This is a genomic window from Prevotella sp. P4-51 (genome assembly GCF_002251455.1).
Taxonomy (GTDB): domain Bacteria; phylum Bacteroidota; class Bacteroidia; order Bacteroidales; family Bacteroidaceae; genus Prevotella.
Map to the genome: position 1 here is coordinate 1 of NZ_NPJM01000066.1, position 57,671 is coordinate 57,671.

Annotated in this window: 53 protein-coding genes, 1 tRNA gene and 2 pseudogenes (1 of these 56 running past the window's edge); 35 read left to right on the plus strand and 21 right to left on the minus strand. The window is 54.2% G+C overall.

Annotation, left to right across the window (positions count from 1 at the left end):
* Nucleotides 1-219: 219 nt before the first annotated feature.
* From CIK94_RS12040 to CIK94_RS12075, 7 genes are all read left to right on the plus strand, one after another.
* Nucleotides 220-2,187: a sialate O-acetylesterase gene (locus tag CIK94_RS12040; RefSeq protein WP_094423162.1), complete on the plus strand. Its 1,968-nt coding sequence runs from the start codon at nt 220-222 to the stop codon at nt 2,185-2,187.
* 164 nt (nt 2,188-2,351) lie between these two features.
* Nucleotides 2,352-3,599: a GTPase HflX gene (gene hflX / locus CIK94_RS12045; RefSeq protein WP_094423163.1), complete on the plus strand. Its 1,248-nt coding sequence runs from the start codon at nt 2,352-2,354 to the stop codon at nt 3,597-3,599.
* 24 nt (nt 3,600-3,623) lie between these two features.
* Complete coding sequence (locus CIK94_RS12050) at nt 3,624-5,471, plus strand: DUF4954 family protein (protein WP_094423164.1); 1,848 nt, start codon at nt 3,624-3,626, stop codon at nt 5,469-5,471.
* A 95-nt stretch (nt 5,472-5,566) separates the two neighbouring features.
* Complete coding sequence (locus CIK94_RS12055; protein WP_094423165.1) at nt 5,567-8,497, plus strand: pitrilysin family protein; 2,931 nt, start codon at nt 5,567-5,569, stop codon at nt 8,495-8,497.
* A 74-nt stretch (nt 8,498-8,571) separates the two neighbouring features.
* A complete protein-coding gene (locus tag CIK94_RS12060) occupies nt 8,572-10,092 on the plus strand; it encodes a M1 family aminopeptidase (RefSeq protein WP_094423166.1) in 1,521 nt (506 codons plus the stop codon).
* A 456-nt stretch (nt 10,093-10,548) separates the two neighbouring features.
* Complete coding sequence (locus CIK94_RS12070) at nt 10,549-10,941, plus strand: CidA/LrgA family protein (RefSeq protein WP_094385463.1); 393 nt, start codon at nt 10,549-10,551, stop codon at nt 10,939-10,941.
* Nucleotides 10,934-11,629: an LrgB family protein gene (locus CIK94_RS12075; protein WP_094423168.1), complete on the plus strand. Its 696-nt coding sequence runs from the start codon at nt 10,934-10,936 to the stop codon at nt 11,627-11,629. The genes CIK94_RS12070 and CIK94_RS12075 overlap by 8 nt, the downstream gene beginning before the upstream one ends.
* 112 nt (nt 11,630-11,741) lie before the next feature.
* Here the strand turns inward: CIK94_RS12075 and CIK94_RS12080 are convergent, their stop codons facing one another.
* A complete protein-coding gene (locus CIK94_RS12080) occupies nt 11,742-13,394 on the minus strand; it encodes a leucine-rich repeat domain-containing protein (protein ID WP_094423169.1) in 1,653 nt (550 codons plus the stop codon).
* 319 nt (nt 13,395-13,713) lie between these two features.
* Between CIK94_RS12080 and CIK94_RS12085 the strand changes: the two genes are divergently transcribed.
* The 5 genes from CIK94_RS12085 (at nt 13,714) to CIK94_RS12105 (ending at nt 17,620) form a co-directional block, all read left to right on the plus strand.
* Nucleotides 13,714-13,983, plus strand: coding sequence for a hypothetical protein (locus CIK94_RS12085; RefSeq protein WP_094423170.1), 270 nt, complete (start codon nt 13,714-13,716; stop codon nt 13,981-13,983).
* 133 nt (nt 13,984-14,116) lie between these two features.
* Nucleotides 14,117-15,772 carry a fumarate hydratase gene (locus CIK94_RS12090; RefSeq protein WP_094385457.1) on the plus strand — a complete coding sequence of 552 codons (1,656 nt, stop codon included), beginning with the start codon at nt 14,117-14,119 and terminating at the stop codon, nt 15,770-15,772.
* Nucleotides 15,773-16,017: 245 nt separating this feature from the next.
* Nucleotides 16,018-16,350 (plus strand): RHS repeat-associated core domain-containing protein, encoded by a 333-nt coding sequence (locus CIK94_RS12095; protein ID WP_254046214.1) that lies wholly within the window; start codon nt 16,018-16,020, stop codon nt 16,348-16,350.
* 23 nt (nt 16,351-16,373) lie between these two features.
* On the plus strand, nt 16,374-16,820 hold the full coding sequence (locus tag CIK94_RS12100; protein WP_094423172.1) for a hypothetical protein: 447 nt from the start codon (nt 16,374-16,376) through the stop codon (nt 16,818-16,820).
* A gap of 173 nt (nt 16,821-16,993) precedes the next feature.
* A complete protein-coding gene (locus CIK94_RS12105) occupies nt 16,994-17,620 on the plus strand; it encodes a hypothetical protein (RefSeq protein ID WP_144008392.1) in 627 nt (208 codons plus the stop codon).
* Between the two features lie 25 nt (nt 17,621-17,645).
* On the opposite strand, the gene CIK94_RS14145 is transcribed toward CIK94_RS12105, so the two are convergent.
* Both CIK94_RS14145 and CIK94_RS12115 read right to left on the minus strand, forming a co-directional pair.
* The gene (locus CIK94_RS14145; protein ID WP_144008393.1) at nt 17,646-17,909 is read right to left on the minus strand and encodes a hypothetical protein; all 264 of its coding nucleotides are present in this window, start codon (nt 17,907-17,909) and stop codon (nt 17,646-17,648) included.
* 329 nt (nt 17,910-18,238) lie between these two features.
* Nucleotides 18,239-18,309 (minus strand) — tRNA-Gln (locus CIK94_RS12115).
* Nucleotides 18,310-18,488: 179 nt separating this feature from the next.
* Here CIK94_RS12115 and rsfS point away from each other — a divergent pair.
* Genes rsfS through rsmA form a run of 4 tightly spaced genes read left to right on the plus strand, consistent with a single transcriptional unit; the run spans nt 18,489 to nt 22,618 of the window.
* A complete protein-coding gene (gene rsfS, locus CIK94_RS12120; RefSeq protein WP_094384699.1) occupies nt 18,489-18,848 on the plus strand; it encodes a ribosome silencing factor in 360 nt (119 codons plus the stop codon).
* 37 nt (nt 18,849-18,885) lie between these two features.
* A complete protein-coding gene (ftsH, locus tag CIK94_RS12125; protein ID WP_094389070.1) occupies nt 18,886-20,955 on the plus strand; it encodes an ATP-dependent zinc metalloprotease FtsH in 2,070 nt (689 codons plus the stop codon).
* Nucleotides 20,956-20,959: 4 nt separating this feature from the next.
* Entirely contained in the window at nt 20,960-21,823 is an 864-nt protein-coding gene (locus CIK94_RS12130; protein WP_094389069.1) for a phosphatidate cytidylyltransferase, read from the plus strand.
* Nucleotides 21,824-21,826: 3 nt separating this feature from the next.
* Nucleotides 21,827-22,618 (plus strand): 16S rRNA (adenine(1518)-N(6)/adenine(1519)-N(6))-dimethyltransferase RsmA, encoded by a 792-nt coding sequence (gene rsmA / locus CIK94_RS12135; RefSeq protein WP_094423175.1) that lies wholly within the window; start codon nt 21,827-21,829, stop codon nt 22,616-22,618.
* Here rsmA and CIK94_RS12140 read toward each other — a convergent pair whose 3' ends face one another.
* Both CIK94_RS12140 and CIK94_RS14490 read right to left on the minus strand, forming a co-directional pair.
* Complete coding sequence (locus CIK94_RS12140) at nt 22,619-23,026, minus strand: hypothetical protein (protein WP_094423176.1); 408 nt, start codon at nt 23,024-23,026, stop codon at nt 22,619-22,621. It lies immediately after the preceding gene.
* 63 nt (nt 23,027-23,089) lie between these two features.
* Nucleotides 23,090-23,236: a hypothetical protein gene (locus CIK94_RS14490; protein WP_158216578.1), complete on the minus strand. Its 147-nt coding sequence runs from the start codon at nt 23,234-23,236 to the stop codon at nt 23,090-23,092.
* Nucleotides 23,237-23,414: 178 nt separating this feature from the next.
* Here CIK94_RS14490 and CIK94_RS14150 point away from each other — a divergent pair, with 178 nt between their 5' ends.
* The 8 genes from CIK94_RS14150 to CIK94_RS12180 all read left to right on the plus strand — a co-directional run bounded on the left by CIK94_RS14150 (nt 23,415) and on the right by CIK94_RS12180 (nt 32,284).
* The gene (locus CIK94_RS14150; protein ID WP_144008394.1) at nt 23,415-23,696 is read left to right on the plus strand and encodes a hypothetical protein; all 282 of its coding nucleotides are present in this window, start codon (nt 23,415-23,417) and stop codon (nt 23,694-23,696) included.
* A gap of 218 nt (nt 23,697-23,914) precedes the next feature.
* Entirely contained in the window at nt 23,915-25,453 is a 1,539-nt protein-coding gene (glpA, locus tag CIK94_RS12150; RefSeq protein WP_371591773.1) for an anaerobic glycerol-3-phosphate dehydrogenase subunit A, read from the plus strand.
* Nucleotides 25,454-25,476: 23 nt separating this feature from the next.
* On the plus strand, nt 25,477-26,379 hold the full coding sequence (locus CIK94_RS12155) for an anaerobic glycerol-3-phosphate dehydrogenase subunit B (RefSeq protein WP_094423179.1): 903 nt from the start codon (nt 25,477-25,479) through the stop codon (nt 26,377-26,379).
* Nucleotides 26,380-26,385: 6 nt separating this feature from the next.
* Nucleotides 26,386-27,615 (plus strand): anaerobic glycerol-3-phosphate dehydrogenase subunit GlpC, encoded by a 1,230-nt coding sequence (gene glpC / locus CIK94_RS12160; RefSeq protein WP_094423180.1) that lies wholly within the window; start codon nt 26,386-26,388, stop codon nt 27,613-27,615.
* Nucleotides 27,616-27,627: 12 nt separating this feature from the next.
* Nucleotides 27,628-28,977: a sn-glycerol-1-phosphate dehydrogenase gene (locus tag CIK94_RS12165; RefSeq protein WP_094423181.1), complete on the plus strand. Its 1,350-nt coding sequence runs from the start codon at nt 27,628-27,630 to the stop codon at nt 28,975-28,977.
* Nucleotides 28,978-29,012: 35 nt separating this feature from the next.
* Nucleotides 29,013-30,344 carry an MFS transporter gene (locus CIK94_RS12170; protein WP_094423182.1) on the plus strand — a complete coding sequence of 444 codons (1,332 nt, stop codon included), beginning with the start codon at nt 29,013-29,015 and terminating at the stop codon, nt 30,342-30,344.
* A gap of 3 nt (nt 30,345-30,347) precedes the next feature.
* On the plus strand, nt 30,348-31,163 hold the full coding sequence (locus tag CIK94_RS12175) for an HAD-IIA family hydrolase (protein ID WP_094423183.1): 816 nt from the start codon (nt 30,348-30,350) through the stop codon (nt 31,161-31,163).
* Entirely contained in the window at nt 31,160-32,284 is a 1,125-nt protein-coding gene (locus tag CIK94_RS12180; protein ID WP_094389062.1) for a hypothetical protein, read from the plus strand. The genes CIK94_RS12175 and CIK94_RS12180 overlap by 4 nt, the downstream gene beginning before the upstream one ends.
* A gap of 4 nt (nt 32,285-32,288) precedes the next feature.
* On the opposite strand, the gene CIK94_RS14155 is transcribed toward CIK94_RS12180, so the two are convergent.
* Nucleotides 32,289-32,537 carry a hypothetical protein gene (locus tag CIK94_RS14155; protein WP_144008395.1) on the minus strand — a complete coding sequence of 83 codons (249 nt, stop codon included), beginning with the start codon at nt 32,535-32,537 and terminating at the stop codon, nt 32,289-32,291.
* Nucleotides 32,538-33,009: 472 nt separating this feature from the next.
* Here CIK94_RS14155 and CIK94_RS14900 point away from each other — a divergent pair, with 472 nt between their 5' ends.
* On the plus strand, nt 33,010-33,231 hold the full coding sequence (locus tag CIK94_RS14900; protein ID WP_094423184.1) for a helix-turn-helix transcriptional regulator: 222 nt from the start codon (nt 33,010-33,012) through the stop codon (nt 33,229-33,231).
* Nucleotides 33,232-33,264: 33 nt separating this feature from the next.
* Here the strand turns inward: CIK94_RS14900 and CIK94_RS12190 are convergent, their stop codons facing one another.
* The 13 genes and pseudogenes from CIK94_RS12190 to CIK94_RS12245 all read right to left on the minus strand — a co-directional run bounded on the left by CIK94_RS12190 (nt 33,265) and on the right by CIK94_RS12245 (nt 46,983).
* Entirely contained in the window at nt 33,265-34,023 is a 759-nt protein-coding gene (locus tag CIK94_RS12190) for an arginase family protein (protein ID WP_094423185.1), read from the minus strand.
* Nucleotides 34,024-34,264: 241 nt separating this feature from the next.
* Nucleotides 34,265-36,604: a glycoside hydrolase family 3 protein gene (locus CIK94_RS12195; RefSeq protein ID WP_094423186.1), complete on the minus strand. Its 2,340-nt coding sequence runs from the start codon at nt 36,602-36,604 to the stop codon at nt 34,265-34,267.
* Nucleotides 36,605-37,154: 550 nt separating this feature from the next.
* The gene (locus CIK94_RS12205) at nt 37,155-37,592 is read right to left on the minus strand and encodes an Hsp20/alpha crystallin family protein (RefSeq protein ID WP_094384667.1); all 438 of its coding nucleotides are present in this window, start codon (nt 37,590-37,592) and stop codon (nt 37,155-37,157) included.
* A gap of 36 nt (nt 37,593-37,628) precedes the next feature.
* On the minus strand, nt 37,629-37,919 hold the full coding sequence (locus tag CIK94_RS14160) for a hypothetical protein (RefSeq protein WP_144008397.1): 291 nt from the start codon (nt 37,917-37,919) through the stop codon (nt 37,629-37,631).
* A gap of 56 nt (nt 37,920-37,975) precedes the next feature.
* Nucleotides 37,976-38,992, minus strand: coding sequence for a BT_3987 domain-containing protein (locus CIK94_RS12215; RefSeq protein ID WP_094423188.1), 1,017 nt, complete (start codon nt 38,990-38,992; stop codon nt 37,976-37,978).
* A gap of 25 nt (nt 38,993-39,017) precedes the next feature.
* A complete protein-coding gene (locus CIK94_RS12220; RefSeq protein ID WP_094423189.1) occupies nt 39,018-40,169 on the minus strand; it encodes a BT_3987 domain-containing protein in 1,152 nt (383 codons plus the stop codon).
* Between the two features lie 26 nt (nt 40,170-40,195).
* Nucleotides 40,196-41,221, minus strand: coding sequence for a glycoside hydrolase family 18 (locus tag CIK94_RS12225; RefSeq protein WP_094423190.1), 1,026 nt, complete (start codon nt 41,219-41,221; stop codon nt 40,196-40,198).
* A 35-nt stretch (nt 41,222-41,256) separates the two neighbouring features.
* Nucleotides 41,257-42,804: a SusD/RagB family nutrient-binding outer membrane lipoprotein gene (locus CIK94_RS12230; RefSeq protein ID WP_094423191.1), complete on the minus strand. Its 1,548-nt coding sequence runs from the start codon at nt 42,802-42,804 to the stop codon at nt 41,257-41,259.
* Nucleotides 42,805-42,825: 21 nt separating this feature from the next.
* Nucleotides 42,826-43,536, minus strand: a pseudogene (locus CIK94_RS14960) (SusC/RagA family protein); the annotation flags it as partial.
* 54 nt (nt 43,537-43,590) lie between these two features.
* Nucleotides 43,591-44,046 (minus strand): annotated as a pseudogene (locus tag CIK94_RS14965) (carboxypeptidase-like regulatory domain-containing protein); the annotation flags it as partial.
* 388 nt (nt 44,047-44,434) lie between these two features.
* Nucleotides 44,435-44,695, minus strand: coding sequence for a hypothetical protein (locus CIK94_RS12240; RefSeq protein ID WP_094423193.1), 261 nt, complete (start codon nt 44,693-44,695; stop codon nt 44,435-44,437).
* A gap of 79 nt (nt 44,696-44,774) precedes the next feature.
* Nucleotides 44,775-45,053, minus strand: coding sequence for a hypothetical protein (locus CIK94_RS14165; RefSeq protein ID WP_144008398.1), 279 nt, complete (start codon nt 45,051-45,053; stop codon nt 44,775-44,777).
* A 148-nt stretch (nt 45,054-45,201) separates the two neighbouring features.
* A complete protein-coding gene (locus tag CIK94_RS12245) occupies nt 45,202-46,983 on the minus strand; it encodes a DNA polymerase III subunit gamma/tau (RefSeq protein ID WP_094423194.1) in 1,782 nt (593 codons plus the stop codon).
* A 146-nt stretch (nt 46,984-47,129) separates the two neighbouring features.
* On the opposite strand from CIK94_RS12245, the gene CIK94_RS12250 reads away from it, so the two are divergent.
* The 7 genes from CIK94_RS12250 to CIK94_RS12280 all read left to right on the plus strand — a co-directional run bounded on the left by CIK94_RS12250 (nt 47,130) and on the right by CIK94_RS12280 (nt 52,907).
* Entirely contained in the window at nt 47,130-47,465 is a 336-nt protein-coding gene (locus CIK94_RS12250) for a septum formation initiator family protein (protein WP_094384649.1), read from the plus strand.
* On the plus strand, nt 47,458-47,877 hold the full coding sequence (locus tag CIK94_RS12255; RefSeq protein WP_371591780.1) for a hypothetical protein: 420 nt from the start codon (nt 47,458-47,460) through the stop codon (nt 47,875-47,877). Before CIK94_RS12250 ends, CIK94_RS12255 begins: the two co-directional genes overlap by 8 nt.
* A 150-nt stretch (nt 47,878-48,027) precedes the next feature.
* Complete coding sequence (locus tag CIK94_RS12260; RefSeq protein WP_094389049.1) at nt 48,028-48,813, plus strand: DUF4369 domain-containing protein; 786 nt, start codon at nt 48,028-48,030, stop codon at nt 48,811-48,813.
* Nucleotides 48,814-48,827: 14 nt separating this feature from the next.
* Nucleotides 48,828-50,159 (plus strand): dihydroorotase, encoded by a 1,332-nt coding sequence (locus tag CIK94_RS12265; RefSeq protein ID WP_094423196.1) that lies wholly within the window; start codon nt 48,828-48,830, stop codon nt 50,157-50,159.
* A complete protein-coding gene (locus tag CIK94_RS12270; RefSeq protein WP_094423197.1) occupies nt 50,156-50,977 on the plus strand; it encodes a vitamin B12 dependent-methionine synthase activation domain-containing protein in 822 nt (273 codons plus the stop codon). Before CIK94_RS12265 ends, CIK94_RS12270 begins: the two co-directional genes overlap by 4 nt.
* Nucleotides 50,974-52,143 carry a metallophosphoesterase gene (locus tag CIK94_RS12275; protein WP_094423198.1) on the plus strand — a complete coding sequence of 390 codons (1,170 nt, stop codon included), beginning with the start codon at nt 50,974-50,976 and terminating at the stop codon, nt 52,141-52,143. Before CIK94_RS12270 ends, CIK94_RS12275 begins: the two co-directional genes overlap by 4 nt.
* A 5-nt stretch (nt 52,144-52,148) precedes the next feature.
* Complete coding sequence (locus CIK94_RS12280) at nt 52,149-52,907, plus strand: 1-acyl-sn-glycerol-3-phosphate acyltransferase (RefSeq protein ID WP_094423199.1); 759 nt, start codon at nt 52,149-52,151, stop codon at nt 52,905-52,907.
* Nucleotides 52,908-53,477: 570 nt separating this feature from the next.
* Here the strand turns inward: CIK94_RS12280 and CIK94_RS14170 are convergent.
* Nucleotides 53,478-53,693, minus strand: coding sequence for a hypothetical protein (locus CIK94_RS14170; protein ID WP_144008055.1), 216 nt, complete (start codon nt 53,691-53,693; stop codon nt 53,478-53,480).
* Nucleotides 53,694-54,062: 369 nt separating this feature from the next.
* Nucleotides 54,063-54,812, minus strand: coding sequence for a peptidylprolyl isomerase (locus CIK94_RS12285; RefSeq protein ID WP_094423200.1), 750 nt, complete (start codon nt 54,810-54,812; stop codon nt 54,063-54,065).
* Nucleotides 54,813-55,212: 400 nt separating this feature from the next.
* On the opposite strand from CIK94_RS12285, the gene CIK94_RS14495 reads away from it, so the two are divergent.
* The 3 genes from CIK94_RS14495 to CIK94_RS12305 form a co-directional block, all read left to right on the plus strand.
* The gene (locus tag CIK94_RS14495) at nt 55,213-56,058 is read left to right on the plus strand and encodes a M91 family zinc metallopeptidase (protein WP_254046217.1); all 846 of its coding nucleotides are present in this window, start codon (nt 55,213-55,215) and stop codon (nt 56,056-56,058) included.
* Nucleotides 56,059-56,272: 214 nt separating this feature from the next.
* Entirely contained in the window at nt 56,273-56,602 is a 330-nt protein-coding gene (locus CIK94_RS14175; protein ID WP_144008054.1) for a hypothetical protein, read from the plus strand.
* 523 nt (nt 56,603-57,125) lie between these two features.
* Nucleotides 57,126-57,671: the 5' portion of a hypothetical protein gene (locus CIK94_RS12305; protein ID WP_094423202.1), read on the plus strand. The gene runs 78 nt beyond the window's last position; the window shows 546 of its 624 coding nt (coding positions 1-546); it begins with the start codon at nt 57,126-57,128; its stop codon lies off the right edge, out of view.

Genomic DNA, 57,671 nt, shown 5'->3' on the forward strand with positions numbered 1-57,671 from the left:
ACGCGGGGGATGACTCGGGCGGCACGCAGAGCAGGGAGAAGAGCGCAATTTGCATCTCCGACCTGCAATAAATGGCAAAAACGGGCTGTATGTCAGATTATATGGCTATCTTTGCAGAAGATAGGCGGCACCTCAGCCATCTAAGCAAGCTTATGGCGTTCGGTTTGCACTATCTTTGCAAAAGACAGCAATACAGTTGACTTAAACAATACAATTATCATGAAACAAAGAAGGACAATATTAGTAATGTTATGCCTGATGCTTGTCACGGGCGTAACGGCGAAGCTGAAGTTGCCGGCAGTGATAACCGACCACATGGTGATACAGGCCGGTGAGGCAGTAAACGTATGGGGCTGGGCCGACAAGGGTCAGAAGGTGACGGTGACGATAGACAACCACCGCACCACCGTGCGCACGGCGAAAGACGGCACATGGCTCGCCGTGCTGCCGGCGATGAACTATGGCGGGCCCTACACCATGACCGTGACCACAGGGAAGGAGAGCCTGACCGTGAGCGACATCCTCGTGGGCGAGGTATGGGTAGCGAGCGGCCAGTCCAACATGGAGTTCCGCCTCTGCAGCGCCGACAACGCCGAGGAGGCTGCGCTCTCTGCCCACAACAGCGGCATCAGAGTGTTCACGGTGGAACGCACGATGGCAAAGACTCCCCAAGCCGATGTCGTGGGTAGCTGGACGGTATCGACACCCGAGACGGTGGGCGACTTCACCGCCGTGGGCTACCTCTTTGCCCGCGAACTCGCCAAGCGGCTCAACTGCGCCGTGGGCATCATCAACACCTCGTGGGGAGGCACCGATATCGAGACCTGGATGAGTCCCAAGGCGATAGAGTCGTTCCCCAAATACAACCCGCTGGTAGAAGAGATGCGCACCGCCGACCTCGACGCCCAGGCCAAGCGTTGGCAGGTGCTCAAAGCCAAGTTTGACAAGGCCGTAAGGGAAGAGTGTGGCGAGCGCGATGGCTGGTATCGCACCGACTTTGACAAGAGCGACTGGCAGAGACTTGAAGTACCGGGACTGTGGACCATCGACACGCTCGCCAAGATGGACGGCGTGGTATGGACCACCACCCAGTTTGATGTGCCCGAAGAGTTGACCGGCAAGGAGGCCACCCTCTACATGGGCATGATAGACGATGACGACGTGACCTGGGTCAACGGCCAGCGCATAGGCGAAACCAAGGGATTTACCGTCAAGCGCACCTACACCATACCTGCTGGCGTGCTCAAGGCAGGCAAGAACGAGCTGACCGTGAAAATCATCGACGACCACGGTGGCGGCGGTTGCTACGGCCCGCGCTATCTCTACTTCATCCGCGTGGGCAGCCAGCGCATTCCCATCCTCAAGCATCCGTGGAAATACCGCATCTCTGCCGTCAAAGACCTCGAAGGCTTCGTGCCCGACAATCCCAACAAGTATCCCTCGCGTCTCTACAACGCTATGGTTGCCCCCATCTGCCGTTATGGCATCAAGGGCGTCATCTGGTATCAGGGCGAGAACAATGCCAACCGTGCCCAGGAGTACTACCGCCTCTTCCCTGCCATGATCAACGACTGGAGAGAGCAGTGGAAGCGGCCTGAGATGCCGTTCTATTGGGTTCAGCTGGCCAATTTCATGAAGCCTGTCGACACACCGGCGGAGAGCAGCTGGGCCACGTTGCGCGATGCGCAGAACGCCACGCTCAGCCTGCCTCATACGGGTCAGGCGGTAATCATCGACGTGGGCGAGGCCGACGATGTACACCCCAAGGACAAGCAGACCGTGGCCAACCGTCTGTCGCTCATGGCTCTCAACCATGAATATGGCATGCACGATGTCTATTGCGACAGTCCCCAACCCGTAAGAGCCGAGCGTACTGCCGACGGCAACATACTGCTCACCCTCCGCAACGAAGCCGAGACGCTCGTCTGTCACGACCGCTACGGCTATGCTTGCGGTTTCGCCGTGGCAGGTGCCGATGGCGTTTACCGCTGGGCCAAGGGCGAAGTGGTGGCGCCCAACCAGGTAAGGCTAACCACCCCCAAGGGCGTCGTGCCGATGATGGTAAGATATGCCTGGGGCGACAACCCCGACGACGCCAACCTCTACAACTCTGCCGGGCTGCCCACCACCCCATTCCAAATCAAGGTGGAACCTGCCAAGGTCAAGGTGGAGCCCGCCAAGCCATAAACTACCACGACGGTATAACCCTTGCCGCACATATCTTTCATCCGCGGCAAGGGTTATACCGTCTTTATCACTGGCAGAATAGGTCCCGATGGTAAAAAAAGGGACAATTCTCTTTGTATTGTTTTCGGTTTTCACTACCTTTGTCCACATATTATATATTATAGATGAAAGAATTTGTAATTTCAGAGGTAAAAGCAGAGACTGCTATACTGGTGGGACTCATCACCAAAGACCAGGACGAAGAGAAGACGACAGAATACTTAGACGAATTGGAGTTTCTGGCCGATACGGCTGGAGCGGTGACCGTAAAGCGGTTTACCCAGAAAGTGAACGGCCCCAATACGGTGACCTACGTGGGCAAGGGTAAACTGGAAGAAATCAAGCAGTATATAGAAGACGAAGAAGACAACGACCGGGAAATCGGTATGGTTATCTTCGATGACGAGCTGTCTGCCAAGCAGATGCGCAACATCGAGAACGAGCTCAAGGTGAAGATACTGGACCGCACGAGCCTCATCCTCGATATCTTTGCCATGCGCGCACAGACCGCCAACGCCAAGACTCAGGTCGAACTGGCGCAATATCGTTACATGCTGCCTCGTCTGCAGCGCCTCTGGACCCACCTTGAGCGTCAGGGTGGTGGCTCTGGTTCGGGCGGTGGCAAGGGAAGCGTGGGACTGCGCGGCCCTGGTGAGACCCAGCTCGAGATGGACCGCCGTATCATCCTGCAGCGCATCACGCTGCTCAAGCAGAGACTGCTGGAAATAGACAAGCAGAAGACTACACAGCGCAAGAACCGCGGCCGCATGGTGCGCGTGGCGCTCGTGGGCTATACCAACGTGGGCAAGTCGACCATCATGAACCTCCTGGCCAAGAGCGAGGTATTTGCCGAGAACAAGCTCTTTGCCACCCTCGACACCACGGTGCGCAAGGTGGTGATAGACAATCTCCCCTTCCTGCTCGCCGATACCGTAGGATTTATCCGCAAGCTGCCCACCGACCTGGTAGACTCCTTCAAGTCGACCCTCGACGAGGTGCGCGAAGCCGACCTGCTGGTCCACGTGGTAGACATCTCCCACCCCGACTTCGAGGAGCAGATAGAGGTGGTCAACCAGACCCTCAAGGACCTCGACTCCGCCGACAAGCCCATGGTGCTTGTCTTCAACAAGATAGACAATTACCACTGGGTCGAGAAGGAGGCAGACGACCTCACCCCGATGACCCGCGAAAACGTTACGCTCGACGAGCTGCGCCGTACATGGATGGCCAAGATGAGCGACAACTGTCTCTTCATCTCTGCCCGTGAGCGAGAGAACATAGACCACTTCCGCGATGTGCTTTATCGCAAAATCCGCGAGCTCCATGTTCAGAAATATCCCTACAACGACTTTTTATATCCATCTGAAGAATAAGTATAACTTTTTTATCCATGAACTATGCAGCGACTATTAAGCGAACAGGAGATTAATATCCTGGAACTCAATGGCTGCCAGGCTGAAGACTGGACTGCCGTAAGCGTGAGCGAAGATTTCACGCCCGACTATCTGCGCAACGTGATGTTCTACGGCGACGTCAGCCTTGGCGTCTTCGAGCGTACCATTGAGGTGACCCCCGGCTTCAGCAAGCACTCGGGCATACGCAATGCCACCCTGCGCAATGTGACTATCGGCGACAACTGTCTGATAGAGAACATAGGCAACTACATCAACAACTACACCATCGGAGCCAACTGCTACATCTCCAACGTCTGTGTGATGGAGACCATCGAGGGCGCCACCTTCGGCCAGGGCAACGTGGTGTCGGTGCTCAACGAGGTAGGCGAAGGCAACATCATGATGTTCGGACTCCTGAACAGCCAGTTTGCCGCCTTCATGGTCAAGCACCACAGCGACCATCACCTGCGCGACACCATCTATCGGCTCATACGCGAGGAAATCAACTGCACCATGCCCGACCGTGGCACCATCGGCGAGAGAGTCAAGATCGTCAACACCAAGGAAATCATCAACTCGGTGATAGGGCCCGACTGCGAGATAAGCGGTGCCTCGCGACTCAGCGACTGCACCCTGCAGAGCGTAGGACAGCCCGTCTATATCGGCACAGGTGTAATCTGTGAAAACTCCATCATCTCCGACGGCTCGTCGGTCATCAACTCGGTCAAGATGCAAGACTGCTTTGTGGGCGAAGCCTGCAAGATAAGCAACGGATTTACCGCCTCGCAGAGCATCTTCTTCGCCAATTCATATATGAGCAACGGTGAAGCCTGCGCCGCCTTCTGCGGACCCTTTACCGCCTCACACCACAAGAGTTCGTTGCTCATCGGCGGGCAGTTCTCTTTCTACAACGCCGGTTCTGCCACCAACTTCTCCAACCATGCCTACAAGATGGGCCCCATGCACTATGGCATACTCGAGCGAGGTGCCAAGACCGCCAGCGGAGCCTATATCCTGATGCCCGCCAAGATAGGCACGTTCTCCGTGTGCTTCGGCAAACTGATGTATCATCCCGATACGCGTTGCATACCGTTCTCCTACCTCATTGCCTATGGCGACACGATGTATCTCTCGCCCGGACGCAACCTCACCACGGTAGGTCTGTATCGCGACATACGCAAGTGGCCCAAGCGCGACATACGTCCGCTGAGCAAGCACCGCAGCATCGTCAACTTCGACTGGCTCTCGCCCTTCTCCGTCAACGAGGTCATACAGGGCAAAGCCATCCTGGAGCGGCTGCGCGAGGCATCGGGCGACAACGTGTCGACCTACAACTACCACGAGTATGTCATCAACGCCGCCTCGCTACGCATGGGCATCAGCCACTACGACATGGCGCTGCGCATCTATATGGGTGCCGTGGTCAAGCGTGTGCTCAAGCGCTACGGAGCCGTAGAGCCGCCCGCATCGACCATAGGCGAAGGTGCCTGGAGCGACCTCTCAGGACTCTTGCTGCCCGAGAGCGAGGAACAGCGGCTTATCGAGCAGATTAAGGACGGCACCCTCGACGACGTGCAGAGCATCATCGACGAGTTTGTGGCCATCGACGGCCGTTACCGCGACTATCAGTGGGCGTGGACTTACAGACTTATACTCGACTATTACCACATAGACCACATCACCCAAGCCGACATAGACCGCATACATACCGACTATGTAGAGGCGCGCCGTATGTGGATAAGCGAGATACGCAAGGACGCCGAGAAGGAGTTCAATATGGGCGACGTGGAGCGCGATGTCTTCGACGACTTCATCAATCTGCTCGACCACGAGATAGACTACGAGAACTGACGCCACTGTCAAAAAGTATGTTAAAATCGTCACAATTCCAGCCGTTCATGCGTCTATTATAATAATAGGTAACAATATTATCATCAAATATCAATATGAATAGAACCTTTATGAGTATGCTGGGCCGCGGCCTGGCTTTAGGTTTGGTCCTGCTGGCCTCGGCACTGCAAGCCATCGCCAAGGACTACAAGTACCAGACCGTTAAGGGCGACCCCATGCAGAGTCGCATCTACACGCTTGACAATGGTCTGAAAGTGTACCTGAGTGTAAACAAGGAGAAGCCACGCATCCAGACCTACATCGCCGTGCGCACCGGCTCGCGCAACGACCCAGCCGAGACCACCGGTCTGGCTCACTATCTGGAGCACCTTATGTTTAAGGGAACCCAGCAGTTTGGCACCACCGACTACGCCAAGGAGAAGCCCTACCTCGACGAGATAGAGCAGCGCTACGAGAGCTACCGCAAGATGACCGACCCCGAGCAGCGACGCAAGGCCTATCACGAGATAGACTCGGTATCGCAGCTGGCAGCCCGCTACAACATCCCCAACGAGTACGACAAGCTCATGTCGTCTATCGGAGCCGAGGGCACCAATGCCTACACCAGCAACGACGTGACCTGCTATGTCGAGGACATTCCCTCCAACGAGGTGGTCAACTGGGCCAAAATCCAGAGCGACCGCTTCAAGCACATGGTGATACGCGGTTTCCACACCGAGCTCGAGGCTGTCTACGAGGAGTTCAACATAGGACTCGCGCAGGACAACCGCAAGATGTGGGGAGCACTCAACAAGCTGCTCTACCCCACCCATCCCTACGGCACGCAGACCACCATCGGCACACAGGAGCACCTGAAGAACCCCTCGATAGTCAACATCAAGAACTACTTCAGCCGCTACTACGCACCCAACAATGTGGCTATCTGCATGGCGGGCGACATGGACCCCGACAAGGTCATCGCCACCATCGACCAGTACTTCGGCGACTGGAAGCCCAATACCAACCTCAGCCGTCCGGAGTACGCGCCAGAGAAGCCCATCACCGCCCCACGCGACAGTAGCGTCGTTGGCCAGGAGGCCGAGATGGTGGCTATGGCATGGCGTATGCCCCAGGCCAACAGTGCCGCTGCCGATACGCTCGAGCTCATGGGCCGACTGCTCTACAATGGCAAGGCGGGTCTGATAGACCTCAACCTGGTACAGCCCATGAAGATCATGGATGCCTATGCCGGCTACCAGGGTCTGCACGACTACGGCAGCTTCAACCTCATCGCCATCCCCGTAAAGGGACAGAAGCTCGAAGACACCCGAGCCCTGCTGCTCGACCAGATGGAACGACTGAAGAAGGGAGAGTTTGACGACAATCTGCTCGCATCGGTCATCAACAACTACAAGGTGCAGCAGTATCGCGCCCTGGAAAGCAACGACTCGCGCGCCGACATGTTTGTAAACGCCTTCATCAACGACCAGAAGTGGGAAGATGTGGTGACCAGCCTCGACCGCGTGTCGCGCATTACCAAAGACCAGATTGTGGCTTTTGCCAACCGCTACTTCTCGCCCGAGAGCGTAGTGACCGTCTACAAGCGTCAGGGTGTAGACTCTACGCAGAAGAAGATAGACAAGCCAGCCATCACCGCCATCCCCAGCAACAGAGAGTATCAGAGCCAGTTCCTCACCGACATCAAGAACGCTAAGGTGGAGCCCATCCAGCCCCAGTTTGTAGACTTCAAGCGCGACCTCACCTTCGCCAAGACCAAGAAGGGACTGCCCGTCATCTACAAGCACAACACCGAGAACGGACTCAGCACCATGGTAATGCGTTGGGAGTTTGGCTCATCGGCCGACAACCGCTACCCCATTGCCACAGACTACCTCAGCTACATCGGTACCAAGAGCAGGACGCTGGCCGACATCAACAAGGAGCTGTACCAGCTGGGATGCCAGACCCGCTTCAGCGTGGGTACATACAACCTGAGCCTCATCATCAGCGGTCTGGACGAGAACCTGCCCAAGGCGCTCGCCATAGCCGAGGACATGATGCACAACGCCAAGGCCGACAAGCAGGCCTATGACGACGTGGTAGGTCTCTATGTCAAAGACCGCGAAGACAGCAAGAAGAACCAGCGCGCCAACTTCAACGCCCTGCGCGCCCTGGCTCAGTATGGCGAGTACAACAGCCAGCTCAACCGGATGAGCATTGACCAGATGCGTGCCACCGACCCACAGACCCTGATCGACCTCATCAAGGCACTGCCCGGATACAAGCACGAGATACTCTACTATGGCCCACGCAGCGTCAAGGACCTTACAGCCATCATCGACAAGCAGCACGCCACTCCCAAGAAGATGGCTGAGCCGCTCAAGAACCGCGACTACATGGAGCAGACCACTCCACAGAACGAGGTGTGGATTGCGCCCTACGACGCCAAGAACATCTATCTCGTAATGTATCACAATGAGAACAAGTCGTGGAACCCCGACGAGGCAGCAGTAAGCTCCCTCTTCAACGAGTACTTCGGCGGAGGCATGAACACCGTAGTCTTCCAAGAGCTGCGCGAGGCACGCGGACTGGCATACAGCGCCAGCGCGTTCTACAACAACTCGCCAAAGCCCGGACATCCAGAGTATGGAATTACCTATATCATCTCGCAGAACGACAAGATGATGGACTGCATACGCACCTTCAACGAGATACTCGACACCATCCCGCAGAGCGACAAGGCGTTCAACCTGTCCAAGCAGGCGCTCACCAAGCAGTTGGCAAGCAACAGAGTCACCAAGTTTGGTGTCATCAACGCCTATCTCGAAGCCCGCTTCAAGGGTATCGATTACGACCTCAACGAGAAGATCTACCAGGCGCTGCCCGGCGTGACCCTCAAGGACGTGGTCGACTTTGAGCAGCGCACCATGGCCAAGAAGCCCTACCGCTACATCATCCTGGGCGACGAGAAGAACCTCGACATGAAAGCCCTCGAGAAGATTGGCCCCATCCACCGCGTGACCACCGAGCAGATATTCGGTTATTAATATCCACACGTTACCCTATAACTACCTCGGCAGAGCCCTGTGGCGCTGCCGAGGTTTCCTTTTCAACACCCGACATGAAAACCAGAACTATTGCCATCATCATCGCCTTGCTGCAGACCATCGCCGCAGCATGCCAGAGCGAAAGCGCCCTGTATGGGCATGCCATGAACTTCGCCCGACAAGGCTGCAAAGACAGCCTCTTCTACAGTCTCGACCGTATGGCCACTCTCTACGGAGCCCGGGATGCTGACCTCTTGCCCGAACTGCTACTCGAGCCTCTGTTAAGGCCCTACCACAGCGACAGCCGATGGAGCCAGGTCAAAGACCGATTGCGCAAGGCAAGGATAGAAGCAGCGTCAGAGTCGCCGCGGCCATGCCAGACCGACACTGCCACCAAGCTCGACAACACCCCCATCGTAAACAGCTACGACATAGACCTGACCATAGACGTTGCCGCCAAGCGCATCGATGTGCGGGCCGACATTGACATCGACTTCCGTGGCAACAGCCATGCCGACCTCTATCTGTGGCGATATACCCAGCTGTCACGAGTGGCTGTCAATGGACGAGCCACCCGCTACGAGTTTGCCAAAGACATCGAGGCACCCTGGATAAGCCCATCGGGACGGCTGCGCATAGACGCCGGGACAGCGCGGGGAGCGGCGCGCATCACCACTGCCTATACCTGCCGGCTCGACAGCATACCCGAAGATGGCTTTGCCGCCTGCGACAGCAGTCTGGTCATGCTCACCTACTACATGGGGTGGTATCCGATAGACATCGACCATGAGACATCGACCGCCAACATAGACATCCACATCACCCCAGGCTTCGAGCTTACCGGCTCGGGCATCATCAGCCGCAAGGCCGACTCCTGGCATATGGCGCAGCCTTGGGAGGGCTTCGACTACACCATCATCGCCTCGCCCGACCTCAAGCAGAAGACCGTCAGCCACAACAAGCGTAAGATTGAGGTGGTATCGCTGGGATTCCCCGACGCCGATGCCGACACGGTGGCTGTCCGCAGTGCCGAGATAATGGACTACTATACCCGTCTGTACCGCCTTGAGCCCAACGGGCGACAGCTGCGTATATTCCTCTTTCCTGCAGGGGGCGGCGGTGCCTACAGCCGACGCAATTTCATCGTCTGCTGCTGTCAGCGCTACAACGAATGGCTGTACCAGCTGCTTGCCCATGAGATTGGGCACTTCTGGTGGTCATCGGCACCCACTGACCAGTGGGAAGACTGGCTCAACGAGAGCTTTGCCGAGTACAGTTCGCTGTGCGCCATAAAGCAGCACTTGGGGTCTGCCGTCTACGATGACTATATAGAGGCTTACCGCGAGTGGGCACGCACAGCTTGCCCCATCAAGGGCCTGGCCCGCCAGGCCGAGGGCTCGCAGCACACTTTCTACCACAAGGGTGCTATTCTGCTCTACGACCTGCAGCAGCGCATCGGCGACAAGGCTTTCTTCGACCTCATGCACCATCTTGCTGCCAAGCGCATAGGCAGCCAGCACGACTTCGAGGCAGAGACAAGCCGACGGCTGAGCCATGACGACTGCCTCTGGATAGAGCGCCGACTGAACCAGTAGCACCATCCATAGCGCAAGGGCGATGACGCCCGCCAGCATACTGACCCTACAAGACCACGAGAGCAGCCCCCACAGGCTGCTCTCTGTCGTTGGCGGCGCTCTGCCGGGCCCACTGGCTGAGCCACTGAGCCACATTGGCGGCTCGTGTCATACGATACGTGGGTCCGTGACTTATGTTACGAGGGCACGTATCGTAAGGCACGAGGTCACGTAACATAAGATACGAACCAACAGAGGTCAACAGGAGGCCGGCAGACGCCTGCTGCACAACCCCTTGCGACGCCCAGACGCCTCGCAAGGGCATGATGGCGATGGCGGGGCGTAACGCGGGGGCTGCAAGGGGGCTATCCTAAAGTTTAGGGGCATGAGTACACGCCATGTCGGATATTTTATATACCTTTGCACCCGATTACAATTATAAGAGTGTTAATAGGATAACCCTTCATCGTGTAAATTATGGTCAGACAATGCTTCATCCTCTTCGGATGTATGGCTGCGGGCGAGCTGATAACGATGCTCACCGGAGTGAAACTGCCTTCAAGCATCATAGGTATGCTGCTGCTCACGCTGCTGCTGAAGGTAAAAGTGATAAAACTGGAATGGGTAAGAGGTCTTACCGACTTCCTGATAGCCAATCTGGGTTTCTTCTTCGTGCCGCCAGGCGTTGCGCTGATGCTGCACTTCGACCTGATTAGGGCAGAGCTCCTGCCCATCGTCGGCGCCACACTGGTAAGCACCGCCCTGGTGCTGCTGGTCACGGGCCACACCCACCAGGTGGTGGCAAAGGGCGAGAAGAAGATTACGAACAAAATCAAGGACAAGATGGAAGAAAGGAGCAAGCATGATTGACCAAATCCTGACCAACGAGTACTTTCTCCTGGCGCTCACCTTCGGCATCTACCAGGGTGCCAAGATGCTGCAGCGCCGCACGGGGTCCATCCTGCTCAACCCTATACTGATAGCGATAGGGCTGATGATAGCGTTTCTCACAGCTTGCGACATACCCTATGACACCTACCACAAAAGCGGACAGATGATAGAGTTCTGGCTGAAGCCTGCGGTGGTAGCTCTGGGAGTGCCGCTCTATCTGCAGCTGTCGCAGATCAAGAAGCAGATATTGCCGATACTGGCTTCGCAGATGATGGGGTGCATCGTGGGCATCATCAGCGTGGTGGCGACAGCGCGCATGCTCGGCGCCTCGCGCGAGGTGGTGGCGTCGCTCGCCAGCAAGTCGGTGACCACGCCCATAGCGATGGAGGTGACGCAGGCACTGGGCGGCATACCGTCGCTCACGGCAGCCATCGTCGTGATAACCGGACTCATAGGCGGCGTGGTGGGCTTCAAGCTCATGGCGGTGGGCCATATACACAACCCCATGGCCAAGGGCCTGTCGCTCGGAGCGGCATCGCATGCCGTGGGCACATCGGTGGCGATGGAGCGCGACGAGTTTGTGGGGGCCTACGCCAGCCTCGGACTCACGCTCAACGGCATACTGACCGCCCTGCTTACCCCTTCCGTCGTCGAGCTGATGAGCTGAGAGTGCCCAGCAGCATACGGTCTATAGGAACCTAACAATAAGAGCAGCCCCGATGGGCTGCTCTTGTCGTTAAGGCCATGACGGCCGATATATCTATGTAGAGAGAGGGGCTCTACTCGTTGAATGTCACGCAGGCGGGCATCTTGGTCAGTGGCTTCTGGGCAAACGGACAGCCAATGAACATCATGTAGACATCGTCGGGTATGTCCTTGTACTGCACGCCGATGGCTGCCTTGCGCAGAGACTTGCAGTTCTTGAACGCCCACATGTCTAACGCCACGCGGCTGGGCAGCGAGACCGAAGTGAGTCTGTTGCAGTCCTCAAAAGCGCCACTCCGTATCTCCTTGAGGCTCTCGGTCAAGGGCACAGAGGTCATGGCTGTGTTGCAGAATGCGTTTTCCTTGATGACAGCTACCGACTGGGGCAAGTCGACATGGGTAAGCGAGGTGCAGTCTCTAAAGGTTGCTTCCTCCAGCACGGTGAGGTTTTGGGGCAGGGTCACGCTGGTGAGCGACTTGCAACCCCAGAACACCGTATTCTCCATTGTTTCCACGCGGTTGGGCAATACGGCTTCGGTGAGCCCGGTACAACCCGAGAAGACGCCACGTCCTATGGTCTTCACGCTGTTGGGCAGGACGATGCGCTTGAGTGCGGGATTTGCACCGAAGGCGTGGGAGTCTATCTTGGTCACCGTGGGCGGTATGCTGATTTCTGAGATGCGGGTTTCGTAGAACGCGTGGGTGCCAATGACCTTCAGACCCGGCGAGAGTGTCACCGACCGCATCTTCATGCCTTGGAAGGCGCTTGCGCCGATTTCCGTCACGCGGAAGACGCAACCTGCATAGCGCACAGTGGAAGGCACGGTATAGTCTTTGCCTACCGACTCGTCATTGTCCAGCCTCTCGAGGGTTGCTGTGCGGTCACCGAAGTGCAGATTGAACCACATCTCGCCGATATGCATCTTGTTATCATACGCCGAGTTGCCCTCATACACACGCACTGTAACCTCCTTGGTCTTGCGGTCTATGCTTTTGAAATACTCTACTGTCTTTTCATTCAGCCCTGGGTACAAGGGCGCCAGGTCTGACTGCATGGCATGCTTGAAGAAATCGTCCTCCAGCGGCTCAGCCGCTTCGTAGTAGCCGTCTTCGTTCTCGAGGTCGCTGAGTAGATATTCGACGGCTTTGTCGAGAGCATGATGACGGCCGGACATTTCATCGTTAATCTGCTCACGACGCACGAGCACCGGCTCGCACGATGGTTTGCCATCCTCGACCCATTTGTTTATCATCGCATACTCTTCGGCGAGGGTGGCGTTGTCCATATCCTGTGGGAAAGGGAGTGAACTAAACCAGTCGGGCTGCTTGGGACACTGCATAGGTGGCTTGGGGGTATGCTGGGTCTTGCGTCCCTCCCATGTCGATGGTCCCAGACCTCGGTAGAGCTTGATGGTGATTTGCTTTTTAGCAGGTTTTACCTCGCGTCGCTGGCCAGTGGCGGCACGATTGGTCGCCTGGGTTCGAGAGCGTCGGCTGTTGCCACTCTGCGAGGCATTGCCGCCGGTCACACGGTTCTTGGCTCTGTTTACTACGCGTTCTGGATTTGCAGCCGCGTCGGTCACGTCTTTCACGGGATTAGGAACGGCATCTTTGATGATTTTCATTCCCTTCTTCTTTAGCTTGTTGAGAAAACCCTGGGCAGGCGCCTCTGTGACTCCGATGGTCAGGCATACAGCCGTCAGGAGTAATAGTCGTTTTGCATTCATATTGCTTTTAGGTATGGTTGCGTATAACGACAAAAGTACTAATTAGCAGAGACACCTGCAAATAAATGTTGACTTTTTTCCCACCTCCGGTGCATTTTTCGATTATCACGCGCCCACTCTGCCAACAAGAAATGAGTAACATGCGCTTCGATATTCTCTATATACTCGCATAAGAAGATACAAAAAGTGATTAGCTTATTTCTTGTCGATATATAACACCTCTTCTTCATTGCTCTCTTCGATGAGCCACTACAAGCAGTTGTTTTTTTACCGCCAACGGCGGACTTTTTGAACGGCCAACGGCCGCTTTTTTTTTACCATGGCGACTGTTGTCGCCATGCAGCGCATGGCGTTGGGGATGGTGGTGATGACAAGGAGGAAAATTCGTTTTCCGACTGGCGTCGCCACCGTCACCAAAAAGGCGAAGCCGACAACAGCCGCCATGGCTTTTTGTGTTTATATCATCCTATATTATGTCCTGCTACAGGTAACGCCTGCGGCTAATCGCAACACCCCTGACGGTCTAATGACCGTTTGGGGTAATCCGGCAGAGCATTTCTTCGACGATTATGCAAGAAATATCCGGTAAAGTGGCATTGTGTCAGAAATTATTGCTAACTTTGTCATGCCCAACAGGTATGACTCCCACAGCGACAGCGGTCATCTCTGCCGGGCGCTGACTTACAACGACAACGACAATAACACATTATAAACAAAACAACATGGCAACTCCAGATTTTAAGTATGCTCCCATGTTCCAGCTTGGCCCGGACACAACGGAGTATCGCCTGCTCAGCACTGAGGGTGTAAGCACCGGCGAATTTGAAGGCAAAGAAATACTGAAAGTAAGCAAGGAAGCGCTCACGCTGTTGGCTCAGCAGGCTTTCCACGACGTAGAGTTCACCCTCCGCCGTGAGCACAACGAGCAGGTGGCTGCCATCCTGCGCGACCCCGAGTCGTCGGAGAACGACAAGTATGTAGCGCTGCAGTTCCTGCGCAATGCCGAGACTGCTGTCAAGGGCATCCTGCCCTTCTGCCAGGATACCGGCACCGCCATCATCCACGGCGAGAAGGGTCAGCAGGTATGGACTGGCTTTGAGGACGAAGAGGCGCTGAGCCGCGGTGTCTACAACACCTTCACCGAGGACAATCTGCGCTACTCGCAGAACGCCCCGCTCAACATGTATGACGAGGTCAACACACGCTGCAACCTCCCTGCCCAGATAGACATCGAGGCTGTCGAGGGCGAGGAATACCGCTTCGTGATGGTGGCCAAGGGTGGTGGCTCGGCCAATAAGACCTACTTCTACCCCATGACCAAGGCTACCATCCAGAACGAGGGCACTCTCCTGCCCTTCCTCGTAGAGAAGATGAAGAGTCTGGGCACAGCCGCATGTCCTCCCTACCACATCGCCTTTGTCATCGGCGGTACCTCGGCAGAAAAGAACCTGCTCACCGTCAAGCTCGCCAGCATCAAGTATTATGACGCGCTGCCTACCACAGGCGACGAGACCGGCCGCGCTTTCCGCGACATCGATCTTGAGCAGAAGCTCCTCGACGAGGCCCACAAGATTGGACTCGGCGCACAGTTCGGCGGCAAGGCTCTGGCCCACGACATCCGCGTGATACGTCTGCCCCGCCACGGCGCAAGCTGCCCCATCGGTATGGGCGTAAGCTGCTCGGCCGACCGCAACATCAAGGCCAAGATTAACCGTGACGGTATCTGGCTCGAGAAGATGGACACCAACCCCTCTGACCTCATCCCCGAAGAGTATCGTCGCCCCGGCGAAGGCGCCAAGGGCATTGAGATAGACCTGGACAAGGGCATCGACGCCGTGCGTGCCGAGCTCACCAAGTATCCCGTCTCTACCCGCGTCAACCTCAAGGGTACCATCATCGTAGCCCGCGACATCGCTCACGCCAAGCTCAAGGCGCGTCTCGACGCCGGCGAGGAGATGCCACAATACTTCAAGGATCACCCCATACTCTATGCCGGACCCGCCAAGACACCGGCTGGCTATCCCTGTGGCTCAATGGGCCCCACTACAGCCAACCGTATGGACCCCTATGTAGATGAATTCCAGTCTCATGGAGCAAGTCTGGTGATGATAGCCAAGGGCAACCGCAGCCAGATGGTTACCGATGCGTGCGAGAAGCATGGCGGTTTCTACCTCGGCACCATCGGTGGCGTGGCAGCAGTACTCTCACAGAGCAGCATCAAGAGCATCGAGTGTGTAGAGTATCCCGAACTGGGTATGGAGGCCATCTGGAAGATTGTGGTCGAAGACTTCCCCGCTTTCATCCTCGTCGACGACAAGGGCAATGACTTCTTCAAGCAGCTCAAGCCCTGGACTCCCTGTAACTGCAAGAAAGACTAAGCCTCGGGCTGGTCAATGATATCAGAGGCAGGCACCGTCAAGCTACGGTGTCTGCCTCTTTTTGCTATATCCGTACACTAAGATGACCATATACTTGACCACATCGGGACGCGGCAGGCTTCAGCATATTATTTTCGCCCCGAGCCATCACTTTTCCCCCGATTTTCTTGGCACGCGTGTACATTATTATTATATTTGCAATGTAAACATCTTAACCCCTGTCCATGCGCCGCCAGATTGTCATAATGCTGTTGGAGCTCATGACCACTCTGAGCCTCCCTGCTTTCGCCATTGCCGGAAGCAGAGAGAGCAGCCACGCCACCCAACCCTACAAATACATAGGCAAAGAACCCGACCGCCCCCACGGCCTCGACTGGTACGCCCCCGGTGCCCGCCACTACGACCCCGTCACGGGGAGGTGGAACACCATGGACCCGATGTGCGAGAAGTACTACGGCATGTCACCATACTATGCGGATATAGATATTAAAATATTAAATAAAAACTTGTTTAACGGCAAAATAAATTTGGCTTTATGGGCAAAACACTACAGAAATACCTTTTTGCAGGGACGATAATCATATTAGTGTCTTGTATAGTAATGGCGAAGGTATCACATATACAAAAAGAGAAGTGTAAACTGGGAGATAGTATTCCACTACTATCTATCAAAACAGATGTAGGCTTGCGGAAAATAATAGGTGACTATATGAATCGTTACAAAAAATATGATTCATATATTGTTGCCAAGTGGTTTAATACACCCTGCATGACAAGAAACATAGAAAAAGGGATATTGGTAGGCCCTGCTTATTATCCTCTGATATATGGTAGAAAGAAAGATACCATCCTTATTAACCACAGAGTCGTTTATTTGATAGACTCACTTAATGGTGGAAAGAGAATGTACACAGATGAGCTATTAGACTACCTCGCCACACATTCTCGCGATACTCTCATTGATTCTATGCATGGAACTCCTATTGTGGGCGAAATTCCAAACTTTTTATATCGTGCTATTTATATAGGAAGGAGCAATGGGAAATGATTGGTTCTGACACGGCCAGACACCATATTTTTTTGTGACACGCATAAAGAGTCCTATAAAGTTTACACCGCCAGAAATCAAGAATTAACAGACTTGAAAGAAAACAAAAACTACAGTTCAAAATACCAAAACTTTGTAAAAAAGCAATATTATAATTATAAAGATCGTAAACAATGAGAGTTTTGTTATTATATTTATTTATGTTTGCATTTGTACCATGCCATGCACAAACTTATGAGCAGTATATGAGCAGCAGGTTGAAGGTGAGGGGACTCGACTCTGTAATAGTATATTGCACTTTCTTTTATGATTTCAGGTTCCCTTCTGTCAAAATCAAGATAACCCCTACAAAATATTGTATGAAGATGAGAGCCATATCGCCAGAATGTAGCGATGACGATGACGAATATACAATGCCATTCAAAGTGCGACCGATTATAGAAAAATATATCATACTATCTATAGACTCATTTTTCATCTCAAACACAGCAAGAAAATATGTACTTAAGAAAAAGAAAGAAGGTGGATTTTTTAGTGAATTACCTCCTATTTGGATAGATAGATACTATAAGAAGAAAGGAAGAGTTACTACTTCAATCGAATCCGAAGGTGTATATGCGAATCGTCCACTTCATATAGGAGACCATCTAATTAAATTAAGTGAGAATTTCAAGTTGTTCATAAGAACATTAAACCATCACATGATCAAAAATCTCCATGATGAAAAGATAGAAAACGAGTATTATGAATGGCTCAAGAATGAAAAAAGAGAAGGCTTTTCAACAAGTGTATATGAATAACAGACATTTAACATAAACGCCTATGTCAACTATGCGTACATACGACGACGGCAGCCACATAGACTACACCTACTCGGCCGACGGGGTGAAGCTGAGGGCCGACTACTACCTGAACCCCTACACCCCGGCCGTGCCCGACGGTGAGTTCGGCATAGCCTGCGACAGCAGCCTGCTGGTGCACACGTGGCGCGAGTACGCCGGCAACAAGGTCTATGAGGACGGCGTGCTCAGCCGTCTGCTCTTCGATGGGGTATATGTGTCCCTCAGGGACTCCGTCCCCACATACCACTATTACATCAGGGACTACTTAGGCAACAACCGCATAGTGGCCGACGCCCACGGAAACGTGGAGGAGGTGAACCACTACTACCCATGGCGCGCTCATGGGCGACAGCCGCAACACCGGCCTGCAGCCCTACAAGTACATAGGAAAGGAGCTGGACCTCACTCACGGCCTGGACTGGTACGCCCACGGTGCCCGCCACTACGCCCCGTGCCCCCCTATCCCGCTTCTGAACTTCAGGCTCGCCAGACCACGCCACCGATGCACTCACGCTGACCAAAAATAAGGAAATGGAGATAAAAGAAAAAGTCAAGTCTTCCGACTTGACTTCTCTGTTGGGATACCCGGACTCGAACCAGGAAAGGCAGGACCAGAATCTGCAGTGTTACCATTACACCATATCCCAATTTGTTTCGAGCAATTGCCTCTTGCTCATTTGCGATTGCAAAGGTAGTGCTTTTTTTTCATACCCCAAAACTTTTTGCGCTTTTTTTCATAAAAAATTTCATTTTAGCGGTACTTTATACCATTATTCGGAGAATTAGGGTTAACTTTGCAGTATAAATCAAATTAGAAGACAACTGAATGACAACAACAAACAAATTGGTTGAGACCATTACTGAAGGTATACAGGAAAAGAAAGGTAAAAACATCGTGATAGCCGACCTCAGCGGCATCGACGGCGCCATCGCTCAATACTTCATCATCTGTCAGGGCAATTCACCCGCACAGGTAGAGGCTATAGCCGAGTCGGTGGGAGACATGGTGCGCGAGCGCATGGGCGAGAAGCCCGTAGGCGTGGTGGGTCTTGAGACCGACCAGTGGGTGGCTATCGACTTTGTCGATGCTTTGGTACATATCTTTCTGCCCGAGGTACGCGAGTTCTACGACCTTGAGCACCTCTGGGAAGATGCCCATCTTACCCGCATCCCCGACCTTGACTGATATATACACCTTATTATATATATAATATATAGCTATCATGAACAATTTCAATCCCAAAGATAAGCGACCCAACGACCAGCAACCCAAGATGCCCAAGTTCAACATGAACTGGCTCTACATATCGGTGCTTATCTTTATCGCCGTCATCGCCTTTAGCGGCGGAGGCAACCTGTTGGGCGTACAGGGCGTAAGCCAGGAGGCTACATACACCAAGTTCAAAGAATACGTAAGCAAGGGTTACGCCAGCAGGATTATCATCAACAACCAGGAGCACGAACTCAAGATGTATGTCAAGCCCCAAGCCCTCAAAGCCGTCTTCAACCAGCCGGCAGAGAAACTGGGCAAAGACCCATACGTCAAAGTCAACTATGGTTCGGTAGACAAGATAGAAGACTTCCTCTTGACAGCCCAGAAGAGCGGCAAGCTCAAGGACTACGACTACGAGAGACCCAATGAGAACACCCTGCTCAACCTGCTCTACAACTTCGGTCCCTTCCTACTGCTCATCTTTGTCTGGTTCTTCTTCATGAACCGCATGAACAGTGGCGGAGCCGGCGGCGGCGTATTCAATGTCGGCAAGAGCAAAGCCAAACTCTACGAGAAAGCCGGCGAGATGGGCGTCACATTCAAGGATGTGGCTGGTCAGGAAGGCGCCAAGCAAGAGGTGGAAGAAATCGTGGAGTTCCTGAAAAACCCAGAGAAGTTTACCGAGCTCGGAGGTAAAATCCCCAAGGGAGCGCTGCTTATCGGCCCTCCCGGAACCGGTAAGACGCTGCTGGCCAAAGCCGTGGCAGGCGAGGCCGACGTGCCCTTCTTCTCGATGAGCGGTTCCGACTTTGTCGAGATGTTTGTCGGCGTGGGAGCCAGCCGCGTGCGCGACGTATTCCGTCAGGCCAAGGAGAAGGCACCCTGCATCATCTTCATCGACGAGATCGACGCCGTAGGACGAGCCCGCAGCAAGAGCCCCGCCACCGGCGGCAACGACGAGCGAGAGAACACCCTCAACGCCCTGCTCACCGAGATGGACGGCTTCGGCACCAACTCGGGTGTCATCGTGCTTGCTGCCACCAACCGAGTAGACATGCTCGACAAGGCACTGCTCCGTGCAGGCCGTTTCGACCGTCAGATACACGTAGACCTGCCCGACCTGGCTGAGCGAAAGGCCATTTTCAATGTCCACCTGCGCCCGCTGAAGAAGGACGATACCGTAGACGTAGACTTCCTTGCCCGCCATACCCCCGGATTTTCCGGAGCCGACATCGCCAATGTCTGCAACGAGGCTGCCCTCATCGCCGCCCGGCACAACAGCACCCATGTGGGCAAGCAGGACTTCCTCAACGCCGTAGACCGCATCATCGGCGGTCTGGAGAAGAAGACCAAGGTGATGACCGCCGACGAGAAGCGCGCCATAGCCATCCACGAGGCCGGCCACGCCACCATCTCGTGGTTCTGCCAGTACGCCGACCCTCTGCTCAAGGTCACCATCGTACCCCGCGGTCAGGCCTTGGGCGCCGCATGGTATCTGCCCGAAGAGCGCGTCATCACCACCAAGGAGGAGATGCTCGACGAGATGTGCGCCCTGCTCGGAGGCCGCGCCGCAGAAGAGCTCTTCCGCGGTTCCATCTCCACTGGCGCCATGAACGACCTGGAGCGCGCCACCAAGAGTGCCTATGGCATGGTGGCTTATGCCGGTATGAGCGAAGCATTGCCCAATATCTGTTATTACAACAACCAGGAGTACCAGTTCCAGCGCCCCTACTCTGAGACCACAGCCAAGCTGATGGACGAGGAAGTGCTCAAGATGATAAACACCCAGTACGAGCGCGCCAAAAAACTGCTCAACGAGCACGCCGAGGGTCACCGCCAGCTGGCAGAGCTGCTCTTCCAGAAGGAGGTAATCTTCGCCGAAGATGTAGAGAAAATCTTCGGCAAGCGCCCATGGGTGAGCCGTTCCGAAGAAATCATCGAGGCCAACGAGGCCAATGCCCCCAAGCTCGAAGACATGCCCGAGGCGGTGAAGCAGGCCCAGGCCGAGCACGAGCGTGCCAAGGCTGAAGCCGAAGCCAACCACGACAACAAAGAAAATCAAGATAAAGAGGAGGAGTAAGACTATGAGTCCAAAAATGAAGAATTTTATCGTCCGCGCCATCACTGGCGCCCTGTTTGTTGCCATCATGGTCGCCGGACTTCTGGACCCCACCGCCATGATAGGGCTCTTCGCCCTCATCACAGGCCTTGCTCTGTGGGAATATACAGGTTTGGTCAACAACATTGAGAATGTCTGCATCAACCGGTTCATCTCTACCGTGGCAGGCGTCTATCTCTTTGTCGCCATCGCCGGCATCAACAGCGGCATCATCCAGACCAATGCCGTCTTTGTGCCCTATCTGCTCACGGTGGTCTATCTCTTTATCAGCGAGCTCTACACCCGCAACGCCAATGCCGTCAACGACTGGGCCTACACCATGCTCGGCCAGATGTATATCGCCCTGCCCCTGGCGTGCATCAATGTGCTGGCCTTCCGCCAGCAGCCCGACGGCACCATCTCCTTCTACTTCCTGCTGCCCCTGTCGGTCTACATCTTCCTGTGGGTCAACGACACCGGCGCCTACCTCAGCGGCTCACTCTTGGGACGCCACAAGCTCTTCCCCCGCATCAGCCCTGGCAAGTCGTGGGAAGGCTCCATCGGCGGCGGACTGTTGGTGCTCGTCGTAGCAGCCCTGCTCGGATGGTGGGAGAACAGCCACGAGTGTCTCTCCGGCCTCTCTGTCATCGAGTGGATGGGCCTCGGACTGGTAGTGGTATTCTTCGGCACCTGGGGCGACCTCGTCGAGAGTCTCTTCAAGCGCACCCTGGGCATCAAGGACAGCGGCAGCATCCTGCCGGGCCATGGTGGCATGCTCGACCGTTTTGACTCGTCGCTTATGGCCATCCCCGCATCTGTCATCTATATCTATTCACTCACCTTACTCTAAAAGATGAAGCAAGTAAAACCCAAGAAGAACTTAGGCCAGCACTTCCTGACAGACCTGGGCATAGCTCGGCGTATAGCCGACACGGTAGATGCCTGCCCCGACCTGCCCGTGCTCGAGATAGGCCCTGGCATGGGCGTGCTCACCCAGTATCTGGTAGAGAAGCCACGCCCCGTCAAGGCCATCGAGATTGACCGCGAGTCGGTGGTATACCTCCACGACCGTTTCCCCAAGCTCCAGGACAACATCATCGGCGACGACTTCCTGCGCATGGACCTCACCACTATCTTCGACGGCCAGCCCTTTGTGCTCACGGGCAACTACCCCTACGACATATCCTCACAGATATTCTTCAAGATGCTTGACAACAAGGAGCTCATTCCCTGCTGCACCGGCATGATACAGCGCGAGGTGGCGCTGCGCATGGCGGCACAGCCCGGCAACAAGACCTACGGCATCCTGTCGGTACTCATACAGGCATGGTACAATGTGGAATATCTCTTCACTGTAGATGAAGACGTGTTCAACCCACCGCCAAAGGTGAAGAGTGCGGTGATAAGAATGACGCGCAACGACGTGACCTCACTGGGCTGCGACGAGCGTCTCTTCAAGCGTCTGGTCAAGACGGTGTTCAACCAGCGCCGCAAGATGCTTCGCGTGAGCATCAAACAGATGTTCGGGGCGCAGAAGCCAGCAGACGAGTTCTTCACCCAGCCTATCATGACCCGACGCCCCGAACAGCTTGCTATCTCCGAGTTTGTCGACTTGACCAACCAGATAGCCCCCTACATGGGATAATCAATCAGTTTTTACAATTTTATACGAGACATTGCCTTTGCGGATGATATACACTCCCTTGGGCAATGTCTTTATCGTTTGCAGCGAGCCCAACCGCTTGCCGTCGATGGCATACACGGCGGTAGAGGCGGCATTGTCGGTGCCCAGCTCGGGCATGGAGATACCGTTGGCCGTATTGCCAAAGGAGAAGGAGCTCACCAGCGACTCGGCATAGCTCTTCACCACTTTTTCGCTCTTCTGCAGCACCACGGTGTTGCCCTTGAAGACGATGCGGTTTATGTCTGTGCCTATCTTGTAGCTCACCTCACTGTTCACACCGTCGTTGAGGCGGAAGGTGAGCATCGAGTCTTCGGCCCACATGGTACAGCTGCAGCAGAGGGCCAGCAGAGATAAAACTGTCTTTTTCATCTTGATGTTTGTTTAGGCTGCAAATATAGGCAAAATTAGCGAATAAAAGCGACTTGCCCATGATTATTTCAGATTTTGTAAAGATTGCTGGCGTTTTTCTTGTTGTTTCAGAACAAAAGCAGTATCTTTGAGGCGACTAAGAGGACGGAAACCGGCAGGACGAGCGAGTTTGTCAGGTCCGTCCAGACCAAAGTTTAAAGTGTATAACATAGTTAACAACGGTCCAAGTCTGTATTACGTGTCAGCGATGAGATGTCTGCAGATGCTAATTGGACTATGATATTTGCAAGCCTCCGAGATGTGATATCTCTGAGGCTTTTTTGTTTGCCTGCAGTGCTCCCCCGCCATCACCATCGCTATCGCCAATACCGCGGAGTGCATCAACAAATTGGTTTCAGGGTTTGATTTATCGGTTGCAAGCCTTGCCATAACTATTGCAGAGCCTGCAACCGTCATTTCACGCCACAAACTGCATTTTCCGAGCATCTCTGGCTGGATGGTGGTCATTCCCTGCGAGGCGAGGGACATCACCTGCGAGATGGTGGTCATTCCCTGCGAGGCGAAGGACATCACCTGCGAGGCGAGGGGCATCACCTGCAAAGCGAGGGGCGTCACCTGCGAGGCGAGGGGCATCACCGCTCCCGGCGCCCTACCCTATGGCCCGCTATAGGCTGACTGCGGGGCTGACCATCAACCCTAAATGCTGGTAAATCACATAGAATAATGACACAAAAACAAGAAAAGGCGGGTTTTTCACGCAAAGGAAGGAAATAATTATTAAATTTGCGATTGACTAATGTCAATCCCGTCAAGTTAACCGCGATGCCCGCCCTCACGCCGTTCTCCCAGGCTGCGACCGGGGGCATATAACTTACCACAATGAAAGATATGAAACTTAAAGACCATTACGATGTGATTATCATTGGTGGAGGCATCACAGGCGCAGGCACTGCCCGCGACTGTAGCATGCGTGGCCTGCGCGTACTGCTCGTCGAGCGCCACGACTTCACCCACGGCGCCACCGGCCGCAACCACGGTCTGCTGCACAGTGGTGCCCGCTATGCCGTCACCGACCAGGAGAGCGCCACCGAGTGTATCGTGGAGAACAAGATACTGCGACGCATTGCGCCCCACTGCGTGGAAGAGCACGACGGACTCTTCATCACGCTGCCCGAAGACGACCTGGCTTACCAGCAGCTCTTCGTCGACAGCTGTCTGCGTGCCGGCATCCGCGCCGAGATTATCGACCCCAAGCTGGCGCTCAAGCGCGAGCCCTCTGTCAACCCCGACCTGATAGGCGCTGTGGTGGTGCCCGACGGCAGCATCGATCCCTTCCTGCTCACGATGAGCAATGTGCTCGACGCCCGTCGTCATGGTGCCGACATGCTTACCTATCACGAAGCCTCAAGCCTCATCATACGCAACGGAAGGGTCGAAGGAGTAAACCTGCGCAACACCATAACCGGTGAGCGCATGGAGGCCCACGCCACCATCACCATCAATGCCGCCGGCATCTGGGGCATGGAGATAGCGCGCATGGCTGGGGTGACGGTCAACATGTTTCCCGCCAAGGGCTCGCTGCTGGTCTTCGGCCACCGCGTCAACAATATGGTCATCAACCGCTGCCGCAAGCCTGCCAACGCCGACATACTCGTGCCGGGCGACGTCATCACCGTGATAGGCACCACCTCCGAGCGCGTGCCTATGGAGGAAGTCGAGAACATGAGGGTAACCCCCGAAGAGGTCGACGTGCTGCTCAAGGAGGGATGCAAACTGGCGCCCTCGCTGGCGTCAACGCGAATTTTGCGAGCCTATGCCGGAGTGAGGCCACTCGTGGCAAGCGACCACGACACCACGGGTCGCAGCATAAGCCGAGGCATCGTGTGTCTGGACCATGAGGTGAGAGACGGACAGGCGGGCTTCATCACCATCACCGGCGGCAAACTCATGACCTACCGACTCATGGCCGAGATGGCTACCGACAAGGTGTGCAAGAAGCTCAACATACAGCGTGAGTGCGAGACAGCCATCACGCCGCTGCCCAACCCCGAAATGCGCAGCGACAAGGCGTTCCGCCGCCATGGAACCATGACTCCCGAGCCGCTGGTGTGCGAGTGTGAGGGCGTATCGCGCCGCGATGTAAAGCAGCTCATAGACAACCATCAGGTAACCAGCCTCTCCCAGCTGCGCCGACGCACCCGCCTGGGCATGGGCACCTGTCAGGGACAGCTCTGCGCCTATCGCGCCGAGCGCATGCTCGAAGAACTCTGCCACAAAACCAAGGCCCAGAGCCGTCAGGACGTGATGCGTTTTCTCAACGAGCGCTGGAAGGGTATGGCTGCCGTAGCCTGGGGCCCCACACTGAGCGAATGTCAGCTCATGGGCTACATCTACCAGTCTATCTTGGGAATTAGGAAAGAGAAATAACAACGACAAGCAATCAGAATAACGTGAAATTTGATACTATTATAATAGGTGGAGGCCTCAGCGGACTCACTTGCGGCATCAGCCTTGCCGAGGGTGGGCAGCATGTGGCCATCATCAGTCGCGGACAGAGCAGCATGTTCTTCAGCGACGGTTCGTTCGGTCTCCTGGGCTACGACAACGACGGCAACGAAGTGGCGCACCCCGCCGAGGCTATGGGCCAGTTGGCCGCCACGCATCCCTACACCAAGATGGGTGCCGAGCGCACCCTCTCGCTTGCCCGTCGGGCGCAGTCACTGCTCCAGGCAGCCGGCGTAGAGATGGACGGCAGCTGCGACGCCAACCACACGCGCGTCACCCAGTTTGGCACCGCCATGCCGGCATGGCTCACCATCGTGGGCCACGACAAAGACGGCGAAGCCACCTTCCCCTTCATCTACGGCAGAAGCATCCAGACCACACTGCAAAAGCGGTTTGAACTCCTCGGCGGAACCTATCTGCTGGGCGACGAGATAGTGGCTGCCAAGGCGTGGAGCGCCGATGGCACAAGGCTCATAAGCGTAACATCGAAGCACCTGAACGCCGAGCCGCTCGAAGCCGACCACTTCGTGCTGGCGGCAGGCTCGTTCTACAGCGGTGGCATCATGGCCGACTACGAGCACGTGTTCGAGCCCGTGTTCGACCTCCGTGTCGACGCACTCGCCGACCGCAGCCAGTGGGCACTCGACGATGCCTTCGACGAGCAGCCCTTCATGGAGTTTGGCGTGGCTACCGACGCCACATTCAGGGTCACCAAAGACGACAAGACCATCGACAATCTCTTTGCCATCGGCAGCATACTGAGCGGACACAACTCCATCAGCCTCGCCGACAAGGAAGGCGTGTCGATGACCACTGCCCTGCACGTGGCAGAGACCATAAAACAATAAAGAGCTATGAGTAAAGATATACAGTTATACCAGGTCAGCGAGAACGACCTGGAGAAGTGTCTGAAATGTTCCATCTGCAACGCGTACTGCCCGGTGAGCGGCGTCACGCTCAAGTTTCCCGGCCCCAAGTGGGCGGGGCCTGACGGCGAGCGCCACCGTCTGAAAGACGAGACCTGCTTTGACGAGAAGACCATGAAGATGTGCCTCAACTGCAAGCGTTGCGAGATTGTCTGTCCGCAAGGCGTCAAGGTGGGCGACATCATCCAGAGCGCCCGCATCAAGTACAGCCTGCAGGGCATAGGCATCAGAGAGTTTATGCTCGCCAATACCGACCTCGTGGGTACGCTCGCCACCCACTCCTTCGGACTCGCCAACCACGTGGTCAACATGGGACTTACCAAGTGGATGCTCCACAAGATGGTGGGCATACACCAGGGCCGCACCTTCCCTGCCTACGCCTCGCACACGTTTGAGGCGTGGTACCGCCGTGAAGCCGCCAAAGGCCAGCAGAGCTTCGACCGCAAGGTGGCTTACTTCCATGGTTGCTACGTCAACTACAACTTCCCCGAACTGGGCAAGCACCTCGTGCGGGTGCTCAACGCCATGGGCTATGGCGTATCACTCATCAAGGGAGAGCAGTGCTGCGGTCTGCCAGCCATAGCCAACGGCATGAGCGAGAAGGCGCGCGCCAACGGCCGCCACAACATAGCCGCCATGGAGCGGGCACTACGCGACGCCGAGTGCATCGTCACCACCTCGTCGTCGTGCACCTTCACCATGCGCAGCGAGTATGAGAGTCTGCTCAGACTCGACAACAGCAGCGTGGCAGAGAGCATCAACCTCGCCACCAAGTTTATCTACCAGCAACTCAAATCGGGCGCCGCCCAACTGCGTTTCAAGCCCGACTTCAAGCTGCGCGTGGCTTACCACTCGGCATGCCACATGGAGCGGTTGGGATGGACCATCTACAGCATCGAACTGCTCAAGATGATACCCGGACTCGAGCTGGTCAAACTCGAAAGCCGCTGCTGTGGCATCGGTGGTACCTACGGCTTCAAGAAGGAGAATTACGATGTGTCGCAGTCTATCGGAGCCCCGCTCTTCAAGCAGATTGGCGAGGTAGACCCCGACGTAGTGGTCACCGACTGCGAGACCTGCAAGTGGCAGATAGAGATGAGCACACCCTACCGGGTAATGAACCCCATCTCAATCATCAACGACGCAATATTAGATTAAAACAAGACATATATGGAAAACAGAGTAACAATGGCATTGGACAATGCTACCACCACCAAGGCCCTGCAACTGGGATGTGGCGTGATAAGCACCGTGGGTGATGTCTTCGCCCAGCAGTTTGCCGGCCGCAAGGCCATCATCGTCGCCGACAAGACCACATGGCACGTGGCTGGAGCCAAGGTAGCCGAAATCCTCGCCCGCGATGGCATCGCCACCTGCGAACCTTATATCTTCGACGAGCCCGAGATGCACGCCGAATGGAAATACATAGACCGCCTGGATGCCGTGCTGGCTCAGACCGACGCCGTGGCAATAGCCGTGGGCTCGGGCACCATCAACGACACCACCAAGCTCTGTTCGGCCCATCAGCAGCGACCCTACATGGTAGTGGCGACAGCCGCCTCGATGGACGGATATGTGGCGTCGGGCGCATCGATAACCAAGGACGGCAAGAAGCAGACCTTCGCCTGCCCCGCTCCCCAGGCTGTGGTGGCCGATGTCGACATCATAGCCGGCGCACCCGAAGCCATGACCGCCTCGGGCTACGGCGACCTCTTCGCCAAGGTTCCGGCTGGAGCCGACTGGAGAGTGGCCGACGTGATAGGCAACGAGAAGATAGACCCGCTGTCGTGGAGCATCGTGCAGGACGGACTGCACAGCGCGCTCGCCGACCCCGAGGGTGCACGGCGTGGCGACAAGCACGCCATAGAGCAGCTCATAGAGGGCCTGTTGCTCGGCGGATTTGCCATGCAGGCCTACCCCAAGACCTCGAGGCCCGCCTCGGGTGCCGAACACCAAGTGAGCCACATGCTCAATATGGCCAATTTCACCATGGCCAACGGCAATATGCCTTCGCATGGTTTCCAGGTGAGCATGGGTGTGCTGGTGTCGCTCTCGCTCTATGAGTATCTGCTCGAGATGGACATCGAGCATCTGGACATCGAAGCCTGTGTCGAGGCATGGCCCTCGCTCGAAGAGCAGGAGGCCCACACGCGCAACACCTTTGCTGGCTCGGGTCTGGAAGACTTCTGCGTGGGAGAGATACGTGCCAAATATGTAAGCCGCGACCAACTGCGCCAGGAGCTGACCGACATCCGCGACAACTGGAGCACACTGCGCGAGCGGCTGCAGCAGCAGCTGGTATCGGTGGCAGAGGCCAAACGCCGTCTGCAAATGGTGGGCGCGCCGACCGAGCCCGAAGATATCGACATCAGCCGCAGCTATCTCAAGGAAATCATCTACAAGTCGCAGTTTATACGCCGCCGCTACACCATCATGGATGTCGCCGTAAGGCTCAACCGCTATGAAGAGTGGCTCGATCGCCTCTTCTCAGAGCGCGGACTGTGGCCCATAGACCGCTAAGACCCAGACTATAACCCTATTAACTACTGACAGATATGACCAAGACATTCAAATACTGGCAATGGCGCACCATCTTCGCCACCATGATAGGCTATGCCATCTTCTACTTCGTGAGAAAGAACTTCTCGTTTGCCATCCCCGGACTCACCGCCGAATATGGCATCTCCAAGACCAGCTTCGGTATCATCATGACCCTGGTGACGGTGGTCTATGGTGCGTCGAGATTTCTCAACGGCTATCTCGCCGACCGCTTCAACGCCCGCTACCACATGGCGATAGGACTGCTGCTCTGTGCCGCAGCCAACTACGCCTTCGGTTTTGGCGCCGACCTGAGCTACCTCATCACCGGCGAAAGCTCGGGACCACAGTTTGTCAACACCATGGTGTTCATTTTCGGTCTGTTCCTGCTGCTGAACAACCTCTTCCAAGGCTCGGGATTCCCCCCGTGCAACCGCCTGCTCACCCACTGGATTCCCGCCAATGAACTGGCTACCAAGATGTCTATCTGGAACACCTCCCACTCGATAGGAGCCTCTATCGTGGCCATCCTCTGCGGCTACATCATGGCAACGATGGGCCATGGCGCGTGGAAGTGGTGCTTCTGGATACCCGCCACCATAGCCCTCGTGGGCGCCATAGGCATCTATGTCTTCCTGCGCGACACACCATCGTCGGTAGGACTGCCCGAGCTCCACACCATCAACAAGAAGGGCAAGGAGGGAGGCGCCGAGTACAAGGCGTTCCTGCGCAAGATGGTATTCCGCAACAAGTGGATATGGATACTGGCCATCGCCAACTTCATGGTCTACATCGTGCGCTTCGCTGTGCTCGACTGGGGTCCCACCTTCCTCAAGGAGGCTCGCGGCATGAGCCTTGCCAACGCCGGATGGACAGTAGCCATCTTCGAGATATTCGGCATCATCGGCATGATAGTCTCGGGCTGGCTCACCGACCACGTGTTCAAGGGCAAGGCCCATCGCACCTGCTTCTGGTTCATGGCGGGCGTGGCTGTGTTTATGACCATCTTCGTATCGCTGCCCGCCGGCACATCGATGCCCGTGATGGTAGTAGTGCTCGCCATGGCAGGCTTCTTCATCTACGGTCCGCAGGCGCTGATAGGCATCGCCGCCTCTAACCAGGCCACCAACCGCGCCGCAGCCACCGCCAACGGACTCATCGGAATGTTTGGCTATGCCAGCGGCATCGTGAGCGGCATCGGCGTGGGTATGCTCGTCGACGCATGGGGCAACTGGGACTATGTATTCTATGGTATGATAGGTATCGCCGTGCTCTGCGTGGCTGTCTTCACGCTCATGTGGAACGCCAAGGCCGACGGCTATGCCGAAGAAGAAACCGCTAAACTGTAAACTATGCAACTGGAAAAAATCAAGCATGTGGCGCTCGACATGGATGGCACCATCTATCTCGGCGACACGCTCTTTCCCTACACCATCGACTTCCTCGACAAGCTCAAGAGGATGGGTATAAGCTACTCGTTTCTGACCAACAACCCGTCGAAGTCGATAGAGGACTATCTGAAGAAGCTCGCACGCATGGGAATACATGCTACCGAGGAGGAGATATACAACACCACCGTGGCGACCATCGACTATATCAAGGCCCACTACCCCGAGGCGCGGCGCCTCTTCCTCTTGGGCACGCCCAGCATGATTTCCCAATTTGAGGCAGCCGGCTTCACATCCTGCGAGGACACCCCCGAAGACGTGCCGGATATCGTGGTGGCTGCCTTTGACATGACCCTCACCTACAAGAGGCTGTGCAGGGCGGCATGGTGGATAAGCAGGGGGCTACCCTACATCGCCACCAACCCCGACCGGGTGTGCCCCACCAACGAGGAGACCGTGCTGGTAGACTGCGGCTCTATCTGCCGTTGCCTGGAGAGCGCCACCGGACGCAAGCCCGACATCACGCTGGGCAAGCCCGACCCAAACATGCTCTTCGGAATACAGCAACAGCGCGGGCTCAAGCCCGAAGAGATACTCATGGTGGGCGACCGCATCTATACCGACATTGCTATGGCGTTCAATGCGGGCGCCATGGGTTGTCTGGTCCTCTCGGGCGAGACCACGATGGAGGTGGCGCAGGCAGCCGAACGCCAGCCCGACCTCATCGTAGACAGCATCGAGGTGCTCGGCAACATGTTACAACAAATCCACGACCGATGATGCGCAGACCTATATTGACTCTACTGCTCCTGGTGCTCTGCCTGGGCTGCGTGGCACAGGACTTCCCCAAGCGTATCTTCTCGGGTTATCAGGGCGACTTCCACGTTCAGGGCGCTGCCTATGACCGTCAGCGCCAGTGTGTGTACATGTCGTTTACCACCAAACTGATGAAATACGACCTCCAGGGCCGTCTCATCGCCAGCGTCAACGGACTCACGGGGCATCTGGGCTGCATCGGCATCAACCCCGATGACGGCAGACTCTACGGGTCGCTCGAGTACAAGCACGACGTGATAGGCACGGGCATCACGGGCAATCTGGGCGTGAAGAACGACGCCCGCACGGGCTTCTATGTGGCCATCTTCGACCTCGACAAGATAGACCGCATCGACATGAGCCCCGACGAGGTGATGACCACGGTGTATATCCCCGAAGTGGTGGCCGACTGCGAAGCCACCGTCGTCAACAACGGTCGCCAGGTGGCGCATCGCTACGGCGCATCGGGCATCGACGGCCTCACCTTTGCTCCGCAGTGGGGCAAGAGGTCTGGCCGCAACTATCTCTACCTGGGCTACGGTGTCTATGGTGACACTACGCGCACAGACAATGACTATCAGGTGTTGCTCTGCTATGATGTGCGCCAGTGGAGCAGGTATGCACGCAAGATAGACCCCACCCACATCCACGAGTCGGGTCCCGCGAAGCCGCGCGCCAAGTACTTTGTCTATACGGGCAACTCAGATTATGGCATCCAGAACCTGGAATACGACGCCTCGACGGGCTACATGTTCGCCGCGGTCTATCACGGCTACAAGAGCCAGTGGCCCCGCTATGAGATGTATGCCATCGACACGCGCGTCAAGCCTCACAAGGGTTGGCTGCGGGGTGTGGAGCCGAGAGAGAAGGCCCCTCTGCTCACCCTGGTGCGTAGTGGCAAACCCTCGGCAGGCGGCGAGGTATGGGGATGGGAGCGTACGCGTGGCGCCACAGGCATGATAGCCCTCGGCAACGGTCTCTTCTATCTCTCCGAGAATGGTCTGGTGAAGACCAAGGGCAAAGGCAACTACACCAATCTGCGCCTCTATCGCTGGAGCGATGACAAAGGTTTTGTAAGACAATAGCGCGCTACCAAGGCAGACAGCGACCATAACCAACGGCCCGACGGACAGCACCGTCGGGCCGTTGTTGTCTATGCTGGTGGCTATGTGTAGCGATGGCGTGACGGCATGTAGCGATGACAAGAGTGGCAAGTAGCGGCAGGGAGGACGGCACAAGAGTAAGGGTAGCAACCACAAGCAGCCTTGCATCACGCACCACGAGTTCCGCAAGGCGCATCAAGTCATTGCATACCATACGGATAGCAAGGCTATCCATGGTCATTGCCAGCTCGTATCATAAGGCACGAGTCCACGTATCAAACGGTACGAAAGCTCGTATCATACGACACGTGCACACGTAACATACATCACGTGCCAGCCGAGTGGACTGCGGTGGGAGTGGAGGTGTAACCGACAGCGGCGCAAGGGCACAGTGCTGCGCGAAAAGGTAAAGTACAGCATGTAGCCGTAGACATTACACGCAGCAAGAGAATGGTATGAATTGTGAAGGAGAACTCTATCAAGTCGAGAATAATGCCTTCGGCTAAGCGCAACACCTACAGCGTTGCTATCCTTTTCTGTATCAATACCCAGGGTTGGGAAATCGCAACTCCTACAGAGTTGCCGGGGGTGCGTACCATCCCACGACGCCCCCCCTTAATGCTTAGTATCGCTGTCCGATAATACTCTTTTGGGCATAAAGAATCAGGGCGGGATTCCTCGCATGGAATTCTGCGCTATCAGTTGCCTTGCTTCTTGAAATTCAATTCCAATATCTTTTCGACTATCGTATGCGCTTAGCTGTACTTTATCTACTCGATTCTGATATGGCCATCAACGACATCGGCATAAAACTGGGCTACGACTACCAAAGCCACTTCTGCACAGCCTTTAAGCGAAAATATGGCGTAAGTCCTATTGAATATAGAGCCATGCAGCATGCTCAAGATGCTAAACATGAGGATGTTTAGCGTGGATATGAAGGAAAGAAATGTTATTCTGTTTCAGCTTTCGGTTAATATCATTTGCATCAGTTCCTCGTTGGCTCTGTTGTTTACCGACGCATCCTTTACCTCAGAAAGATAGTCGAGCGTGGCAGAACATTCGCCTGTTATGTCTACGCCGATTACCTTCTCGTGGGCATATATGATGCGCAGCACGGCTTGGAGTTGCATGAGAGTCATGTCTCCATTACTCCAATCGGTAATGGCATCTTGCTTTCTAAGCACGTCCTTGTCTATGGAAATGTAGACAGGCTCATGTATCAACTTGCCTGCCTTTGAGGGCCATGCTTGATGATGGTCGATTTCTGCTTGGCTGTAGAACATCACTTTCTTCCTTAGATGCGCTGGCACCTGGGATATCAATTCGTCAGAAGCACCAACGATAATGATATTCCTTACAAAAGTATTCTTCTCCAATACATCCGTAACCCAACCGCCACAAGAAACAACACCCTTCCATTGTGGCTGCTGCATGTCAGGATGGTGGTCAAGCACAATCAGAGAGAACGGCTCTTGTAGTTTGGAAACCCAATATTCAGTAAGATAATGATAGTCGCCCGAATCAATAAAGTGAAGCGCCTTTGCAGGATACGGAGCAAGCAGTTGGCGCAGTTCTTTCCTTCCATCCTCATCACAATAGCAGTCTACTCCATTAAGTTCACGACAGTCAACATGGACAATCTCCTGACTTGAGGCAAACGACTCGTAATCGTATACATCAGAGAAATTGAGGAGTATAATAGGCAGTTTCTTTTTCATAAACGCAAGAATTTTGGCAACAGTATTGCTATTAACACAAATGACCTATAAACAGCAGTCGGTAATGGCCGCATTGTTCGTATGTCATCAAGCAAATGGAGCACAAGTCTAAACCTGTGCTCCTTATCTAATTTTTCGTAATATCCAACATGCCTGTCATTACCAGTATGACAGCACGATTCATATTCATTATAATACCATTGGCATCTGCGCCTTCGGTATTTCTCCCTTTCCCGTGAGTTTATATCTTCGTGGGTGCGGACTTGATGATGGGTTTCTTGATGGTGATGGTTGCGCTGGTGCGGATATCCTCTACCGACGCACCTATCTCCAGGGTGTATTTGCCGGCATCGGTTACCCATGCCATGCGCTTCTCGTTGAACGAGGCGAGGTCAGCCAGGGGAATTGACATTTCCACGACCTCAGTCTCTCCGGCTTTGAGCAGTCGGGTCTTGGCAAAGGCTTTCAGCTCGCGGCTGGGTTTCTCCATCGTGCCCTTGGGAGCGTTGACGTAGAGCTGTACCACCTCTTTGCCATCTACGCTACCCACATTGGTCACCGGCACGCTGACGATATAGCGGCCCTTGACAAGGCGCACCTGTGGCTTGTCATATTTGAAAGAGGTGTATGACAGACCGTAGCCGAAGGGATAAGCCACGGCCTTCTTCTGCGTATTGAAATAGCGGTAGCCCACATAGATGTCTTCCTCGTAGTTGGTGTAGCCCAGGTCTTTCTTGGCGAGCACCACCGAGTCGGGGCGCAGCAGTTCGTCCCAGTTGAACTTGTAGTGCAGGGGGAAGTTCTTGGCAGATGGGTAGTCGAAGTAGTCGAGCGCAAAGGTCATCGGCAGTCTGCCCGAAGGACATACCTTGCCCGTGAGCACATCGGCCACAGCATTGCCGCCCTCTTCGCCGGGCTGCCAAGCCATGACGATGGCATCGACCTTGTCGCGCCATGACGCCACATCGATGACGCCACCCACGTTGAGCACTACAATCACAGGCTTCTTCTGCGCGTGGAAAGCCTTGCTAACCTGGTCTATCAGCGTCAGCTCAGCCTTGGTGAGCAGATAGTCGCCCTCCTTGTAGTCGCGGTCTTCGGCCTCGCCCGAGTTGCGGGCGATGGTGATGATGGCCTTGGTGCAGTCCTTGGCACGATAGCCGATGAAGGCGCTGTTGATGGCAGGCTCCTCGGGCTCACGCATACCGAAGAACCAGTTGCGGAAGGTGGGCGTATTCTGCTCGTCGAGCAGCAGATACTGGTTGTCCATATAGTGGGTGTAATAGGTATCGAGTGTAGAGTGGAGGTTTACCTTGCTGTTGTGCAGTCCCTCGACGAGGGTCACGGTGTAGGGCTTGTAGACATCAGCGGCGCCGCGTCCGTTGGCATAAAACTTATACGCGCCAAGTCCGAAGAGCGCCACCTGGTCGTCTTCCACGAGGGGCAGAGGGCGCGCCTTGGTCACCGCCTGCTTGGCAGCATCACCAGTGATGAGGGCAGGCTCGCTGTTCTTGAGCAGCACCACGCCCTCGGTGGCAGCCTCGCGTGCCAGCACGGCGTGGGCCTTGAGGTCGGGAGCGAAGGTGGCTTCGACGCCACGGTAGTGGGGTGTGCGCATGATGTATCGCAGCACACGCCGCACATTGTTGTTGATTTCAGCCATCGTCAGCGTACCTTTCTTCACGCAGTCCAGGATATCCTGCACCTGCTGCGGAGTACCGCCCATGAGCAGGTCGTTGCCGGCATGTACCTGTGCGCGGGTGTCGCGTGCCTCCACCCAGTCGGTCATCACGATGCCGTTGAAGCGCCATTCCTTGCGCAGCAGGTCGGTGAGCAACTTGTGGCTGTATTGGGTGTGCAGGCCATTGATACGGTTGTATGACGACATCACAGCCCAAGGCTTGGCCTCGCGGATGGCTATCTCGAAGCCGCGAAGGTAGATTTCGCGGAGGGCGCGCTGCGACACACGGGCGTCGTTGAACATGCGCATCGTCTGCTGCGAGTTGGCGGCAAAGTGCTTGATGGTGGCGCCCACGCCCACAGACTGCAGACCCTTGGTGGCTGCCGCTGCCATATAGCCAGACAGCAACGGGTCTTCAGAATAGTACTCGAAGTTGCGGCCGTTGAGCGGGTTGCGATGTACATTGAGACTCGGAGCCAACAGGATGTCGCCACCGTAGGCAAGCAGTTCGTCGCCCATTGTGGCACCCACGCGCTTTACCAGGTCGGTGTTCCATGTGGCAGCCAGCAGCGTAGCCACTGGGAAGCCGGTAGAATAGTAGGCTTTGCCGTCGCCTCTCACCAGCGTGTCCATGCGCACACCCGTGGCGCCATCCATCATGATGGTGTGGGTTATGCCCAGGCGGGGTATGGCGTAGGTGGTGCCGGCTCCGTTGGCGATGATATCCATGCCTTCAGCCGACTTGACTCCCACCAGCAGATGGGCTTTCTCTTCAAGGGTCATCGCTTTGACAATCTGGTCGATGGGCGCTTTGCCCAACTGGGGCAAGGGTTTTTGGGCGGTCATCGTCAGGCTGCACGACGCCACGGCAAATAGTAGGAATATTCTTGATAATTTCATGATAATATTGATTTTCTGCAAAATTAATATAATTTCATTAGACCTCCACGCTTTTAGGGCAAAAAGTGTGAAAGTGGGCGTAAAAAAAAGGATTGAGGGGCTGGTTATCGTTGGATGAATGAAAACACAAAAAGCCGTGGCGGTGGCTGTCGTGGTGTGAGTTATCTGCTGTGGTTACACTGGCATTTAGTTGGTGCGGATAACGCCTTCGGCTAAGCGCAACTCCGATAGAGTTGCTACTGCTTACACAAACCATCTGCGAGTTACCCCTACAGCTAAGCGCAACTCCTACAGCGTTGTCGAGGTGCATTCCATCCACTATGAACCAACCATACATGGCCTTAGTGCGAAGCCCCAACCCTACCTTGCCCAAGGGAAAGAAGCTCGAGCCAACCACCTCAAACACAGCAGGAATAAGCTCCAGCCCCTTGAGGAGGTCTGGGGAGGTGCGGCTGCTTTGGCGAGGGGCTTTTGGACAGACACAAAAAAGGGCAGACTGTTTCTCATTACTGAGAGCAGCCTGCCCCATACTTTACTATTCACCTAATGCTTATTTGACTTCTATGTGCTTAACGTCTTCCTTTTCCTCTTTCTTCTCGACCTTTGGCAGAACTACCTTGAGCACACCGTCGGCAACGTTGGCCTCAATCTTGTCGGCATCTACATTGTCTGGAAGAGCGTAACTCTGACGATAGCTGGTGTAAGAGAACTCGCGGCGCAGATAGTGTTCCTTCTTGTTCTCGTCCTTCTGCTCATTCTTGTTCTCGATAGAGAGGGTAAGATAGCCGTCTTTGTCGATACTCATGTTGACTTGCTCCTTCTTCAGGCCTGGAACAGCGACTTCCATGACATACTGCTTGTTGTCTTCCTTTACGTTGACTGCCGGAGCTGTGGTTGTGGTCTGTGCCATTACGGGTGTATTGAAGAAATTGTCATCAAACCAATTGTTCAACCAATCAAAATCATTGTTTCTACGAACTAACAACATAATTATTACCTCCTAATTGTATTTTATATTCTTCTATTATCTTGCCGGTGTGGGTCTCGTCAACCTTGCGGTTGCCTTCGGCCTTCCGGCTTTCACTGATAGTTTTGCAAGTTGCATACCAACGGCGAAGAAGTGACAATTTGTCAGTGCGACGGGGCGATTGTGGCAGCAATGTTGAAAATAATTGGCTTTTACTGCCATAATCATGACAACAGGAAGGCAATATGGCATCATGGCAAGGATGGCTGTGACGGCGGTAAAGACAAGGAGAGCGGCTGGCATCGCTATGCTCAGGACAAAAAAAATGAAGGCCGCAACTATTCCCATAGTCGCGGCCCCCGGATTGTTGTTTTTAAACCAACGCTATATTATGAAACAACAAATTATTTGAACATATAGAGTTCTCCTACACATGTCTGGTTGTACTCTTCGCCAAAGAAGTAACCATAGTAGCAAGTGTAAGGAATGAACTTTACATACTTACATGTAATTGCTGAGTAGAAGTTGATGCAAACAACACCATCTGTATAACCAGTTTCCAAAGCTCCACCAGTCTGAGATGTCCAGTTCTGACCATCGTTACTGGTAAAGATTTCAAGGGTATAAGGACCGTAAGGTGCGTCATAACCATACTGGTAAGCAACACCAATCAGAGGCTGGGGAGTTTTGAACTCACAGTAAATTGGCTCTGGACCAGCATACATATCTGCCCATGTGCTGGTGTATGTATCCATGAGCTTTTCAGTATAGTCTTCTTCCTGGAAGGTGTAGGTCAGATCAGCTGCAGTAAGCTTGGTCTTGGTCAACAGATCGTCGCTGAAGCCCTTGAAGTTGGTTACCTTCTTGTCCAACAATGTATAATAAGCATTGTGGTCCTTACCCACAGCAACCTTAGAAGCAGACTTGACGTCAGTAATCTTGATGGCTGCAATAGCTTTGCCAGAAACGTTTCTGATGGCTTCGCTGTCAGTTACTTTGAACTTGACAGGCTCAGCAGATACATTCTTGCCAGCAGGGATGGTAACAGTATTGTTCTCAATAGCCATACAGCCAGGAGCAAGAGCACTGTTCTTTTCAGCACCATAAGCAGCGGCGCCAGCAGCGGCAGCCTCTGTATCCTCAGCCACAGTAACGACTACGTCATTCTCTACAGGAGTAGTAATACGTACATAGAACTCGTATGTATCCTCGGGTACAACAAATCCTGCAGGAGTCTGAACTACAGTTGCCTGTGTTGCATTGGCAGGTGCAGATACCTCATTGATATATACCTTGGGATCATTGCTTGTCTGCTCCTCGGGGTGAAGGAGCGAGCCCACCTCGGGCTCACCCTGACATGCCGTGAAGAGGGGCAATGCGGCTATCAGCGCAACGGCTGATTTAATTATCATTGATTTCATAATCTTCTTACGTTTTTACAGTTTATTATTTACCATCAATACGTACATCCTGAATCCAAGTGGGAACCAAATTGTCCTTAGTTGTGGCATCGTTGCCATTGCCAGACCAATCCTTGAACTTGAAGCCCTGACCCTCATTGAACTTGTAGTAGAAGATGAAGCCGGGAGTGGTGGGATCGCAAGAGTACATATTGTTCTGAATCTCCTTCTGTGAGCGTGCCTTCTTCCACAGACGAACCTCGCTGTAGTAAGAGTTACCCTTGTTATAGGTAGAGTTAGAGCTGATAGATACAGAAGAAACGCGGGTCTCCTTGCCAGGCAGGTCCATAGAGTTGTCGAGCTGACCGTTGACATAGAGATACAACTTGGCACCGGTGCATACGTAGGCGATGTGATACCATGTGTTGGCGTTGAAGAGCATCTGGCTGTTCATCTGTGTACCCTGGGTCTTGATCTGCAGACGGTTACCCTCGATAGGAGCGTCACCGAAGCGAACGTAAACCTCATCGGGACCGGTGCTGTAGATGGCCTGGTTGTTGTATTGACCGATTTGTGTACCGAGAATATCCTTCTTGATATTCATCTCCATAGTCCACTCAGTAGTGGTATAAGTCTCCTTGAGGTCCTGGCCAATGTAGGAATTTACGTTGAACTGGACAACAGGCTGGATAACCACCTGGTCGAGAACGAATACCATAACGCTACCAGACTTGAGGACATTGGCATTGCCGCTAACCTTCTCAAGACGGAAGGCGAGCGCATACTTCTTACCGCTATTCTTGAGCTCATCGTTGTAAGGATTGATGGTCAGTGTAGCGGGGTTAGATACAGAAGTACCGGGTTCAATGGTCACCTCATTGGCAGAGAGTGAGAAAGAACCTTCGGGCAGAGCAGTATAAGAAGTCTCGTTCTTGGAGTTGAACTGCTCGAGAGCCTGAGCATCGTACACCAGCTTGAAGCTGCTTGCCTCGGTAGCCTTTTCAGACAGACGTACGTTGATGTCTGTAGAGACAAACTCGTTGCCGACAGTAAGTTTCTGCGAAGAATTGGCATTAGTCGCTGTCTGCAGGATGTATGCCTGATTGGTGAGCTGGTCGTATTCGGCATTCTCACAACCTGTGAGGGCTACGGCGCCGAGAAGGATGCCACCATATATGAATTTTGAAATCTTTTTCATTATTGCAGTTATTATGAAATTAAATACTACTTAATCGCGGGATTCATAATCTGGATACCCTTACGCAGAGCGGGATAAGAAGGCTGCTTGCCTGCCATATACTCATACTCCATGTGATAGGTACCGATACCACCCTTCTGGACTTTCTTGCCATTGATGATGGGCTGCCAACGTGCCATACCCTCAAGACTCATCATCTCATTGCCATTGCGGTCAGTAAATGATACGCCACCAGCAAGAGCAAAGTTCTCGAAGTTCTCGGTAACGATGTACTTCTTGGCAACCTCTTCGGGCTCGAGTACGCCATTAAAGTTCATGATAGTTCCCTGGAGACGACCATCGAGGTTAGCGTCACCGGTACATTGGTAAGCCTGAACGATGAAGTAGTTGAAGCAAGGACCGAGCTCAGAGTTGATAGTCTGAGGCTCACCGTCGATGACGAGCATCTTGTCAGTACCTGACTTCGGACCAAGACGGCGGCTGAGAGCCTCTACGAATACTTTCTCGGCAGCGGGTACACCAGAGATGTTACCTCGATGACCGTAGTTAGGCTCATAGTCATAGTCGAAACCATCGTAGCCATACTTGTCGATGGTATCACAGATGGCATTGGCATACTTCACGATAGCCTCGTCGCCTTCACCCCAGAATGTAGTGGCATCCTCGCCCTCGGGAGTGAGCTGGTCGCCCACGTTCTGTACGATAAAACATACGAGAGCACGTGTACCCTTTACAGTCTGTACATATTCGAGGTCAGCCTTGCGCTCGGGTGTGAGGTTACGCCAGTTACCCCATATTGAAACGAAGTCTACGCTGTCGGGGAGACCGCGGAGCGAGTTTTCGAGAGAAGCACCGGCACCTACCCAGTTACCAAACCATCCGAAGGCTACGGGGTGGTCGCTCTTCTTATATGCTCTCAGAGCCTCATAGTACTCTGGAGTGCGCGCAGGGTCGGTGAGATTGACGGGATTCTTTGTCTCGACATCTGTGTCACAGGCAGCAAACATAAAGGCAACTACCGACACGAGCAGCATTTTGAATATATTTTTCATTGCTTTTGTCAATTTATTAGTTGATAATATAGTGATTACTTCTGCCACCACATCTTGGTAGCATAGTCATCGGCACCACCGAGGAGCTGTACAGCCTTCTGATAGTTTACAGGGTTGTTGGTAGGCTCAGTGTAGTCGAAAGGAATACGGTTGGGCACCTCGATGCTGTAAGAAGTAGTCTGGGCTACAGGGAATACCTTAGGATAGCCTGTACGACGAATCTCGCACCATCCCTCCTGACCGTCGGGGAAGAGGGCAATCCACTTCTGGACGATAAGGCGCTCAAGTTTCTCAGCTGCAGAAGCGCTGTTGTCCCACTTGATAGTGATGGTAGACATCTTGCCATGTGAACCACCGTAACCATCGGTAGCATCCTTATAGTCGGCAGGAGTACTTGCATCGTCTTCGAGGTAAGCATCTACGTTCTTGGCACCCCACTGCTCGAAAGAGAGCTTGATGGCCTGCTTGAAGAGAGACTCTACGTCGCCACCCATACCAGACCAGTTGGCCAGCGCACCTTCGGCACGGCAGAATGTCATTTCAGCTGCTGTGAGCCATACGCCACGAGAGTCCTTCTCGATGTTGGCTGCAGAGTAGAGACCACCGGCAACAGACTTATTACCAATGTTGGCACCGGCACGACAACCGATGATGGCGCGGTCGCCCTCGGTAGTTGTAGCACTGAAGTACTTGCTGATACGTGGGTCACCATAACCGTTCATATAGCTCTCGATGTCGGCACATGCGCGGCTGTCGCCCCACTCTACAGAGGTCTTCCACTGACCGTTGGGGTTGTAGTTGATGGCGCAGTTGTCGTCGTTAGAGGTGATGACACCAGCGGCAACAGCTTCCTCACCTACCTTCTTGGCATAGTCGGGAGCCACGAAGCGCATACGGATAGCCATACGCAGTTTGAGAGAGTTGGCAAATTTCACCCACTTGGTGAAGTCGCCACCATAGACCTGGTCGGCGTCCTTGAACTGTACGAGGCTACCACCGTTGGCGGCGATCATACCGTTGATTACACCGAGGGCGTGGTCGAGGTCAGCCACGAGAGTCTTGTAGATGGTCTCCTGTGAAGAGTAGGCATTGGGATCTTCCTCAGCGCCGATTGGCAGAGGACCATACATATCGGTAAGACGCAGGAATGACTGTGCGCGCAGGATCAGAGCCCATGCGTAAGGCAGACTCTCCTTGGTAGAGAGACGGGCAATCTCATTGAAAGCCGAAACGGTCTTCTTCATACTGTCGGCGAATGGATAACGTACCCATCCTACAGGAGCATTCATCTTGGCGAAGTTGCTACCAGCGAAACCGTTGTTGGCATAAGTCATGAAGCGGCCGAGGTAGTTACCGATAAGGTCTTGGTTCATCTGATAGGTATTCTCCTGCTCGGGGAAAGCCTCAGTCTCCATCTGAACCATGAAAGAACCGGTGCTATAGTTATCGCGGTTGATTTCTTCATTGTTGAGGGCACCACCGGGACGGTTGGCGTCTTCGAAGCCATCAGTACATGAAGCTGCGAGGCCCATTACTGCCACTGATGCAACAGCGAAGGTTATTGTCTTTATAATAGTTTTCATTTTGAAAGTCATTTAATGTAATTAGAACTTCAGTTTAACATTGAAACCTAACGAACGGAGACTTGGCTGCATGAAGTAGTCGAGAGCCTGGTAGAAGGTACCGGTAGAAGCTGTTGACTCGGGATCGAAAGGAGCCTTGCAGTAAATCATCCAGAGGTTGTTGGCTGTAAGACCGAGAGAGAGGTCGAGGCCAGCAAGCCACTTCTTGGGAACATCGTAACTGATGTGGGCTTCCTGCAGACGTACGTTAGTAGCACTGTAGGTATATTCAGACCAGATGGGGTTGTCACCACCTACTACAGCATAGTACTTTTCAGCAGGTACGAGACCTGTATTGACTGGGATACCTCCATTCTCGCGGGCTGCGACAGAAGTCTTTGACACACCGTAGTAGTCCATGATGGCCTGGGTCTGGCTCATTACGATACCACCGAGACGGGCAGTAAGGAGGAAGCCGAGGTTGATACCCTTCCAAGAGAATTCGTTAGAGAAACCGATGTTGCCCTTGGGCAATACGCTACCCAGATACTTGGGATTAGAGAGAGTCTTGCGGATTACGTTGCCGCTGGCGTCGAGAGCGATATTGCCTTCTCTGTCACGAGCAAAGTCGGTATAGCTGTACACGTCACCCATGGTACCACCCTTCTTCAGGATTACACCCACGCCGTTAAGACCGGCTGTGCTGATGGTCACCTCTGGATCGGCGAGCAGGTCGATGATCTTGTTGCGGTTGTTGATTGGCACACCGTCTACTACGTAGAGAGCAGAGTTGCTCTGGTTGATAGACTTGGGACCACGCATTACGACACGTGTGGCACCACCCATACCAGCAGAAGAGGCGTTGATGTTGACACCAGCCACCTTACCGGCGAGAGAGTTCATGAAGTTGGTGCTCTTTACAGTGGTCAGGTCTTCGTTGCCCAACTGCTGTACATTGTAGCTAAGCGCCTTCTCCGAGCGCTTGATACCCAGAGCGGTAACGACTACTTCATCGAGAGTCTTCTCGTCCTGAGCCATGTTGATGGTCATACCTGTACCTGTGGCAGCCACTTCCTTGTCGGCATAGCCCAGATAGGTTACTACCAAGGTACTTCCGGCGGGAACTTTGAAAGAGAACTTACCGTCGATGTCAGTGACTACTGCGGTTTTTGTTCCTTTTACCGTTACGGTTGCACCAATGACAGGTTCGCCATTTTCATCGAGTACCTGTCCTCCGACTGTCTTCTCATTAGCCTGCTCCACCTTGTTGAAGGGAGCTTTCTCACTGGGCGCTCCTACTGCAAATGCAGAAACGCTACCAAGGCACAATGCCGATGAGAAAAAATCTTAGCAAATTAGATTGCATTCTGTCCATAGGTTTTTTGTAAGTTATAAAATTAAACAATATGAGAATTTTCACTCAATATCTATGTTAGTTGTTTCCCTGTTGGGTCGCAATTGGTTTAATACCGCCCTGAGAGTGTCCCCTCTGGCTTGGGCGCGTCGCGGACGACGCACCTGCACCATAGTATGCTTTGTTCTGTTCACAAACTCATGCTTGAGGGTCTGTTATCATCAGGTTATGTTGTTTAGGTTGTATGTATCGTCTTTATTTCGATGCAAAGTTAAACCTTTTTTAGCAATTGCGCAATTATTTCTGCCATTTTTTATATGCCGGTGCCAAAAAATCAAGGTTGGCGACTATCTCGGCTGTCATTTTGCTTATTTTCCAAGGAATTAGCGTTAAAAAAAATTTCATTGCGACGCCCTCTGTCATGGGTGAAACTATCGCACGCGTGCGCGCGTATATATTAGATAAGGTATAAACACCGGGCGTAGGCATGATGAACCCGACGAACAGAACGGGCGATGTCGCCACAGTCGCCGCGACGGTCATATTCTGCCGCGCCATCGCGTTTTTTTACGTTTCAAGGTGCGAAATGAGTATTGCATGGGCTGATTTGTACATTGCAAACCTTGAATTTCTGATATCATGCCGCGCCGTTCGCTTTTCTTGCATGGGCAGAGGGATGTCTTGCCACGCCAACAGAGAGTAGATGATGGTGGGCGCCCTCACTCGTTGCTCGTGGATGGCGGGCGAATGGCCGAACGATGCGAAGGAAGTGATGGCAGATGGCGAAGGGAGTGATGGCGGGTGGCGAAGGAAGTGATGGTGGGTGGCGAAGGAGGTTGGGGCTTTCGGCGAGGGAGTGATGACAGGCTACGAGGGGTTGGCGACTTGCGGAGAAGGTGGCAACGGTGGGTGTCAAAGGGAGGGGCTTGGGCGCTGCAGACACGAAGAAAGGGACAAAAGCAACTGCTGGTGTTTGCTTTTGTCCCGTTGCGGCGACTGTGCTTGTCGGCTGTAGGCTGAGGGTATGGGCTACTGCGCTCCCCTGCCCTAATGTGCCGACACAGTTATGTGAGAAGGAGCTGCAGATTGTCGATGAGTTTGCCTACAGCGTGATGGTTGGCACGCAGATGGTCGAGCATCTCGCGGCGGGTAGGCATGCGCTTTACCTCCTTCGCCTCTGCCACGCGCACGCTGAGCTTGAGGTCGGGGCAACCCAACGCAATTTGCAGCGTCTTCTCTATACGCGGCTTGATTTCGATGATTTCGTTGGCCAGGAAGGTATTGTCTGCCACCGCTTCGACAAGGGGATAGTCGGTGATGACGGGGTCGATGTTCTTCATACGCTGCGCCAGCGCGACATACTTCTTGGGCATACGGTTGCACATGCCACGCCACTCCAGTCCGAGCTGGGCATCGTCGAAGGGCTTCCCCTCGGGCTGTGCGCTGTCGGCGTCGGTCTTGAAGGCGTCGTCCTCGATCTGCGCCACTTTCTCCTCGTTTTTCAGTATCGAACTGAACGAGAGCGACGACATGCCCAGAAGGGGATTAACCATAGGTTGCGCCGCCCGGGATGGGGTCTTGGGCGCTTCAGAAGGAGCCACAGCCTCTACTGTCTGCACCTCCTTCTGCGGGCGGCGGACAGGGGGCTCAGCCACGGCCACCTGTGCTGCCGCTTTAGGCTGAGACGCTGTGATAAGTCTGAACAGGGATTTCAATCTCTTGGGGCCAGGCCCCACGCCGGCGGCATCGTCGGGCTGGGTGATTTGTGCCACCCCTATCAGGGTGATTTCAGCCAGCAGGCGCTTGTTGGAACTCTGCCTGTAGTTGACATCACACTGGTTGAGGATGCGCAGCGCCTTGTACAGGAACGGTACAGAGCAACGCTGTGCCTGCTCTTTGTAGCGCTGTTGCTGCTGTTCGCTCACTTCGAGCAGGGCTATGGTCTCGGCATCGCGCGCCATGAGCACGTTGCGCACATGGGTGGCAAGTCCGTTGACAAATCTGCCTGCGTCGAAGCCCTTGGAGAGCACCTGGTTGAACAGCACCATGATGTCGGAGGCCTTGTTCTCGAGTGCCTGGTCGATGACCTTGAAGTAGTATTCGCTGTCGAGGATGTTGAGGTCTTCGAGCACCTTCTTGTAGGTGATGTCGCCCTGGCTGAAGCTCGCCGCCTGGTCAAAGATAGACAGCGCGTCGCGCATACCGCCGTCGGCCTTCTCGGCTATCATGTGCAGCGCCTCGGGCTCTGCCTTGATGCCTTCGCGCTCTGCCACCATCTTGAGGTGGTTTACGATGCCGGGCACGGTCATGCGGTCGAAGTCATAAATCTGGCAACGGCTGATGATGGTGGGCAGTATCTTGTGCTTCTCGGTGGTGGCGAGGATGAAGATGACGTGGGCTGGCGGTTCCTCGAGCGTCTTGAGGAAGGCGTTGAAGGCAGCCGTAGAGAGCATGTGTACCTCGTCGATGATGAAGACCTTGTAGCGGCCGAGCTGGGGGGCGATGCGTGTCTGCTCCATGAGCGCCTTGATGTTTTCTACCGAGTTGTTGCTGGCGGCATCGAGCTCAAAGATGTTGTAGGAGCGCTGCTCGTTGAACGCCTGGCAGCTCTCACACTCGTTGCACGCCTCTCCCTCGGCAGTGGGGTGCATGCAGTTGATGGCCTTGGCGAAGATACGCGCGCAGGTGGTCTTTCCCACACCTCTCGGACCGCAGAAGAGGTATGCGTGAGCGAGTTTGCCGCTCTTCACCGCATTCTTGAGCGTAGTGGTAAGCGCCGACTGTCCCACCACCGAGTCGAAGCTCATCGGGCGGTACTTGCGGGCGGATACAATGTATTCTTCCATACTTATAGGGATATAGTTTAATGTTGCAATGATAGCGACGCCCATCGTCTGGTCGACGAATATTGGCATCTCTATTGCAAAAGTAACTAAAAATGTCGAAAGTTTCGATGATATTTAGTATTTTTGCACGTGTAATACATATAAATATGTTTTTTCGTAAAGGTAATATAGGCAATCTGCTCGGTCATTACAAGTATCTCATCGTAATCGTACTGGGTACAATCATGGTGGGTGTGGTAGGCAACAACAGCTTCCGCAAGCGCATCCAGTATGAGCTGCAGATAGGCGACCTCAAGGACGAGATAGAGCGGTATAATGCCCAGAACGAACACGACACGAAGAAGCTGCAAGAGCTGACGCGCAATCCCAAAGCCATCGAGAAGGTAGCTCGCGAGCGTTATTTCATGAAGACCGATGACGAGGACATCTTTGTGCTCAGCGATGACCAAACGACAAATGACAATGATGAAAACAATGAATAAGTGGCAGAATGCCATCTATCTCTCAGGCGGTCTGCTCATGGTGGTGGGCGCCGGCTGTTACTGCTTCCTGCTCTGGCAGCAGGTGATGTGTTGGATATTCCTCTTCGGCGCGTGCATGTTTGCCATCATGCAGATGATGCAGCCCTACGAGGGCAACGACCCGACCATCAAGCGGCTCAAGCGCATACAGAGCATTGCCGACATATTCTTCATTCTTTCGGGCATGCTCATGGTAGACACCGTGTATCATGTTCTGGTGTCGCTCTTCGACAGCAACATGAGCGCGGGGTACTACACCTATATAGAATATGTATACAACAAGTGGGTAGTGCTGCTGCTTATCGCCGCCATCCTTGAGGTTTACACTACACATCGCCTCGACAGCGAACTCAAGAAAACAAAAAATACTTAAAAGTAGGCGCTAATCTATAAATAAGCATTAAAAAAGTTCATAACTTCGATATTAGATATTACCTTTGTGCTAACAAGCCGGAGGCTGATACTGGCGAGCGAAAGCTCGGTCGTCACCGCTGGCACAACAACACAGAACTAAAAGCTATATATGAAGAAAGTAGTATTTTACTTTATCGCCCTGTTGACGCTGACATCTTGTGCAAAGTCGTTCGACATCCAAGGCACGTCCAATATTTCCACCTTGGATGGTCGCAAACTATATTTGAAGGTATTGGTAAACAATGAGATGAAGAACCTCGACTCGTGTGACGTCGTTCACGGCAAATTCTCGTTTACCGGCACTGTAGACACCGTGCGCATGGCCACCATATTCATGGAAGACGAAAGCGTGATGCCCGTAGTGCTCGAAGCCGGCGACATCGTGGTCAAGATAGACAACACCCAGCAGGTGGTAAGCGGCACTCCGCTCAACGACAAGCTGTTCCAGTTCTTCAACAAGTTCAACCAGCTCAAGAGCCAGCAGGCCGACCTCATCCACCAGCACGACCAGGCCATCATGAACGGCAACGACATGAACGTGGTGAACCAGCAGCTCGAGGCCACCGCCCAGAAGCTGTCGCAAGAAGAAGACCAGCTGGTTACCAGCTTTGTCACCGAGAATTTTGACAACGTGCTCGGTCCCGGCGTGTTCTTCATGGCTACCATCAACAACACCTACCCCATGCTCGACCCCTGGATAGAGGACATCATGAGCAAGGCTACCGACAATTTCAAGAACGACCCATACGTCAAGGACTACTACGCCAAGGCACTCGAGAACCAGCAGATTATGACTGGCATGAAGGATGTGCCTGCACAGGAACAGGCGCCCGCCCAGCCCGTAGAGGCTGCGCCAACGCCCAACCAGATGGCCCAGCCTGGCGCAAGCAAATAAACAATGAACTCTATATGTCTACAATCATTTATGGAGGTACCATCGTCAACGAAGGCAGGAGCTTCCTCGGAAGTCTGGTCATCGACAACGACAGGATAACCGAAATTAACGAAGACAGCAGTACACCCCGTGGCCTCTATTCGGAAGAGATAGACGCCACGGGGTGTCTCGTTATGCCCGGCGTGATAGACGAGCACGTCCACATGCGCGAGCCGGGACTCACCCAGAAAGCCGACATCGAGAGCGAGACCCGAGCCGCTGCCTGGGGTGGCGTGACATCGGTGATGGACATGCCCAACACCGTGCCCCAGACCACCACCCTCGAAGCCCTCAACGACAAGTTTGAACGCGCGGCGCACGAGAGCCATGTCAACTACAGTTTCTTCCCCGGAGCCACAGCCTCCAACCTGTCGCTCATCGGCCATGCCGACGCCCACCGCATACCCGGCATCAAGCTGTTTATGGGTGCCTCGACCGGCAACATGCTGGTAGACGGCGACAGCGCCCTCGACGCCATCTTCGCCGCCTGCGCCGAGCGCGGTCTGCCCCTGATGACCCACTGCGAAGACTCTGCCATTATCAATGTCAACATGGCACGCGCCAAAGCCCTCTACGGCGACGACCCCGACATCCAGTACCACCCCACCATACGCAGCGAGGAAGCCTGCTGGCAGTCTACGCACAAGGCAGTAAGCCTGGCACGCCACCATCACACCCGTCTGCATGTGGCCCACATCACCACAGCCCGCGAGCTGGAGCTCTTCGGCTCCGACGACCACATCACCGCCGAAGCCGTGGCAGCCCATCTGCTCTTCAGCGACAGCGACTATGCGCAGCGGGGCGCACTCATCAAGTGCAACCCCGCCGTGAAGACCGCCCACGACCGCGACGCCCTGCGCCGTGGCCTCACCGACGGCCGCATCTACACCCTCGGCACCGACCACGCTCCCCATCTGCTGGCCGACAAGCAAGGAGGCTGCGCCCATGCCGCTTCGGGCATGCCCATGGTGCAGTTTTCGCTGCCCGCCATGCTGGGACTCACCGACCAGGAAGTGCTCACGGTGGAGCGCATGGTGGAACTGATGTGCCACAACCCCGCCCGACTCTTCGGCGTGCGCGACCGCGGATTTCTGCGTCGTGGCTACAAGGCCGACATCGCCATCGTGGAACCCCACCAGCGCTGGACGGTCACCGAAGACATCATACAGAGCAAGTGTAAATGGAGCCCGCTCATGGGCGACAGTTTCGACTGGCGGGTGCGTACCACCCTGTGCAACGGCCGCACCATCTACGACCGTGGACACTTCTGCACCGACAGTCGGGGCGAAGAGATAGCGTTCAGATGAAGACCGTCGTCACCTACAGTTTCAGCCAGCTCGAGCCCTACATCAACTGGGTCTACTTCTACTACGCCTGGAGCCTCAACGGCAAGCCCGAGTGCGAGCGCCAGCGCATGAAAGCCGAGGCTCTCGACACGCTCCGCCAGACCGATGACCGCTTCAAGGCCCGCGCCATCATAGGGCTATACCCTGCCTGGGGCGACGGCGACGACATCGTGCTCGACAGCGGAGAGCGCATCCCCCTGCTGCGCCAGCAACATCCCGCCAAAGGATGCGACTACACGCTGTGTCTCTCTGACTTTGTGCGGCCTGCAGGCTATGGCGAGCCCGACCATATAGGCGTCTTCGCCACCACCGTAGACAGCGGCATGGAGACCGACTGCCACGGCGACATCTACCAGCAGATGCTGAGACAGACCCTTGCCGACAGACTGGCAGAGGCTGCCGCCGAACGGCTGCACTACGAGGTGCGCACACGGCTATGGGGCTACCAGCCCGACGAGCCCGAAGACCCCGCCCGCATGCTGGCTTGCGACTATCAGGGCATAAGGCCCGCCATAGGCTACCCCTCAATGCCCGATACCAGCCTCAACTTTGTGCTCGACCGGCTGCTGCACTTCACCGATATAGGCATACGCCTCACCGAGAGCGGCATGATGACGCCTCACGCCAGCGTGTCGGGGCTCATGATAAGCCACCCCGAGGCACGCTACTTCGACCTGGGCAAGATAGGCGACGACCAGCTCGCCGACTACGCCCACCGACGCGGCATCCCCATCACGCTGATGCGCAAGTTTTTAGAATCCAATATGATACGACAATGATAGCCCGTGTGTTCATCCCTCTGCTACTTATCATCATCCTGCCCGATGTATATCTCTGGCTGCACCGTCTGCGCCGCCCAGGCTACTCGTGGGTAGAGCGGCTGCTGTGGCTGACACCTTCGGCGCTGATGATAGTCTTCAGCAGCATACTAGCAGTGTCGCCCAGCTTTGTGCCCGACGACATCTACTGGGCACGGCTCTACATCGCCCTGCTCGGGGTATGGGTAGTGCCCAAGTTGGTCTATATGCTCTGCTCGGCCATAGGTCTGGCGATATGCCGCCTCGCCCACAGCCGCCGCAACTGGGGCCGCCTCGTGGGGATAGGGCTTGCGGGGTATATGGTCTACGCCTTTGTCTATGGCTATACCATAGGTTTCGCCGATATAGAGGTGAAGCACGTGACGCTGGCGGTAGACAATCTGCCGAAAGAGTTTGACGGACTGCGCGTGGCACATCTCTCCGACGCCCATGTGGGCACCTATACCGGCCGCCGCGCCCAGATACTGAGCCGTGCCATCGACAGCACGCTCGCCCAGCACCCCGACCTCATCTGCTTCACGGGCGACATACAGAACGTGAAGCCCGCCGAGCTGGAGCCCGTGATGCCCATGCTCGCACGCCTCAAGGCTCCGCTGGGAGTCTACTCGGTACTGGGCAACCACGACTATGCCACCTATCTCGGCGGCACCGACGAGGAGCGCAGCCGCGCCGAACAGCGGCTCTGCCAGATGGAGCGCGGACTGGGGTGGCATCTGCTGCTCAACGACAACTGCGTCATAAGGTGTGGCAGCGACTCTATCTTCATCGCCGGCATGGAGAACGACGGCGAGCCGCCCTTCCCCTCGCGAGGCGACGTGGGCAAGACCATGCGCGGAATACCTGCCGGGGCGTTTACCCTGATGCTCGAGCACGACCCGTCGTCGTGGACCCGCACCATACTGCCCCACTCTACCGCCCAAGTCACCCTGAGCGGACACACCCACGGCGGACAGATAGAGCTCTTCGGGCTGCGCTTCACCCAGCTGCGACAGCGCCACGACCTGGGGCTCTACCGCGAGGGACAGCGCTGGCTCTATGTCAATGCCGGACTGGGCGGCGTGGTACCCATGCGCTATCATGTAAATCCAGAGATAACCATCATTACACTGACAACGAACAAATCATAAAACCAATGAAGTATCTGTATCGACTCTATCAGCTCATCGTCGCACTACCCATATTCCTGGTAGCCAGCATCGTCACTTCGCTCACCACCATGATAGGCTGCCGACTGGGCAACGGCCACTTCTGGGGCTACTATCCCGGCAAGTGGTGGTCGCGACTCACCACCTTTATCCTCCTTCTCCCCGTCAAGGTCGAGGGGCGCGAGCATCTGCGCAAGGACGAGTCCTATGTATTCGTAAGCAATCATCAGGGAGCGTTTGACATCTTCCTCATCTACGGTTTCCTGAACCGCAACTTCAAGTGGATGATGAAGCGCAGCCTGCGCAATGTGCCTCTGGTGGGCGCCGCGTGCCACTATGCCCATCACATCTTTGTAGACAAGCGTGGGCCCAGCAAGATACGCGAAACCTATGACCATGCGCGCGACACGCTGCGCGAGGGCATGTCGCTGGTGGTCTTCCCCGAGGGAGCCCGCTCATTTACCGGACACATGGGGGTATTCCGCCGCGGTGCCTTCATGCTCGCCGACGAGCTCCAGTTGCCCGTAGTGCCGCTTACCATCAACGGCTCATTCGACGTGCTGCCCCGTATGCGCGACGGGCACTTCGTCGACTGGCATCCGCTCAAGCTCACCATCCATGCCCCCATCTATCCCCAAGGCAAAGGGCTGGAGTATGAGCGCAAGACCATGGACGAGGCATACCAGACCATCATGGCCGACCTGGACAAGAAGTACCAGGGATATGTAGAGAATCCCGACCAGTAACGACGGAGCCGACAACAGCCGCCATGGCTTTTTGTGTTTATATCATCCTATATTATGTCCTGCTGCAGGTAACGCCTGCGGCTAATCGCAACTCTTACAGAGTAGCATTAATTTGTAGTGATTTGCACCCAAGGTAGAAGCGCTGCGCACCTCAACCCTGGGCTATGTAAGCGCAACTCCTACAGAGTTGCCAAGGGTGCGTACCTTTCACGATGGGCTACCCCATCATTGTATGCGCACCACACACCATGGGCAAACACCATTCCAACATTGGGTGCGTACCGTCCATCATGGTTAGCCAATAACCGCCCAAATATATTTGACCATACTCATCGGAAGATAGTACGCACCCCCGGCAACTCTGTAGGAGTTGCGCTTTCCCAGCCCAGGGTTGCGGGCGAAAGCACGCTACCCTGGGTAAGATACCCACCAACATAGCAACGCTGTAAGTGTTGCGTTTAGCCGTAGGCGTTACTTGTCTCGTGCGTTTCCATGTTCTCTTGATATACTCGCATAAGAAGCTACAAAAAGTGATTAGCTTATTTCTTATCAATATATAACACCTCTTCTTCATTGCTCTCTTTGATGAACCACTACAAGCAACTGTTTTTTTACCGTCAACGGCGGACTTTTAGAACGGCCAACGGCCGCTTTTTTTACCATGCCGGCTGTTGTCGCCATGCAACGCATGGCGTTGGGGATGGTGGTGATGATAAGGAGGAAAACTCGTTTTCCGACTGGCGTCGCCACCGTCACCAAAAAGGCGAAGCCGACAACAGCCGCCATGGCTTTTTGTGTTTATATCATCCTATATTATGTCCTGCCCGGGTAACGCCTGCGGCTAATCGCAACTCTTACAGAGTAGCATTGATTTGTACTGATTTGCACCCAGGGTAGAGGCGCTGCGCCCCTCAACCCTGGGCTGGGAAAGCGCAACTCCTACAGAGTTGCCAAGGCTGCGTACCATCCACGATGGGATCATGACAGTCAGAGAGACCGGCTGCCGCATGACCGCCATACGCAAAGCGCCCTGCCAAGGTGAAAAAACTGCTCTTCATCCTGGCAGGGCGCTTTGCGTGTAGATATACGAGGGTGACGGGCTGGCTCCCGACGGTCTTGGCCCACATAGTCAGACCGTCAGTCAGGACCGCGGCATCACTGCACAGACTGGCAGACCTCGGTCTTGATGATGGCGATGTCTTCGCAAGGACGGTCATCGGGGCTGGTGGCGGCAGACTGTATCTGCTCGACCACATCGAGACCCTCTGTCACCTCGCCAAACACGGTATACTGTCCGTCGAGATGGGGAGTGCCGCCAAGGGAGCTGTAAGCCTCGGTCTGCTCCTCGGTAAAACCTACAGGGTTGGCCTCGCAGCTGTCCTGGGCTTCCTGAATCAGACGCTCCTGAAGGTCTTGCAGTCCAGCGCGGTCGCGGTTGCGGCGCATATCCATAATCTCGTCCTTATGGGCGGCCACAAGGTCGTTGAAGGCGATGGTCACCTGGTTCTGCTGCATCTGCTTCTCCATCTGCTTGAGTTGGGCAGGCTTGTAGACCGAGCCCCAGACGATGTAGAACTGGCTGCCGCTCGACTCGCGATCAGGATTGACCTCGTCACCAAGTCGGGCAGCGCAGAGCGCACCACGTTTATGGAAGAGACGGGGATTGATTTCGGCTTTGACAGTATAGCCGGGGCCGCCCATACCGAGGCGTTTGCCGGCAGGAGCGCCTTTCGAGTCGGGGTCTCCGCCCTGAACCATGAAGTCCTTGATGACACGGTGGAACAAGAGGCCGTCGTAATAGCCCTCGGCGGCGAGCTTGAGGAAATTGTCGCGGTGGAGGGGCGTCTCGTCATACAGGCTGACTACGATGTCGCCCAGAGTGGTTGTGATTTTTACTGTTGACATTGTCTATGTTTGTTGTGTTACTATGCTTATTCAGACTGTCCGTGCGCCATGCGTCGCGATGGTTGCAACGCTTTGCGTCGTGGTTGCCAATCTTCTACACAAAGGTAATACTTTTTGTTCTACCATCCACACAACTGCCCTATCTTTTAGACTATAGCAGCAGAAAATAGTGGGAAACATGGGGACCTGGGCTGATGGGGCATGATGGGGTAGCAGAAAAGTGATGTGGCAACAGATGTGCATGTTAGCTACTGCCAGACTATTGACATTATTTTCACCCCCAGCCATCACTTTTCCCCCGATTTTCTTGGCACGTGTGTACATTATTATTATATTTGCAATGTATACATCTTAACCCCTGTCAATGCGCCGCCTGATTGTCATAATGCTGTTGGGGCTCATGACCACTCTGAGCCTCCCTGCTTTCGCCATTGCCGGAAGCAGAGAGAGTGACCACGCCCCCCAACCCTACAAATACATAGGCAAAGAGCTCGACCGCACTCACGGACTGGACTGGTATGACCACGGTGCCCGCCACTACGACCCCGTCACGGGAAGATGGAACGTAATGGATGCCTTGGCGGAGAAATACTACCCATGGTCGCCATATGTGTCGTGTGGGGACGACCCGGTAGATGCAGTTGATATTGATGGAGATAGTATTTTTTATTTCAAACCTATTATTAAACAAAGGGAAGTTATAGGCTACATACCATTTTATTGTAAAGAAACTAATAACCAATATAAATTTTATTCCAAGAATGGAAAATGCTATACTGGTAAAAACGTTTTTATGGGCCAAGTCTTAAAAGCCTTGAAACTTTTATCTTTAACTCCTACAGGGAAAAAACTTATAAACACATTATTAGGGAGAAAAAATATAATTATTAAATATGGAAAAAATGAGACAACGGGAAATGTCGTATCATGGAATAATGCTATAGAAATTGGCGGCATAAATGAGAATGGTAATATAACCCGTCCTACATATATAGCTTTAGGACACGAATTAGCGCACGCTGTGGACCAGTTATATAAAAAAACAGAATATGGGATTTGGACTAAGAGGCCTAATTCTGAGGACATACCTAACACAGAGAAATATGCCACATATATAGAAAACGAAATTAGAGCAGAAGCAAAGTTGCCTCTGAGAACTCATTATGCAATTATTGGAAATAAAGGGTATGAGCCCACGAGAATTATAGATAAGAAAACTAAAAAGAATTTGTTTTATGGTAATTAGAATTATTATTTTGCTATTGATGTTTGCAGCTAATGCATCAGCACAGAACTGGAAGGAAATCTCGAAAGCGGTCGCTATCGAGCATAAAAAACTATTAGGCGAAGCGGAAAAGTTTATAATGCATAGTAAAGTAGATTATTATAGGAAATTGCGGAATAGAACCCACTTCTATAACATTGAGAGCTTTCATGTCAACCATAATGACACTCTCATAATGATTGAACTCTACCCGTCTACTGGTTATGGCCGCGGCACCATTTGGAAATATTGCAGTAATTATCAGGATGTTTTTGCACGAGACTATGGCAACAGGTTAGTAGAATATTACTATCATAAAGGGAAAATTAGAGCTATGAGAGATTATGAGCAGATGTACTATGATTATGATTTCCGGAAAATGTGCAATGACTGGGATTTCCTGGAATATGAAAAAAAAAGGAAGAAACTCCTTTACGGGGGTGCGGAAGTATGGAGTGTCGGAATAATTACAAAAATAATCATTGACGGCACAAAATATAGGATATTTACACACGAATTGAAGTAAGAAGGCACTCATAGGCAACAGGGCTGACGACAGCCATGCGCGCCGTCCGATACGGACACGCGTTTCGGACGATACGGATGTGCGCACCGTCCGATGCGGATGCTCGTTTCGGACGATGCGCATCAGCCAATAACATGGATAGCACGACTGAAGCGACTGAAGGGCACGACTGAAGCGACTGAAGGGCACGACTGAAGCGAATGGTTGGCACGACTGAAGTGACTTGGTGGCACGACTGAAGGGCATGGATAGCGTGACCCGACGCGCTGACTGGCGCAACCAGTGGCATGGCGACACTACCCTACTGGCTGACAATGATGACAGAGGTGGAGACAGATGTGCAGACGGTGTCTGCAGGACCGCTATAGAGAAAAAGGTGCGGAAGGAAGAGGATGATGATTTTTTTGCTACCTTTGCAGTAACTTTATTCACGATAAGCCGTAGATAAATCATCAAACTTAGGTTTATGACAAGAACAAGGAAAAGTATACCTATAATAATATACCACACTGCACAATATGCCATGTATGCATATTGCATCTTCGCCTTTCTCTCGCTGGCCATCTCCGTTTGCGGAGAACTCGGCATGCCCATCAGCATGGGCCGCATGGTGCTTACCGTAGAGCACTTGTTGCTGCAGCTTACCCCTATTGTCTTATGGGCAATGTTCAGTCTGGCACTACCTGCAGACACAAGACTGCTACGATACTGCAGCAAAGTGGTGACGATATGCTATATGCTCACATTCATCCTGGGGCTATGCTTCAGGTCCAATCTGGTGACAATGACGGAAGACGGACAGACACCCCAGATGGTGACCGTGCTTACCTGGATACAAGGCACAATAGGACTGCTCTCGGTCATCGCATCGCTGATGGCAGGCTGCCATCTGTACAGCAAGTATAAGGGGAACATGCACAAACTGGGCATAGCCCTTGTTATGGTGTTCCTCGTATGGCTGGCAGGCTCTAACATCATCCCGTCGGCTGTGTTCTATCTGGCAGGAAACACGCAGCAGACAGCCATCACCTGCGTAAACATCATCATTGAGGTCAGCAGCACATCGGTG

What these genes read in the sequence shown, in the direction of transcription:
- CIK94_RS12170 (WP_094423182.1), top strand. Translation starts at nt 29,013, where the DNA reads ATGACCAAGACATTCAAATACTGGCAATGGCGCACCATCTTCGCCACC.
- CIK94_RS12085 (WP_094423170.1), top strand. Translation starts at nt 13,714, where the DNA reads ATGGCGACTGTTGTCGCCATGCAGCGCATGGCGTTGGGGATGGTGGTG.
- CIK94_RS12250 (WP_094384649.1), top strand. Translation starts at nt 47,130, where the DNA reads ATGTTTTTTCGTAAAGGTAATATAGGCAATCTGCTCGGTCATTACAAG.
- CIK94_RS14495 (WP_254046217.1), top strand. Translation starts at nt 55,213, where the DNA reads ATGACCACTCTGAGCCTCCCTGCTTTCGCCATTGCCGGAAGCAGAGAG.
- CIK94_RS12265 (WP_094423196.1), top strand. Translation starts at nt 48,828, where the DNA reads ATGTCTACAATCATTTATGGAGGTACCATCGTCAACGAAGGCAGGAGC.
- CIK94_RS12180 (WP_094389062.1), top strand. Translation starts at nt 31,160, where the DNA reads ATGATGCGCAGACCTATATTGACTCTACTGCTCCTGGTGCTCTGCCTG.
- CIK94_RS14155 (WP_144008395.1), bottom strand. Translation starts at nt 32,537, where the DNA reads ATGGATAGCCTTGCTATCCGTATGGTATGCAATGACTTGATGCGCCTT.
- CIK94_RS12095 (WP_254046214.1), top strand. Translation starts at nt 16,018, where the DNA reads ATGCTGTTGGAGCTCATGACCACTCTGAGCCTCCCTGCTTTCGCCATT.
- glpA (WP_371591773.1), top strand. Translation starts at nt 23,915, where the DNA reads ATGAAACTTAAAGACCATTACGATGTGATTATCATTGGTGGAGGCATC.
- CIK94_RS12240 (WP_094423193.1), bottom strand. Translation starts at nt 44,695, where the DNA reads ATGGCGCGGCAGAATATGACCGTCGCGGCGACTGTGGCGACATCGCCC.
- rsfS (WP_094384699.1), top strand. Translation starts at nt 18,489, where the DNA reads ATGACAACAACAAACAAATTGGTTGAGACCATTACTGAAGGTATACAG.
- CIK94_RS12225 (WP_094423190.1), bottom strand. Translation starts at nt 41,221, where the DNA reads ATGAAAAATATATTCAAAATGCTGCTCGTGTCGGTAGTTGCCTTTATG.
- CIK94_RS12175 (WP_094423183.1), top strand. Translation starts at nt 30,348, where the DNA reads ATGCAACTGGAAAAAATCAAGCATGTGGCGCTCGACATGGATGGCACC.
- rsmA (WP_094423175.1), top strand. Translation starts at nt 21,827, where the DNA reads ATGAAGCAAGTAAAACCCAAGAAGAACTTAGGCCAGCACTTCCTGACA.
- CIK94_RS12270 (WP_094423197.1), top strand. Translation starts at nt 50,156, where the DNA reads ATGAAGACCGTCGTCACCTACAGTTTCAGCCAGCTCGAGCCCTACATC.
- CIK94_RS12075 (WP_094423168.1), top strand. Translation starts at nt 10,934, where the DNA reads ATGATTGACCAAATCCTGACCAACGAGTACTTTCTCCTGGCGCTCACC.
- CIK94_RS12260 (WP_094389049.1), top strand. Translation starts at nt 48,028, where the DNA reads ATGAAGAAAGTAGTATTTTACTTTATCGCCCTGTTGACGCTGACATCT.
- hflX (WP_094423163.1), top strand. Translation starts at nt 2,352, where the DNA reads ATGAAAGAATTTGTAATTTCAGAGGTAAAAGCAGAGACTGCTATACTG.
- CIK94_RS12070 (WP_094385463.1), top strand. Translation starts at nt 10,549, where the DNA reads ATGGTCAGACAATGCTTCATCCTCTTCGGATGTATGGCTGCGGGCGAG.
- CIK94_RS14160 (WP_144008397.1), bottom strand. Translation starts at nt 37,919, where the DNA reads ATGGGAATAGTTGCGGCCTTCATTTTTTTTGTCCTGAGCATAGCGATG.
- CIK94_RS12105 (WP_144008392.1), top strand. Translation starts at nt 16,994, where the DNA reads ATGAGAGTTTTGTTATTATATTTATTTATGTTTGCATTTGTACCATGC.
- CIK94_RS12230 (WP_094423191.1), bottom strand. Translation starts at nt 42,804, where the DNA reads ATGAAAACTATTATAAAGACAATAACCTTCGCTGTTGCATCAGTGGCA.
- CIK94_RS12245 (WP_094423194.1), bottom strand. Translation starts at nt 46,983, where the DNA reads ATGGAAGAATACATTGTATCCGCCCGCAAGTACCGCCCGATGAGCTTC.
- CIK94_RS12205 (WP_094384667.1), bottom strand. Translation starts at nt 37,592, where the DNA reads ATGTTGTTAGTTCGTAGAAACAATGATTTTGATTGGTTGAACAATTGG.
- CIK94_RS12215 (WP_094423188.1), bottom strand. Translation starts at nt 38,992, where the DNA reads ATGAAATCAATGATAATTAAATCAGCCGTTGCGCTGATAGCCGCATTG.
- CIK94_RS12080 (WP_094423169.1), bottom strand. Translation starts at nt 13,394, where the DNA reads ATGAATGCAAAACGACTATTACTCCTGACGGCTGTATGCCTGACCATC.
- CIK94_RS12285 (WP_094423200.1), bottom strand. Translation starts at nt 54,812, where the DNA reads ATGTCAACAGTAAAAATCACAACCACTCTGGGCGACATCGTAGTCAGC.
- CIK94_RS12050 (WP_094423164.1), top strand. Translation starts at nt 3,624, where the DNA reads ATGCAGCGACTATTAAGCGAACAGGAGATTAATATCCTGGAACTCAAT.
- CIK94_RS12190 (WP_094423185.1), bottom strand. Translation starts at nt 34,023, where the DNA reads ATGAAAAAGAAACTGCCTATTATACTCCTCAATTTCTCTGATGTATAC.
- CIK94_RS14175 (WP_144008054.1), top strand. Translation starts at nt 56,273, where the DNA reads ATGATTGAACTCTACCCGTCTACTGGTTATGGCCGCGGCACCATTTGG.
- CIK94_RS12195 (WP_094423186.1), bottom strand. Translation starts at nt 36,604, where the DNA reads ATGAAATTATCAAGAATATTCCTACTATTTGCCGTGGCGTCGTGCAGC.
- CIK94_RS12055 (WP_094423165.1), top strand. Translation starts at nt 5,567, where the DNA reads ATGAATAGAACCTTTATGAGTATGCTGGGCCGCGGCCTGGCTTTAGGT.
- CIK94_RS12255 (WP_371591780.1), top strand. Translation starts at nt 47,458, where the DNA reads ATGAATAAGTGGCAGAATGCCATCTATCTCTCAGGCGGTCTGCTCATG.
- CIK94_RS12060 (WP_094423166.1), top strand. Translation starts at nt 8,572, where the DNA reads ATGAAAACCAGAACTATTGCCATCATCATCGCCTTGCTGCAGACCATC.
- CIK94_RS12040 (WP_094423162.1), top strand. Translation starts at nt 220, where the DNA reads ATGAAACAAAGAAGGACAATATTAGTAATGTTATGCCTGATGCTTGTC.
- CIK94_RS14490 (WP_158216578.1), bottom strand. Translation starts at nt 23,236, where the DNA reads ATGTTATACACTTTAAACTTTGGTCTGGACGGACCTGACAAACTCGCT.
- ftsH (WP_094389070.1), top strand. Translation starts at nt 18,886, where the DNA reads ATGAACAATTTCAATCCCAAAGATAAGCGACCCAACGACCAGCAACCC.
- CIK94_RS12220 (WP_094423189.1), bottom strand. Translation starts at nt 40,169, where the DNA reads ATGAAAAAGATTTCAAAATTCATATATGGTGGCATCCTTCTCGGCGCC.
- CIK94_RS12130 (WP_094389069.1), top strand. Translation starts at nt 20,960, where the DNA reads ATGAGTCCAAAAATGAAGAATTTTATCGTCCGCGCCATCACTGGCGCC.
- CIK94_RS14170 (WP_144008055.1), bottom strand. Translation starts at nt 53,693, where the DNA reads ATGGCGGCTGTTGTCGGCTTCGCCTTTTTGGTGACGGTGGCGACGCCA.
- CIK94_RS12165 (WP_094423181.1), top strand. Translation starts at nt 27,628, where the DNA reads ATGGAAAACAGAGTAACAATGGCATTGGACAATGCTACCACCACCAAG.
- CIK94_RS12090 (WP_094385457.1), top strand. Translation starts at nt 14,117, where the DNA reads ATGGCAACTCCAGATTTTAAGTATGCTCCCATGTTCCAGCTTGGCCCG.
- CIK94_RS12100 (WP_094423172.1), top strand. Translation starts at nt 16,374, where the DNA reads ATGGCGAAGGTATCACATATACAAAAAGAGAAGTGTAAACTGGGAGAT.
- CIK94_RS12275 (WP_094423198.1), top strand. Translation starts at nt 50,974, where the DNA reads ATGATAGCCCGTGTGTTCATCCCTCTGCTACTTATCATCATCCTGCCC.
- CIK94_RS12140 (WP_094423176.1), bottom strand. Translation starts at nt 23,026, where the DNA reads ATGAAAAAGACAGTTTTATCTCTGCTGGCCCTCTGCTGCAGCTGTACC.
- CIK94_RS12280 (WP_094423199.1), top strand. Translation starts at nt 52,149, where the DNA reads ATGAAGTATCTGTATCGACTCTATCAGCTCATCGTCGCACTACCCATA.
- glpC (WP_094423180.1), top strand. Translation starts at nt 26,386, where the DNA reads ATGAGTAAAGATATACAGTTATACCAGGTCAGCGAGAACGACCTGGAG.